We start from the raw sequence: 57,671 nt of genomic DNA on the forward strand, positions 1-57,671 counted from the left end.
ATTTAATATAACTTCATCAAAAAAGCGAAATTGAATATGCCGACAATTGGTTGGTATTATAAAATCATTAAGAATTTTTTGAAAATTATGAAATGAATTTTTATTATAATCAATAATCATATTTGAAATTATAGAAGGATAATCAAATTCCATAGAAAGATTAGGAAATAAATTTGATTCTTCTTGAGATAATTCAAAAATAAATTCATTTTTTACTAGTAATTCCATATACTCGTTAAGTATAGGTAAATTCTCGTTATCAATTTCAAGTTTTAATTTTTCTAAATCAATTAAATTATCTTCGTTGAATAAGTAAAAAAAACTTAATGGTACTAGTTGAAATCGATTGCGTTGTATATCGCAAATAGTAGCTCTGCATGCACCTTTTACGATGATACAATTAGCAAACAGTTTATAAAAAATTTTACTCATCTAACTTTGAAAAGTCTATTATTTTAGAAATTGGTTTATAAAAAACAGTAGAATTATAAGAGTTAGTCTCATAATGTCCAAAATTTATATAATTTTCATCATTTGATTTATTCAAACTATCATAAATTTCTATTTCCCATAATTGTGCAATAAATGGAAGTTTTTCTGCATCTTTAGCTAAAACCTTTATTATTTGATCTTTTAAAACCTCATTATTCTTCATTTATAAGTGTTTTTGCAATTAATTTTTCTATATAATGGTTACAATTTCTACTTACCCATTGAAATTGACCAATCGGATTCACTTCTAAAAAAACATATTGATTATCTAACGTATAAATTAAATCAAAAGAACCACAATTCAAATTGAGTTTCTTCATTAATAATGTTAACTTATTTTCTATTTCTGTAGGCAAATTAAATGGTACAACCCTATTAGGTCTTTCTCGGTCGTAATCCCTATAATCAATTTTTGTTTTTTCATTTTGCTGGCTAAAAATTGCCATACTTTTAAAAATACCATTTATATAAAAACTTCTAATTTCAAATTTTTTCTCAATGTATTTTTGAAACAATGATGGCTCAAAACGCTTTGTTGTTATTTTATTTAAAATTTCATTTGTAATTAATTGACTTGGTGTGAAAAAGCAAACATCTTTGTTATTAATTATATGATTTGAAAAAGGATTTTCAATTGGCTTAGTAATAACTAAATTATGAAGTTCAACAAATTTTTGAAGGTCACTAAAATTTGTAGTAATTAAAGTTTCAGGAAAATTCAACTCTATTAATTTACAAACTTCTAATTGTTTCAATTTTCCTAAATAATTATCTTGAAATTTATTGATTTGAATTTTATTTGATTTTGAATTAAGAAAATCAAGAATTGGTTTGGAATTATTATTTTCTATACTTTCTTGAATAAATCCGTTAGTATTAGGAATATTAATTATTCCTCTTCTGTACCAATAACTGTCATTATAGTTATAATCTAAATTATTTAATCTAAAATTAAATTTATCATTTGCTATCTCAATCTTTATTTCTTGAAGATCAAGAAAATCAAATATTTCTTCAATTTTAGTATTAATAGATAAATATCTAATCCATTGTATAACATCATCTGTACTTCTATCTTTAGATTCAGATTGAATAATAATTTTTTTATTATCTACAGTACCAAAATCCCCAGAAAAGTTTAGCTCCATATTTTTCTTCAAATATTTTTTTCAAATTATCTATTTCTATATTATTGATAAATAATTCTTTTCTTTTTTTATTTATTTTATCGTCTATTTCTGAATATTTAAAATAATTTACAAAAAGATTTTTTTTATAAGGAATATTAGGATTTTTGCATTCAACAGTACGATAAATATTATCATGAAAAAGAGCAACATCACCTGGGTGAACATTTCCTTTTTTTATTTCTTCCATCCATATATCACTTAAATCATTATAGCTACAATGACTATGGATTAATATTAGATAAATCATTTTTTGTGATAAACTTCCATCTTCTGAAGTAAAATCTTTAAGATTATTAAACTTTTTTATTCTATAATTAAAATCTTTAAATTTAGATTTAGATTCTTTAAAAATGGTTGAATCAGCAATACCTAAAAGTTGGTCACCTGGAAATCCTTTTTCTCGTATTAATTTTTCAATTTTAACAAAAGCTTTCTGCTTTTTTTCTTCATAAGCTTTTGAATTATCTGTTCGTTTATCTACTTGATCTTGAATACCATAGTCTAGTATGGTATTTAAATATTCTAAATCAATTCTTTTTAAGTATTCTTTTCTTTTTTTTGCATATTCGCTTTTTAAAAATTTATCATTTGCAATTTTATTTATTTCCTTTTCAAAAAGTCTCACATGTTTAAGATGGTCTATTTTTAAACCATTCCCAAAACCTTTAATGAGGTATTTCTTATAATCCTTTTTTAAAAAGAAAGCTATTTGAGCAGCATTTATAGCATCTTTAGCAAAGATAAAGTCAAAATCATTAAAACATTTATCATAATAGTATAATGCAGAGTCTTTTTCTTCTGATTTAAAAAATAAATATTCTGCTTTATTAATCAAGCTATGGTATTCAAAATAATTAGTATTTTTTTGAGAAAAAATTACTAAAAAATTACTAAAAAACAGTATTATAAATAATTTATACATATATGCACTTTATATAAAAAGTTAAAATTAATAAAATCCTTATAAAGGACTTTATTAATTTTAATTAAAAAGAATTAACACTTAAATTTAATTTGTGCTTTGATTTAAATCTGTTCTAGGAGTAGCAGAAGTTCTAGTATAATCAATTTCTCCAGGTTGTCCAACAATATAAGCAGGTGGTGTTTTTGGATTATTATCTCCTTGAGTTTCTTTATCCATTGTATCTGTACCATAATGTGTAGCATTTCTGTAAGTAGTATCAACTGGTACACCTCCTACAATTTTCATTGCGTTTTGAATCTCGTTTTCTTTAAAAGGTTCGAATTTGTCTTTTTTTAAACTTTCTAGTTTCATGTTTTAAAATTTAAAATTAAATATCAAACTTATATAATAAGAAAGTTAATTAAAAGTTAACCAATAAATTTTCCTAGGAATAATTTTATGCACCTATTTTAATATATTTGTATAAATACAATTATACGATGAGTTTAAAAGCAATACGCAAAGAAAAAGGATTTACCCAAAAAGATATGGCATTTAAAATGGCTATGGAGCAAACGACTTATTCTAGAAAAGAAAGGGGTAAATCGCCCATTACAGAGGAAGAATGGGAAAAACTAGCTGATGTTTTGAAAATACCCATAGAAGAATTAAAAAAAGCTAACGAGAATATGCCTAAAAATGAAAATTGTACTTTTTATGATAATTCTATTGGTATCCAAATAGTTTCAATGCCTAAAGAAACTTTAGATATTATGCTAAAATATACAGCTAAGCTTGAAGAAGAAAACAAAATATTAAAACAAGATTTAACAAAAAAAGGAAAAATGTAACCTAGTCTCCTTTTGTTTTTTCTCTTTTTTCAAAGATCAATACATTCTCAAAATATTTCTTATTCTATTTGAATTTAGAAAAGAATCAAATCAAAAGTGCATTTATTACCAATTATGAAATGAAAGCATTTTAATATTACCGCTTTTAAGAATACCTACTCATCACTCTACCTAGCTTTTTAGAAAACATATTTGTTAGTCCCAAATAGTCCATTACCATGGATAACGTTTCCGAATTATCAGTATCATGATTTACTGTTGAGATAGCTGTTTTTAAATCTTCAATTATTTTATTTACCCAATACCACCTTAGAGTTAAGATTGTTTCGGTAACATATTGTGCTATAGTTTTATCTTTAAGCTTTACAATTATTTGCTGCGATTCCCAATTGTGCAATACTTCTCTTTCTTCATTCATTAAAATTGAAGTCACTTCATTAGCGATTTCAGGATTAATTTGCTTAAGATAGCTTTCTAGTTCAAATTTTTCAGTTTGATTATAATAAGTAATAATATCCAAATAAATAGCTTTAAAAACAGGATTAGCAAGCTCAATTTCATCTTCTTGTAAACTTAAATAGATACGATTAAAGACTTTGTAACTATTTTTTTCTTTAACTTCAACTAAATCACCTTCTTCATTTGCTTTAATAAGTATATCTTCAAATTCTTCTTCAACATTTCCGTAAAGCAATAAGATTTCTATTATTTTCCTTTCTAATTCATTTTGAATATCAACTTTAGATTGTGAAACAACAGCTTCAGTTTTATGAACTTCAAATACTTTCTGTTCTTCTTTAACTTTTTTATTAGCTTCGGAGACATCCTTTTTATCAATTTGTGCCAAGGTATTAAAAAGAACATCTTCAGAAATATCCATTATTCTAGAGCATTCTTGTAAATATATTTCACGCTTAATTCGATCGGGTATTTTTGATATACTGATAACCATATCACGAATTAAATCGGCTTTTTTAATAGGATCATTTTTAGCTTCATTCATTAAAAGAGATGCCTTAAACTGAATAAAATCTTTGGCATTTTCTTCTAAAAAACTAACCAGTTTATCATGTGGTGTTTTTTTAGCAAAACTATCTGGATCTTCACCATCTGGAAAAGCGCATACTTTAACATTCATACCTGCTTCTAGAATTAAATCTATCCCTCTGATTGAAGCTCTTAAACCCGCTGCATCACCATCAAAAAGCACGGTAATATTTTTAGTTAACCGACTGATTAATCGAATTTGATCTGGAGTTAAAGCGGTTCCAGAAGAAGCAACCACGTTTTCAATACCAGATTGATGAAATTGAATAACGTCAGTATATCCTTCAACTAAATAACAATTATCTTGTTTCGCAATGGCTTGTTTCGCATGATATATCCCATACAATACTTTACTCTTATGATAAATTTCACTTTCAGGAGAATTTACATATTTAGCTACCTTTTTATCGTTTGTTAAAATACGTCCACCAAATCCTAATATTCTTCCACTCATACTATGAATAGGAAACATCACTCTACCTTTAAATCGATCAAATTGTTTATCTTCTTTTACGATGGTAAGTCCCGTTTTTTCTAAAAATTCCAATTGATACCCTTTTCCTAAAGCTTCTTTAGTAAAAATATCCCAAGCATTAGGTGAATACCCTAAACTAAATTTAGCAATTGTGTCATTAGTAAATCCTCTTTCTTTAAAGTAGGTTAAACCAATTGCTTTTCCTTCTTCGGTATGCAATAAACTTTTGTGAAAGTAAGTGTTTGCAAATTCTGAAACCAAATACATACTTTCTTTTTCGTTTGCAGCCGCCAAATCTTCATTCGTTTGAATTGTTTCTTCTATTTCAATATTATATTTCTTTGCCAAATATTTTATTGCTTCTGGGTAGCTAAAGTGCTCATGCTCCATCAAAAAAGTAACGACATTACCCCCTTTTCCAGAAGAAAAATCTTTCCAAATTTGTTTTACAGGTGAAACCATAAAAGAGGGGGATTTTTCATCCACAAATGGACTTAATCCTTTTAAATTACTACCAGAACGTTTCAGCTGAACAAAATCGCCAATTACTTCCTCTACTCTGGCAGTCTCAAATACATTTTCTATGGTTGCTTTAGAAATCAATTCTTTTAAATTTAGTCAACAAATATACAAAGTTGAAATAAAAAAGCACCTATTCGAGAATAAGTGCTTTTATAATTTATAGTAAGTACAATTTATTTTTTATTCAATACCACATTACTATTCGTTCTTTCAATTTTAAGATATCTAAAATCTGGTGTTATAGAGAAATCAGTACTTTTAAAATAGTCATTGATTGGTCCATCAGAAATTGTTAAAGCATTTTTAGATGCAATAAAATCTGTATCCATTCTAGAAGTATCACCTTCATCCATACTTGAAAACACTTTTGTGCAATGAGCTATAACTAAATTTTTAAGTTTAACATATTTCTCAAACTCATCAGTCATTGAAAACCTGTCTAACATTAAAAAATCTCTAAAACCATAGACAACACTATTGCTTAAATTCAAATTAGCTTCATTAGAAACATAAACAGCTTCTTTGATCAATCCTTGATTATTATCTTCTATATTAACCAAAGTGATATTAGTTGCTTTTACATTTGTTTTGCTTCTTTGAGGATCATATTTATCTATATCATTGTACGATTTAACTTCCATACATCTAGGTTTTGCATTACTTGAAGAAAACGGGTGTCTTAAAGCAATACTGTTAGTAAAATCTGCTTGAACGCCTTGAGTAAAATCAAAATCATCGTCTGAAGCTCTATAAGAAATTAATTTTTGTGCTTTTACATTTCCACCTAAAAATTCAAAAGAATCATTGTCGGAAAAACTCACTTGTATTGCTTCTATAACCGTTCCACTACCTACACCTGCAAAAGTAATTCCCGCAATTTGTTTTTTGGTAGCCGATTTCTTACCTGCATATTCAACTCTAACATTTTTTAACACTCCAGCAGAGCCAACTTTGTTTTCACCACCAAATCTATTGTATTGAGGATCTAAATCAAAATCTACTACTCCTACACCTCCAAATCTACTCACAGGAGCATCACCCATAACAATAATTCCACCCCAATCTCCTGGTTTTCTAGAGTATTCATCATTATTTGAAGTAAATACAATTGGAAAACTTTCAGAACCTTGAGCTATTATTTTTGCTCCTTTTGTAATAATAAGTGTTCCGCAAGTTTTAGAATCTCCTCTTAACAAAGTTCCTTCTTCTATTGTTAAAGTAGCGTTATTAGTAACATATACATTACCTTGTATAAGATAGGTATCTCGATTTGACAAAGTTGTATTTTGAGATATACTTCCTGTAAGAATTTTTTGTGGTTCTCTATAATCTTCCTTCTTAGGATTGAACTCTGTCCAGTATCCTAACCAGTTTTCTTTTTCATCAATTCCTAATCCAGACTGCGCATAACCTGCAAGGCTAAAGTTGCAAATAAGTGCTAATAATAGTAGGTTTTTTTTCATAATAACAAATTTTGTAATTAGACAATTATGCATTATTACAAATTATATAAAGGCTTAAACTTTTGTTGTAAAAACACACTCAACTTTATTTTAAAAGCAAATACTATACCGTATTTTTATCGTTTAACTAATAAAGCTTTAACGAAGATACAGAAACTTTTTGATAAAATCAAATAAAATTATCGAAGAAGTGTAACTTTTTTTCGTTTAAGTGCAACTTATCAATGTTTTTAAGCCTTTTCAAGACATTATTACAAAAAAAATAAATGGCTTTTTTAAGATAAGATTATGTATTATTTATTTACATAATTGATTTTGTTTCTTTCAATTTTTAGATATCTAAAATCTGGATTTTCATGTAAATTACTATTCATGAAATAATCTTCTATTTTACCATCAGATAAAACTATATTATTTTTTGTAAAAAGATAATTAATATCTAAAGTTAACAAATCTTTTGGTTTTAAACTTGACAAAGGGTTATCACAATGCCCTATAACCAAATCTTTTATTTTTACATGCTGATCAAAATCTTCAAGAATAGAAAAATCTTTCAACATTAAAAAGTCTTTAAATCCAAAAACGACACTATTTGAAAAATTCAATTTGCTATCATTTGAAACAAATAACGCTTCTTTTATAAGCCCTTGATTATTATCTTCTGTATTTACTAGCACCATGTTTGATGCATTAATACTTGTTTTATCTCTTAATGGATCAAATTTTTCAACATCATCGTTAGAATTTATTTCAAAACATCTAGAGTTCTCTAAATCTGAAGAATATGGATTTCTTATTGCCAAACTGTTATTAATCTCTACTTGCACGCCTTGAGTAAAATCAAAATCATCGTCTGAAGCTCTATAAGAAACTAAATTTTTAAGCTTAACATTTCCTCCATAAAATTCAAAAGAATCATCATTTGAATAACTCACTTGCACATTTTCTATTTTAGTTCCACTACCTACACCTGCAAAAGTGATCCCATTAAATTCCTTTTTAGAGTTAATCTTTCTACCAGCATATTCTACTCTAACATATTTTAAAACTCCTGAAGAAGCTTCCTTATTAGAACCTCCGTATCTATTGTAAGAAGGATCTAAATCAAAGTTTAAAATTCCTATTCCACCAAAATTATTTACAGGTGCGTCTCCCATAATTACAATTCCTCCCCAATCGCCTGGTTTTCTAGAATAAGAATCTTTATTTGTAGTAAAAACAATTGGAAAACTTTCAGTTCCTTCAGCAATGATTTTGGCTCCTTTTGTAATTACCAATGTTCCATTCGTTTTTTCATCACCTCTAATTACGGTTCCTTGTTCGATGGTTAATACAGCATTATTAATGACATAAACCGTTCCTTCAAGTAGATAAGTATCTCGACTATATAAAGTGGTATTTTGAGAAATATAACCTGCTAAGATTTTTTTAGGTTCTCTATATTCTTTCTTTTTAGGATCAAATTCAGTCCAATACTCCAACAAATTTGTTTTTTCATTTACTCCTAAACCAGATTGAGAAAAGACAGAAATACTGAAATTTAGCAAAATTGTAATTAATAGTAGGTTAGTTTTCATAATAATTTTTTTTTTAAAAGTTTGTCATTTCTATTTGGTAATAATCGATTGGGCAATTCAATTATATCTTGATAATTTTAACAAATAAAACTTTAACAAATTAAGTGAAATCAAAAGTTTTAATTTTACAACAATACTGGAAAAAATGTTAAAATTTAGGAGTAAAAAAATACGGTAAAATCGTCAAAAAACAATTTAAATATTTAAATATCAAGACATTACAAATAAAAACCCCTGTAATCAGGGGTTTGATATGTTAACGAAAAGTTAAATAAAAATACGACTAAATCTAATTAATCGATAATTTATGCTTTTTACAGAAAATCATACATTTCTTACAAAATAAACGAAGCTATTGAATTTAAAATGCCTTATTTATTTACTAAAATATTATTATTTCTCTCCATTTTTATATATCGAAAATCGGGTGTTTCTTCAAAAGTGGGTATTTTGAAATAATCCTCAATTTTTCCATTTGAAACTGATATTAAATTTTTTGAAAGAAATAAATTGTTTTCCATTCCTGCTATATTTCCATCACCCTGCATTGTTTTTAAGGTATTATCGCAATGACCTACCACCAAATTTTTCAATTTTATAAATTCTTCAAAGTCTTCAAAAAAAGAATAATTTTTAACTAATAAAAAATCCTTAAATCCATACACTACACTATTATTTAATGAAAAATAACTTTCATCTGCAACAAAGATTGCTTCTTTAATTAGCCCTTGATCATTGTCTTCTGTATTTACAAAGGTTACGTTGCTTGCTTTTACGTTCGTTTTATTTCTTTGTGCATCAAATTTTTCTATCATATCATAAGAATCAATTTCCATACATCTTGATTTTTCAGCATCAGAAGAATAAGGATGTCTAATTGCTAAGCTATTTGTTATAGATGCTTGTACCCCTTGAGTAAAGTCAAAATCATCATCAGAAGCCCTGAAAGAAACTAATTTTTCTAATTTTACATTTCCTCCATAGAATTCGAAAGAATCATCATTTGAATAACTGATTTGTATGTTTTCAATTTTAGTTTTATTACCTACTCCAGCAAATGAAATCCCGTTTAATTCCTTTTTTGCACTTAATTTTCGCCCTGAATATTCAATACGTAAATATTTTAATACTCCAGAAGAACTTTCCGTATTTTCTCCTCCAAAACGATTGTATTTTGGATCCAAATCGAAATTTAAAATACCTACGCCTCCAAAAGTATTCACTGGAGCATCTCCCATTATAATAATACCACCCCAATCTCCAGGTTTTCTAGAATAGGTATCTTTATTAGTTGTAAATACAATTGGGAAACTCTCTGTGCCTTCTGCCATAATTTTTGCTCCTTTTGTAATTACCAATGTTCCACAAGTAGTATAATCGCCTCTTATTACTGTTCCTGGTTCAATAGTTAAAGTAGCATTATTAGTCACATATACTACACCTTGCAACAAATAAACATCCCTACTAGATAAAGTTGTGTTTTCGGTAATATAACCTGCAAGAATTTTTTTAGCTTCTTTATATTCTTTCTTCTTTGGATTAAATTCTGTCCAATACTCTAGTCCGTTTTCTTTTTCACTGATTCCCATACCTGATTGCGCTTGTAATACTGATAAAGCAGAACAAATAAGAACGAATAAGTAAATGTATTTTTTCATGATATAAAAGTTGGTTTGATTTTGCATTCCAAAACTACTCTCCAATCATTACTAGAATCTTTACTTTATTTTATGGTATTGTTACTTTACTATTCAAATATGAAATTTAGATTAAATTAAAAAGATGCCCTATGATTATAAGACATCTTTTCGTATGAAACCCTAACCCAAATTTTAATTTAAATCCATTCTTATTCCTAAAGAAATATTATTTTGTTTAGTTGTATTATTTTTAAACATTGGATTAATATCATATTTCATATATAAACTCCATGTTCCATAACCTACATATGTGCTCAAGCCATAATTCCAATCATCGATATTCCAATTTCCTTTTTGACGAATACGCATGTCGTAACCCTCTTCATCATAGTTTAAAAATTGTTTTGAATTTGTATTATAACCTACAAAACCACCAACGCCTAATCTAAAACCCGTATGAGAGGCATAATACTTTCTATTATTTCTTTCCTTCATTTTTGAGAAATCAAATTCCAGGTGCACAGGTAAGGTTAAAAAGACATTTCTGAAATAACTTCTTTTACTTTTTAAATTTACAGGATAAGTTTCTAGAACTGTTTGTTCTCCATTATCTACAAAATAACGATTATCTGTAGGATGAAGTTGATTATAAACAAATGAAAGTCCGTATTTCAAATTCAAGACCTTGTGATCTTTAATTAAATTTGTTCTCCAAGTAATACCAAATTCGGAAAACATAGATCGCCAATAATAATAATCTGAATTTGCAATTGCCCCATCAGTCACTAAATTATTCCAACCAAAAGCAATTACAAATTGAGACGTTGTTCTTTTTTCTACATACGATGAATCTCTTTTAAAAATTCTTTTAATATCGGTAATTACGTGTGATGAGTCTGTAACATGATAAGTAACTTCGTATTTCTTCCCCTTTACAATTATACTATCTTTTCTAGATGGCAATTCATTTTCAACCTTTGATGTAGAAAATCCTCCATCTACCTTATCTTGGATAAGTTGTTGTAATTTAGTTTCTTCCAATGCAACCTTTTCTTCAATAATAGCAGCTCTTTTTTCTGCAGCCTTTAATTTTAATTCATCTGCTTGCTGCTTCGTAATTTTACCTTCATTTAATTGCAAGTCAATTGCTTCAACTTCTAATTTTAAAGCTTTTTTTTCTTCCTTTGTTATCGTTTCAATTCTGTTAGCTATCTCTTTAGCTTTATTTTCAAAAGTATGATTTTGAGCACTCATTTTTGAAATAAATACAAGGAAAAGTATTCCGATGTAAAAAATAATTTTTTGCATAACTGTTCGTTTTTTAATTAATGATAATGATTGTGATGATGATTGATTATTCGTAATTTCTATTTGCTATAGCTGATTTTACTTGATTGTATTTTCTAGTTATTTTATCTATTCTACTTTCTCTAAATTCTATATCTAATTCAGATTCAACATCTGTCAACAAAGTATTTGTATTTACTTTTATTTTTTTCTTGACTTCTTTATTATTTACCTCTTTGTCATCAAATGTTCTATTTTCAATAGAGGCTAATAATTTCTCAGCTGTAATATATCTATTTTTAGCTTTAGTAACAGGACTGTCTTTTTCTAAATTTATTACTTCAAATTGATTGGGTGTTTTGGTCACTAATTTTTCCGAAGAAATTGAATTCGTTTTTAAATTATTATTTTTTAAAATAGACTCTTTTTGATTCAAATTCTCATGATTAGCTACTTGTTCAACTATTTCAAATTCTTTTATTGTATTTAATATTAACGTGCTTGAATCTTTTATTGGGGATACTTTTTTTTCTTCATTGACAATACCTTCATTAAAATGCTTTTCAATTACATCCGATTTTTCATTTTGATAAAGCCAAAACCCAACACTCAAAAAAAGCAATATTGAGGCTGCAATTCCTATATATTTATATATACCAAAAACTTTTTTGGGTTCTTTTTTTTCAGCCAAAGAAAGCATCGCATCTAATCGATCCCAAGCTTGATCCGTTGGCTTAATTTCTCTTGAACCTAACTGTTCTTTAATTTTAGTATCTAATTTATTTGGTTCCATTTTCTTTTAGCTTTAATAGGTTAATTTGATTTTGAAGCATTTTTCTAGCATGTGACAATTGCGATTTTGAGGTTCCTTCACTTATATGAAGCATTTTAGCAATCTCATGATGTTTATACCCTTCGATAGCATATAAATTGAAAATCATTCGATACCCATCGGGCAAGCTATCAATTAACAATTGTATATCATCTACTGAAAAAGTATCCATTTCCATAACACTTTCACTTTCAGATACAATTACAGTTTCTATTTCCTGATAATTAAAAATATTTTTTTTTACTCGAACAAAATCAATACACTCATGAATCATAATGCGTCTTATCCAACCTTCAAAACTTCCTTTGTGTTCAAACTTATTTAGATTAGTAAAGACTTTCATAAAAGCGGTAATCATAACGTCCTCTGCATGGTGCACATCTTTTATATATTGTCTACAAACACCTAGCATTTTAGGAGAAAATTGCGTGTATAATTGATGTTGGGCTTGTCTATTATTTAAAATAGCTTGCTCTATCAATTGTTTTTCTTCTCTATGTAAGTGTATGACTTTCATTTTTTAAATTTAGAAATTAGAATTCATAATTTAGAATTGTATTTCTTTTTTATATAGACGAGATGGTTTTTAAAAAGGTTGCATTAAAAATTGAATTTCAAAAAAATAAATTTCAAATTCCAATAAAACCGAATGAATAATACTTCTTATTTATATAGACGAGTTAGGTTCTAAAAAAGTTGTATGTATTTGTGACAATTTGTTAGTGTGTCAATTTGATGATTTATAAAACTTAGTGTCTATTGACAAATTGCTAAATCAAAAATTATATTTTACGTTCAATAACGTAATTGACCATTAATTCTAATGCTTCTTTATAAGAGGAAGCTGGGAAGTTTTGTAATAATGCTAAAGCTTCTTGTTGAAACTGTATCATTTTTTGTTCGGCATACACCAATCCGTTTTTATCTTTCACAAATTGAATGACTTCTTTGACTCTTTTTTTGTCTTTATTGTGATTTTTAACCGAATTAATTACCCAACTTTTTTCTTTTGGAGTACAATTATTTAAAGCATAAATTAGAGGCAAGGTCATTTTTTGCTCTTTAATATCGATACCGGTAGGTTTACCAATCGCATCTTCTGTGTAATCGAATAAGTCGTCTTTAATTTGAAAAGCCATTCCTATAAGCTCTCCAAATTTTCGCATTCTTTCCACAGTTTCTTTATCTTCAGGAACAACAGAACAAGCTCCTAATGAACAACAAGCAGCAATAAGAGTTGCTGTTTTTTGACGAATAATTTCATAATAAATGGCTTCAGTAATATCTAATCTTCTCGCCTTTTCAATTTGCAACAATTCTCCTTCACTCATCTCTCTTACAGCTACAGAGATAATTTTTAACAAATCGAAATCATTATTATCTATGGATAACAATAAGCCTTTAGACAATAAATAATCACCAACCAAGACTGCAATTTTATTTTTCCAAAGCGCATTGATGGAAAAGAAACCGCGTCTTTTATTACTGTCATCTACAACATCATCATGTACTAAGGTTGCAGTATGAATTAATTCGATAACGGAAGCTCCGCGATAAGTACGTTCATTGACTTCATTACTATTTGCCACCATTTTTGCAGTTAAAAAAACAAACATGGGTCGCATTTGTTTTCCTTTTCGGTTGACAATATAATGGGTAATTCGATTGAGTAAAGCAACTTTTGAAGACATTGATTCTCGAAACTTCTTTTCAAAAAGTTCCATTTCTTTAGCTATCGGTAGTTTTATTTGCTCTACTATTTTCATCGCGATAGCAAAAGTAACTAAAACATAATTTGTAACAAAGCAAAAAAAGATTTTATAGCCCAGATAGAAATGAAAAGTTTTTTATTGTAGCATAGCCTTTTTTTGTAGACGTACAAAAGCGCCCTTTGGAAGCTCTTTTTACGACTTACAAAAATGGTTATGCTGTAAAAAAATTGAAATGAATAGCTGGAAATAGCTTCTAAAAAAGAAAATCTAAAACAAGTTCAGCAAAACAATCTACTTTAGGATTTATTTGCCAATTGACCGCAAGCCGCATCGATATCTTTACCTCTACTTCTTCTCACTTTTGCTACTATATTATTTTTTTCTAAAGCAGCAATATAGGCATCAATTACTTGAGGAGCTGCTTGTTGAAATTCACCATCATCGATAGGATTGTATTCGATAAGGTTGACTTTACAAGGCACATATTTACAAAACTTCACTAAAGCGTCAATCGATTTTTTATCATCGTTAATACCTTTCCAAACCACATATTCATAGGTAACTTTGCTTTTGGTTTTTTTGTACCAATATTCCAAAGCTTCCCGCAATTCGTCTAACGGAAAACTTTTCGTAAAAGGCATGATTCGATTTCGGGTTTCTTCGATAGCAGAATGCAACGAAACTGCTAATTTAAATTTCACCTCATCATCTGCCATTTTTTTAATCATTTTGGAAACTCCTGAAGTAGAAACCGTGATTCTTTTTGGTGACATCCCTAATCCTTCGGGAGAAGTAATTCGATCTATGGCTTTCATGACATTAGGATAATTCATTAAGGGCTCTCCCATTCCCATGAAAACAATATTAGAAAGCGGGCGATCATAATACAAACGACTTTCATTATCAATAGCTGCAACTTGATCGTAAATTTCGCCTGGTTCTAAATTGCGCATTCTCTTTAAACGAGCCGTGGCACAAAAATTACAATCCAAACTACAACCAACCTGACTTGAAACACAGGCAGTAGTTCTAGTTTCTGTAGGAATTAAAACAGATTCTACAATTAAATTATCATGCAAACGAACCGCATTTTTTACTGTTCCATCTTCACTGCGTTGCATGGTATCGACTTTGATATGATTGATTACAAAATTAGCTTCTAACATGGCACGCGTTTCTTTTGAAAGATTGGTCATATCTTCAAAAGTATGGGCGCGTTTTTGCCAAAGCCATTCGTATACCTGATTTCCTCTAAAAGCCTTATCTCCATTAGAAACAAAAAAATCTCTTAATTGTTCTTTGGTTAATGCTCTAATATCTTTCTTTGTCGTTTGCATGGTGCAAAAGTAATGAATTTAGAGTTTAAAAGTAAGTCCTCAAGCAATGTTTAGTTTTTCAAAAAAACGAAATTTTCGATTACCAAAACATCTAATGCTGTTTCTCTAAACAAATCAAATGCTTCTTTAGGTGTTTCTACAATAGGCATTCCTTTTTTATTGAAACTTGTATTTAAAACAACAGCAATGCCACTTAATTCATAAAATGCCTGTATTAAATTATAAAATTTAGGATTCCAAGAAGCTTCAACCGTTTGCACTCTTGCCGAACCGTCTTTATGAGTAACATTTCTTAAGTTTTCTAAATGCTCCTTTTTAGTCCTATCTACTAAAATCATATACGGACTGTTTCTTCCTACTTCAAAATAATCTTGTACTTTTTCTTGTAAAACTGCTGGTGCAAAAGGACGAAAATCTTCTCTAAATTTAATAGTAGTATTGATATGGTTTTTCATGTTTTCTATTCCCGGATGTGCCAAAATACTTCTTCTTCCTAAAGCTCGTGGACCAAACTCAGAACCCGATTGAAACCAACCAATAGTTTTTCCGTGAAGCAATGCTTCTGCACTATAATGTAAGAGTTCGGGCTCTTCAAAAAAGTCTATCATTTTCAATTCGAGTTGGTATTCTTCATATGCCTGTAGAATAGCTTCCTTTGTATAGTGCTTACCAAAACATGTACTACCATTAGGTTCTTTTTTAGGTTGTTTCAAATAAGAAAGCCAACCGTAAAAAGCACAACCGAGCGCTAAACCATTGTCGCTTGCAGCGGGTTCAAAATAAATAGATTGAGCCACATTAGTATCTTCTAATTTTGCATTGGCAACAGCATTTAACGCTACACCACCGCTATAACATAAATTTTCATGAGGGAATTGCTTTGTTCGTAATTTTATACATTGTAAAACAGCTTTTTCTACTTGCTCTTGTGCCCATTTCGCTACATTGGCATAATACACAAAATGCTCTTTAAAAAAAGTGTATCCATTTGAAGGTTGGTTTAAAAATGTTTTCCAATCTTCTTTTACAAATAAGCGGTCATTTATGAATTCAAAAACTTCATAATCATATACACCAGTTTTACCGTAAGGTGCCAATCCCATTAACTTACCTACATCATCCATGTTTCCAAAAACATAATTACTAATGGTTGCGTAAAAACCTCCAATAGAATGTTTGGTTGTAGGTAACGCTATTTCAGATGAAGAAAGATCTGACATCTCACTAAAATCTTTAAACAAAGGAATCATGTCTTGTCCATCGAAATGATAAAAGCTATCTTTTTCGCATTGCATTTGTATGGAATTGAAAACATCCAACGCAATACTTTCTTTTTCATTTTGATGCAATAGTAAATACTGTTCTAATGGACTTCCACAACCATCAATTACCATTACATTACAACTTGTAAAAGGAGAAGTTCCAACCGCACTGTATGCATGTGCTAAGTGATGTGAAATACTAATCAATTTTGGTTCCATTTTTTCCTTAAATAACCTTTCTCCTCTAAAAAAATCTCTTGATGGAATTTCAAAATTTTCACATTGCACTACCAAATCCACATCAGTTAATTGTATCCCTTCTGTCTCTAAACAATATTGGATTGCTGCTGCATCATTACCTCCATCGTGTTTGATTCTGGTAATTCGTTCTTTTTCAATGGCCACACATATTTGACCGTTTTTTAATAATACTGCCGAGCCATTATGTGAAAGTCCCGTACCTAAAATATAAATAGGTTTTTTGTTCATTGTTATCTTTTGATAATTTACGGAAAACTACAAAAAATAATTTGATAACTTTGACTAAAATTAAAACTCAGTGTTATCATGCATTTTATTTCAGAAGAACTAGAAAATTATGTTGCCCATCATAGTCAGGACGAACCCGAATTATTAGCCAAATTAAATAGAGAAACATTTCAAAAGATATTACAACCTAGAATGCTAAGTGGACATTTTCAGGGTCGAGTTTTAAGTATGTTAGCTAAAATTATTCATCCAAAACATGTTTTAGAAATAGGAACGTACACGGGTTACGCGACTCTATGTATGGCTGAAGGTTTAGCACAAAATGGTACAATAGATACAATAGACATTAATGAAGAATTGGCTGATTTTCAAAAGAAATATTTTGACGCATCGGAATGGAAAAATCAAATTTTTCAACATATCGGTAACGCTTTGGATATTATTCCAACATTAAACAAACAATTTGATTTGGTTTTTATTGATGCCGATAAAGAAAATTATATCCAATATTTTCATTTAATAGTTCCAATGATGCGCAAAGGAGGTATTATTTTATCGGATAATGTACTTTGGAGCGGAAAAGTAATTGAAACTTTGGATCCAAAAGACACTAGTACAAAAGTATTATTAGAATACAACGCTTTATTAAAAAACGACCCAAGAGTAGAAACTGTTTTATTACCCATTCGTGACGGATTAACAGTAAGCCGTGTAATTTAATCTTGGATAGATGCAGGGAAATATTTGCTTACAAAATAAACATACAGCTTATAAAAAGTAATCCCAGTTAGTAAACCATAGGTATAACCTACTAGAATATCCATTGGAAAATGTAATCCGAGATAGATCCTGCTGTAGGCAAACACTAAAGGAAACAAATAAACTACAAAAGCATATTTATAGTATTTTCTCAGTATTAAAAATATAAAAGTCATGGATGCACAAGAACTAGAGGCGTGTCCTGAGAAGAAACTGAGTGTATCACTATGCTTTACAATTCTTATAATTGATTTAATCTCGAAATCATTACAAGGTCTCAAACGTTGAAAATAGTATTTGAAGAGATTGGTAGTTTGATCAGTAAATGTGATTAAAAGAGCAATAAAAAGAAGTGCTATTCCTAAATTTTTCCAACCAATTTTACGTTGAAGAATAAACAATACAAGTAAAAAATAAGGTGTCCAATTAAACTGCTTGGTGATTATCAACCAAAAAGCATCATATTTTTCAGAACCTAAACCATTAAGAAAAACAAATAATTCCTTATCTAAAGATACAATATGTTCCAGCATTAAAATTGTCTTTTTATAGGTCCTGAAAGATTTTCAATATCTTCTTTTACTTCTTCAATAGGTTTTGTAATATCATCAACAATATGATTAGACATATCCTTCAATGGATTTATTGTATTAGCAATTCCTTCTTTTGCTTTCCTAATTTCATCAGAAATACCACCTGTTAAAGAATTAACATCCACATCAGCATCTTTAGCACTATTGTGTATTTCTCTTTTTATTTCATTGGTTGCATTTTTTAGCTGTGCCATTGTTTTCCCTAAGAATCTAGCCATTTGAGGGATTTCTTTTGATCCAAAAAGCATCAATATAACAACAACTACAAAAAAAAATTCTGAAAATCCAATACCAAACATGAGTTAATCTATTATTTGAGACAAAGTTACAAAGAAAAAAATAACCTATATCAAAGTTTTACATTTTGATATAGGTTTTAACTATTTTTTACATTTAGATGAATGTTATTTATCTAATTCATCAAATTTTGATGTAGCGGCTTGGGCTGGCCAAACATTATTAGAAGTATCGATATCCGCTGTTTCCAATTTTGGATCTAATTGTATTTTTGTTACCTTTTTGTCTGTAGCAAAAACACGTTTAGCAGTATCATTATTTTTTCTCCAAATTTGAACTGGAAATTTGTGCATCTCTTTCGTTCCATCTTCAAATTGAAGCTCTACAATAATTGGCATCATTAATCCTCCAGGTTTACTAAATTCTACTTCATAAAAATATTTAGGAGTTGCTAATTTTTGTTTCTCTTCTGAAGTATAATTTTTAGCAACGTATTCATCTAAAATTTGCACATCTTTTACTTCAAAAGCTTTTTTTGTACTTGGATTAAATTCTTTGTGATTTTCATCAACTAAATAAATAAAAGGTCCTGTATCACGTAAAAATCTACCTCTTCTTGCTACAAAATCTTTCATTTCCTGAGTTGGTTCTAAAGAAACATAATATTGTTTTACGTCATTAATTCCTAAATCTACATAATCTGTAGAATAAAACCAACCTCTCCAAAACCAATCTAAATCTACTGCAGAAGCATCTTCCATAGTTCTGAATAAGTCTTCTGGGGTTGGGTGTTTGAACATCCATCTTTGTGCATAGGTTTTAAATGCGTGGTCAAACAATTCTCTTCCCATAATGGTTTCACGAAGAATATTTAAACCTGTCGCTGGTTTACCGTATGCATTGGCTCCAAACTGATAAATATTCTCGGAATTTGACATAATTGGTTCAATGAATTTTTGATCTCCTTTCATGTAAGGAACAATTTTATCTGCAGGTCCTCTATCAGTAGGAAAGTTAGGGTCAAATTCCAATTCTGTTAAATATTCTAAGAATGTGTTTAATCCTTCATCCATCCAAGTCCATTGTCTTTCATCAGAATTTACAATCATTGGAAAGAAATTATGGCCTACTTCATGAATAATAACACCTAACATACCATATTTTACACGATCAGAATATTTTCCATCTTTATCAGGACGTCCAAAGTTCCAACAAATCATTGGATATTCCATTCCTTGATCTTGAGCAGATACTGAAACTGCTTTTGGATAAGGATAATCAAAAGTATGCTTAGAATATGTTTTTAAAGTTTGTGCAACAGCTCTTGTTGAATATTCTCCCCATAAAGGATTTGCTTCTTTAGGATAAATCGAAATTGCCATTGGTTTTTTGGTGTCCAATTGTACTGCCATAGCGTCTAACATAAACTTTCTTGAAGTTGAAAAACCAAAATCACGCACATTCTCTGCTTTAAACTTCCAAGTCTTTTTAGCCTCAGCAAACCCTTTTTCAGCTCTTTCCGCTTCTTCTTGAGTTACGATAATAACAGGCTTATCAAAAGTTGTTTCAGCTTGTGCCCATCTTTTCATTTGCTCTGCTGAATATACTTCTTTTCTATTAATATTTACGCCTGTTCCTTCCATGATATGATCCGCTGGAACTGTAATACTTACATCAAAGTTTCCAAAAGTTAGAGCAAACTCTCCTCTTCCCCAAAATTGCATATTTTGCCAACCTTCCACATCGCTATACACAGCCATTCTTGGATAAAACTGAGCAATTACATACAAACGATTCCCATCTTCAAACTGTTCGTAACCAGAACGACCACCATCAATTTGATAATTATTAATATTATACCACCATTTTATAGAAAAAGTGACTTTTTGTTTCGATTGTAAAGGCGTATCTAAATTAATACGCATCATAGTTTGATTGATGGTATAGCTAATATCTTTACCTGATTTGTCTCTTACATATTCAATATGAAAACCGCCTTGAAAAGGCTCTTCCATAAACCTTTTTGCAAATTTATCTGGAGCCAAAGCAGGATCCATTCTTTGACTTTCTACTAGAGGCGTTTTAGAATCTGGTGCTCTAAGATTTTGATCTAATTGAATCCAAAGATATTCTAATGCTTCGGGAGAATTATTATAATAAGTAATTGTCTCAGAACCGTATAGTTTTTGTTTCTTATCATCTAATTCAATATTCATTTTGTAATCTGCACGCTGTTGATAATAAGCTGGACCTGGTGCACCCGATGCTGTACGAAACATGTTTGGAGTAGCCAATAAATCATACATTTGACGAAATTTATTTTCGTTGTAATGACCTGCTTCTCTTTTTTTATCTTCAGTTTTATTATCTTGAGCTGTAACTGAAAAAACAGCAAGGAAAAGAAAAACAGAAGAAAATAAAATCTTTTTTTTCATGGTAGGTTAATTAATTTAAAATTCTAAGAAAGCCGTAGGTTCTGAATCGGTCAACAGAAAACTACTTTTTTCATCATTAATATTAGTATGCAATAAATTTTGCTGTTCTTTAAATATTTCAGTTAAAACTGAATTTTCGATTTCGAAAGTAGTAATTTTTTCAGAAAAACTAACTTTTAAGTAACAAATTAACACATCATTATCAATTTCAGTCCCTAAAAATTTTAAATCGTAAGTTTTTTGATTGATTTTGACCTTCATTTTTTCTTTGAGATAATTCTCTACTAACTTATTTGCATCCTCAATTTGTCTATTAGATGCTAAATAAACTTTCTTATTGTATTTTTTTTCTAGTATTTTATTAAAATCATCTATAAAAATTCTAGAAGTTATTTCCACTCTACTTTTTGACTTAACATAATCTACCTGAGTGACTGAAACATAAAATTTATGTACTTGAAAAGATGATATTACTAAAAGTAAAAAAAAACTTAAAACTATTATATTCCTTTTTTTCATGAGGTAAAAGTAAAATTATTCTTTATTTTCTTCATGGAAAGCTTTCGCTTTTTTAACCAAATATTCTATAAGTTGTAATTCATTCTCTGCTTTCAAATATTCTGCCAATTCTAAACTTGGCATTTCCGCATAAGCTAAAAAAGTAGTGAAATCTTCTTTTCTTATTTTTAAATCAGAAACAAAAAAATTATATGAAAAACGCTCTTTCATGTGATCTGCAAAGGATTTCACCTGAATATCATGTAACCTTCTCTCCTCCATTACTTTTAAAGCATTTTTTTTAGAATTATTTTTAAATCCTAGCCATTTCCCAATTTGTTTACCTATTAACTTTAAATCAAAACTAGAACCGTTAGGCGCAAAATGATCTGGAGATGTTGTTATTTTTGTTCCTCTTCCATATCGAGCATCTTCATAATAGATCTTTTTTTTCATGTCTATAGGTGAAAGACCATAATTTTTAATTTTTTTTGTATCCTCTTCAAGATTTCCAGTTAAACTCATGGGTGTTATCACCACTTCATCCAATTCATTTATATTAATATTCAATCGAATTTCTAATTCATTTACATAAAAATCTTTTTCGGTTATCACATATTTTTTAGAAACAAAAGAGAGTGCCTGAAAAAACAAGGTATCTTTGGGTCTAGCTTTAATTGAAAACTTGCCATTATAATCAGAGACCGCACCAACATTAGAAGAAATATTAAAAACAGTAATATTTTCAACACTCATGGAATCAGCTATAATTTTCCCATTCATAATTTCTCTTTGTTTGTTTTGCGAAAAGAAAAGTTGAGAAAAAAGCAAAAAAACCATATAAATACTATTTTGTTTCATTTTTGCTTCCATTTATTTCTATTTCTTTCAATTTTAAATATTCATCCGCTAACTGACTTAGAACAAAAGTTGCCATTGTTTTATTATCTCTTTTCATCTCATTAGTAAATCTAGAATCTTCCACAACATAATAAATAAATCCATTTATATAATCATCAGGAATCTTAAGAGTATCTCTAATATATTCTTTAGTAAAAATACTCAACATCTTTTCTTGTAGCATTTCTTTACCTTCAACTATTAGTTCTTTTTTTAACATTGCTGTCCTTCCGCTTATCGAATTTATAAGACCATCAACACTCATTCCTCCTACAGGAATAAGTAGTGGGCTATACCATTTAAACTCTTCTGCGGCAGCTAACTTTCTTTCTGCAGGAGTATATTTTTTTTGACCTTTTGGAACAATTCTTAAAGATTCTGCAGTTATATTTTTGTATTTAGTTAAAGTCACTCCTGCCAGTTGATTTTCGTAAATTTCCATTGGTACAAAGACCAAATCTTTCTCAAAATCTTGTAGCAATACAATTCTTTGATACCCTTTTAAATGTACGGCACTAAACATGAGCGTATCATTTACAGAAGCATTGATTTTAAAATAGCCTCCTCTTTCAGATAAAACCCCTATTTTTTTAGATACATTTATAATATGAATGTCCTCTAAATAATTCGACTCAGATACAATTTTACCCTTAAAAACAGAATCGTTCTGAGCTAAAATAAGAAGAGGAAAAAAAAGAAATAATAAAAGTACTTTTTTAATCATATAACTTTTAATTATAGTATTTTGTAAAAGTAATTTAGAAAGCTGCCAATTAAATACTAATAAGATTATAAACTTTTGTTAATTGAAAATAGTAATTTTGAAAAAAAACAAAAATGAAAAATATAATTATAGCTAGCACTTCTACTTTATACAACGGCACTTACTTAGACTACTTATTGCCTGTATTAAAAAACCACTTTCAAAATGCTTCCACCATTCTTTTTATCCCCTATGCTAGACCGGGTGGTGTTTCGCATGAAGAATACACCAATAAAGTTAGAAAAGCATTTGAACAAATTAATAAAATTGTAGTAGGTATTCATGAATTTGAAAATCCTATAGAAGCAATTAAACAAGCCGAAGCTATTTTTACTGGAGGAGGAAATACTTTTGTATTAGTAAACGAACTTTATAAGAATAATGTTTTAGAAAGTTTGGAAGAGGTAGTAAAAAATGGTACACCTTACTTAGGAACAAGCGCAGGAAGTAATATTTGCGGTTTAACTATGCATACTACAAACGACATGCCTATTGTTTACCCGCCCAGCTTTAGAACTCTAGGTTTTGTACCCTTTAACATTAACCCCCATTATTTAGATCCTGATGCTTCTTCTACTCATATGGGAGAAACTAGAGAAACTAGAATTAACGAATTTCACTTTTTTAATCCACAACCCGTAATAGGTCTTCGAGAAGGTAGCTGGTTAGAAGTTAAAGGTAATTCGATACTACTGAAAGGAGAATTAAAGGCTCGCTTATTTCGTAAAAATCAAATTCCTGAAGAAATAAATCCTGAAACAGAACTTAGCGGCCTAAAATAAAAAAAGTCTCAAACTAAGGTTTGAGACTTTTTTTTGAGCGGAAGACGAGGCTCGAACTCGCGACAACCAGCTTGGAAGGCTGGAGCTCTACCAACTGAGCTACTTCCGCAATGATTTTTTAAACTGTCATTAAAGTTTAGAGCGGAAGACGAGGCTCGAACTCGCGACAACCAGCTTGGAAGGCTGGAGCTCTACCAACTGAGCTACTTCCGCATTAAAATTCAACATTTATATAGATGAATTCCTTTTGTGGGTGCAAATATACTTTAATTTTTTTCTTAGATGCAAATTTTTTTAATAAAATTTTACAGATTATTTTTTCAACATAAAACGCTGCTTTTTTTAATTCTATTAAGCAATTAATAATGAATATTTTATAAAAAAAATATTATAAAGAATTAAAAAAAACTTTTTTTGGCACAATTCTAGATTATATAAAACAATATTCAAATTAGAACTTATAAAAAGTCAAACACTTAAAAAGAAAGATTTTATACGACAAAGTGTTAAAAATTATTGATAAAAATCACTTTAAAATAATCACTATTGATTAAAAAAGATGTATTTTTAAAGAGAGCAAAGCAAATGTTAAAATCACTATTTTTAATGACAATAAGATTTTATTTAGTATGTATTTTTGCAAAGGATTAATTAAAATTTCATAAAACCCAATTGATTGTTGTTTATGAAAAATTAAAATTCAAATTTGACAATTTATGATTAAACCAATACATTTTATATTCATCACTTTTATCATAATTAGCTGCAAAGGTAAATTAGATACCTCAGCATCTATTGATGATATTTTACTTAAGGATGCAACTACACAAGAAATAGTTAGACCTTTACTACCCGAACATCTTGAAACACTAAAAGACAGTATTAAACTATATTATAGTAAATTGAATAATTATGAAATTTGGTATAGTTTGAAAAACAGAACGGATTTAATTAATGAAATTAAAAATTGCAACAAAGAGGGTCTAAATCCTACAGATTATAATTTAGAAACCATTTTAGATTTGGAAGAAAAAAGAAAAAAATTAAATGACGATGAAGTAATAAAATATGATATCATTTTAACAAAAAGCTTTGAAAAATTAGCTTTCCATCTTTATAGAGGCAAATTAAATCCAAATAAGCTATATAAAGATTGGGATTTAACTTTTAAATCAATAGCTTTATCTCACCTCTTAGAAAATGCAATTAAAAACAAAACGGTTGATAAGACTTTAGAAGAATTAAAACCAAATCATTATTTATATTCTAAAATTAAAGAAAGTTTAATTGTAATTGATCAATATCCTGATTATAAATTTGAAAAAAACAACATAAAGGATAAAATTCAATTGCATGACACATTAAATGAAATCATAACAATAAAAAAGAAATTAGCTTATTGGAAAGACTATACAAGAAAAGATAGTATAACAACAGCTATATATGATACTATTACTTTTTTAGCTGTTAAAAAATTTCAATCAAGACATGGATTAAAAGCTGATGGTGTAATAGGTAAAGGCACCATAAAAGCATTAAATTATACTAAAGAAGAAAGAAAACAACAAATTATAGCTAATTTAGAAAGATGGAAGTGGTTTCCATCAAATTTTGGAGAAGAGTATCTCTTGGTAAATTTACCCGATTATAATATAGTTTATGTAAAAAAAACGGACACTTTAGCCCAACATAACATTGTTGTGGGAACACCAAAAAGAAATACTCCTGTCTTAACTTCAAAACTATCTAACTTAGTATTTAATCCTACATGGACGGTTCCTCCTACTATTATAAAAGAAGACTTGACACCTTCAGCAAAAAAAAATCTAGAATATTTTAAAAGAACTAGACTAACTATTTACAATTCTGCTGGAAAAGTAATAGCACCCGAAGAATGGAATCCTGACAATTCTAAATCGTATCGATATGTTCAAGTTTCTGGATACAATAACTCTTTAGGATTGGTCAAATTTAACTTTCCAAACAAACATAGCGTATATTTACACGATACCAATCATAGAGATTATTTTTCACGCGAATACAGAGCATTAAGTTCTGGATGTGTGCGAGTAGAAAATCCGCTAGTACTAGCAGAAAAGATTCTTTCAAATGAGGACAAAGAATGGACTTCAAAAGAGGTTGATACAATTATAAGCAAAAAAAACATTAAGACTGTTCCTATTAAGAACAATATTAATGTTTATCTTTTATACTGGACTAATTGGCTTGATAAAGACGGATTGCAATTTAGAGAAGATATTTACAATCTTGATAAAAATCTTTATACCGCTTTACGAAATTAATTTAGATTTTGAAATATAATTTCTTGAAGGATGGTAAATAAATAAACAAGATTTATCTTTAATCAATTCTATCAATTGTTTTGAAATTTCATTTGGAACTGCTGGACAACCTTGGCTTCTTCCTAAGCGTCCGTTTGTCTTAACAAATTTTTCAGACACATAATCTGCACCATGAACCACAACAGCTCTATCTCTTGCATTATCATTTATTCCAAATTCCAAACCATCTAAGCGTAAAGACAATCCATGTTTACCTGTGTATGTTTCTCCTGTTGTATAAAAACCTAAACTACTTTGATAAGATTCAGATTTATTTGAAAACTCAGTAGCAAATAAATCACCTGAATTTCTTCCATGAGCAACTAAAGAACGAAGAATTACCTTTTTAGTATTCATATCTATTACCCACATTCTTTCTTCATTTGAAGATAAACTAAAATCAACTATAGTTAAAATATCCTTCTCAATCAATCCTTGGTTTTTTAACTCATTATATCCTTCAAATGCTTTTGAAAAACTTTCATATTTAGGTAAAGAAAGTTCATTAGAGAGAATAGAATTATAAAAAGATTTACATTTAGCTTCAAAGGCAACTTTAACATTTGCTGCTAATTTTGGGTCGGTTAAGTTAAATTTTTCTTCTTTACAATTATCTATAGAATTAAAACTAAAAAAAATAAAACTTAGGGCAAAAAGAGAGAAAATTTTGTAATTCATTGTTATTCTAATAGTTGTTAGGTTGTTTTGAGGTTTCAAATATATTTAAAAAAATTAACGATACAAATTTTTTTACGCTTTTTGTCGAAAAAAAATGCATTTAGTCGATATGTTATGAAAAAGTTAAAGATTTTATAATTTGTTTCCTCCAAAAATGAATAATTCTAAATTTGTAAAAAAGATTTCATGCATAATAACTTCGTTTTCTGCCTTTTATTGTTGTTATTTTCAAAAAATTTATTTTGTCAAGAAATTAAAAACAAAATAACTGTTAAAAAAACAATAAAAGCTGAAAGAAAGATTTCAGTAATATCAATTGATGGGCAGCTTGACGAAGAAGATTGGTCAAAAGCTTTACCCGCTAATAATTTTTTTACATTCTCACCTGATAATGGAAATCTTGAATCTCCCGACTTAAAATCTGAAGTAAAAATTTTATATGATAATGATGCTATCTATATTGGAGCAACATTATTTGATAATGAACCCCATAAAATTTTAAAAGAAATAACTGAACGAGACGATTTTGGTACATCGGATTTATTTGGTGTATTTATAAACGGATACAATGACGGCCAACAAGACTTTCAATTTTATGTTTCTGCAGCCAATGGACAAGGAGATTGCAATTTTACATCTCAAAATGGAGAAGATTATTCATGGAATGCCATTTGGTCTAGTAATGTTAAAATAACAAATTTTGGATGGGTAGTTGAAATGAAAATCCCCTATGCTGCCTTACGATTTCCAAAAAAAGACTTACAAACTTGGGGAATTAATTTTTTCAGAGAAGTAAGAAGAAATAGGCAAAAATACACTTGGAATCCTATATATAATGACATTGGTGCTTTTTCTCAGCAAGCTGGAATTTTAACAGACATTCAGTATATTGAACCGCCTACAAGACTTTTTTTAATACCCTACACTTCCGCTTATTATGTTACTAATAAAGAGGAATCTGAATTAACATTCAAAGGAGGTTTAGATATTAAATATGGTATTAACGATGCATTTACTTTAGACGCTATTCTAATTCCCGACTTTGGTCAAACTAAATTTGATAATGTTGAGTTGAATTTAGGCCCTTTTGAACAACAATTTAATGAAAATAGACCCTTTTTTACAGAAGGAACTGATTTATTTAACAAAGGAAACTTATTATATACTCGTAGAATAGGAGCTTCACCTCTATTTTATCCCGATTTAAATGAAAATGAATCTATAGAAGAGTTTCCTAAAAGCACTAATTTACTGAATGCTCTAAAAATATCCGGACGTAATAATGATGGATTAGGCATAGGTTTTTTAAACGCTATTACAGAAGAAACTACTGTAAACATTAAAAATGAGATTACAAATAATAATAAATCTGAAATTGTCTCTCCTTTAACAAATTATAATGTAACGGTATTTGACCAGCGATTTAATCAAAACTCTTCTATCACGTTTATTAACACCAATGTTACTAGAAATGGTCATTTTAGAGATGCAAATGTTACCGGTTTAATTTTCGATTTGAATACAACAAAAAACACATATAATCTATCCGGAAAAATAAATTGGAGTAATACATACGATATAAAAAATCAAAATGGAATTGAATCTGCTTTAGCTTTAGGTGAAACCTCAGGAAATTATCGCTTCAGTCTAGGTGGAGAATACATCTCAAAAGATTTTGATAAAAATGATTTAGGCATCATCTTCCAAACAAACTATTATAGTTATTATGGCAATGTAAGTTATAAAATTTTAACACCAACTAAAACATTTAATTCTTTCAATATAGGGTTATATAATTACATGGAGCACAACAATGACACCAACGAAATTCAGAATAATAATTTCAGTTTAGACGTTAATACAACTTCAAAAGACAATCATTATTATGGTTTTGGATACAGAATAAAACCATTTGAACGTTTTGACTATTATGAACCTAGACAAGATGGAAAATTTCTTATTCTACCAAAACTTCAAAGTTATTGGCTAGGTTTTTCATCCAACTACAATTATAAGTTTGCTTTCGATTTACAATTATCCCATTTATTTTATAATCAAAGTGGCAGATATGATTTTGATATTTCTTTAAGTCCTAGATATCGTTTTAATGACAAATTTTCTCTTATTTATGCTATAAATCCATATATACAAAAAAACAATATCGGTTTTATTGACTATTTAAGTGCTAGTAATGAAATTATTATGGCTCAAAGAAATAGAAACACAATTAATAACTCTTTAACCAGTAAGTTTTCAATAAACAGTCAAATGAATTTTAATCTTTCAGTGAGACATTATTGGTCATTCGCAGAAAACAATACTTTTTATAGCTTATTAAACAATGGAAGATTAATTGAAAAAAATGATTATACTGATAATAAAAATTCAAATTTCAGCACATGGAATTTAGATTTATCCTATTCTTGGTGGTTTGCTCCAGGCAGTCAAGCTACTATTTTATATCGAAATAATGCCTCCAACTACTCCAGTGAAATTGATAAAAACTTTAAAAATAATTTTAATTCACTACTAACCGATAATCTCAACCATACTTTCTCTATAAGTATACGTTATTTTATTGATTATAATCAAGCTAAAAACTGGATTAAAAAAAGTTAAAAACCCTTTATAGTTTCTCAATCGTTTTCGCATTTTTATTGCGAAATTCAGCTTCATTTTCTTTATCTGAATATGTCAAATAGCTATATTTGTAGAAATACATTCAAAAAAAATGAATAAAAAAGTAATCTTAATGATATTAGATGGTTGGGGAAAATCACCTGACCCAAAAGTTTCCGCAATTGACAATGCAAACACTCCATTTATAGATAGTTTATATACAAAATACCCTAACGCACAATTAAGAACCGATGGACTAAATGTTGGTTTACCAGAGGGTCAAATGGGAAATAGTGAAGTAGGACACATGAATCTTGGCGCTGGAAGAATTGTGTATCAAGATTTAGCTAAAATAAATTTGGCTGTAGCCAATAAAACGATGCATCAAGAAAAACCATTGACAGATGCATTTGAATATGCAAAGAAAAACAATAAAGCCGTTCATTTTTTAGGATTAGTCTCTGATGGTGGTGTTCACAGTCATACCTCTCATTTAAGAGGATTAATAGATGTTGGTCAAGAACTTGGTGTTCAAAATATGTTTGTTCATGCTTTTACAGATGGTAGAGACGTAGATCCAAAATCTGGAGCGCAATATATTGAAAATTTACAAAGTTATTTATCGCATACTAATGCCAAACTAGCCACTATAATTGGAAGATATTTTGCTATGGATCGCGATAAAAGATGGGAAAGAGTAAAACTAGCTTATGATTTAGTAGTAAACGGGCAAGGCACTCCATCTAAAAATGCAACACAAAGTATTCTAAACAGTTATAACAACAATATAACAGATGAATTCATCCAACCTATTGTAATGACTGGAATTAATGACTTACCAATTACTACAATCAAACAAGATGATGTGGTTATTTTCTTTAATTTTAGAACAGACAGAGGACGTGAATTAACGGAAGCATTATCGCAACAAGATTTTCACGAACAAAATATGCACAAATTGAATTTGTATTATGTTACCATGACCAATTATGACGAAACGTATAAAAATGTACAGGTAATTTATGACAAAGACAACATCACAGAAACCTTAGGAGAAGTTTTAGAAAAAGCGGAAAAAAAACAAATTCGTATAGCTGAGACTGAAAAATATCCACACGTAACTTTCTTCTTTTCTGGTGGTCGAGAAGAACCCTTTATAGGAGAAAGTCGTATTTTAAAAAATTCACCAAAAGTGGCTACTTACGATTTACAGCCGGAAATGAGTGCTTACGAATTAAAAGACGCTTTAGTTCCAGAACTAAAAAAACGAGATGTAGATTTTGTATGTCTTAATTTTGCAAATGGAGACATGGTTGGACACACTGGTGTAATGGAAGCAGCCATTAAAGCTTGTGAGGCCGTAGATGTTTGCGTAAAAGAAGTTGTAGAAACCGCTTTGGAAAATGGTTATACTACTTTACTCATTGCCGATCATGGGAATTGTGAAACCATGATTAATCCAGATGGCACACCTAATACCGCGCATACTACAAATCCGGTACCACTTATATTAATAGACAAAGAATTACAAGCTATTCATGACGGTGTTTTAGGCGATATTGCTCCAACAATTTTAGATTTAATGGGTATTCCGCAGCCAGAAGCTATGAGTTGTAAATCGTTGTTGTAAATGAAAAAAACACTTGTTTTATTGTCCTTATCACTAATTGGGTTTAGCGGATTTAGTTTATTTCAAAAAGAGAAAATAATAGATTTTGTCACTTATCAAATAAATCCAAACAAACAAATGGTTTGCTTTTATTGGAAGGATGAAAACAATGCAAATTTTAGCAGTATTGAAAATTTAAAAAAATGGCTATCAACAAAAAATAAAGAATTGCTTTTTGCAACCAATGGAGGTATGTATAAAAAAGATTTTTCACCTCAAGGTTTATATATAGAAAATTATCAACTAAAAACACCTTTAGACACAACTAATGGGAAAGGTAATTTTTATTTAAAACCAAATGGTGTTTTTTATATCTCAAATGAAAAAGCTTTTATAACTACAACAAAAAACTTTAATTATTCTAAAGAAATTCAATATGCAACTCAATCTGGTCCTATGCTAGTTATTGATAACCAAATTCACTCGGCATTTACTAAAGGATCTAAAAATTTAAATATTAGAAATGGTGTAGGAATATTAGAAAATGGAGAAATCTTTTTTGCAATGTCTAAAAAAGAAATTAATTTGTATGATTTTGCAAGCTATTTTAAACAATTAGGTTGTAAAAATGCCTTATATTTAGACGGATTTGTATCTCGTACTTATTATCCAAAAGAAAACTGGATACAAACTGATGGTAATTTTGGAGTTATCATTGGTGTTACAAAAAACAAATAAATTATGAAAAAAATTAGCTTATTCTTCCTTCTTTTAATTATCAACAGTTGTGCATTACATTCTAAAGGTGAAGACGGAAAACCTGGAACAAATGGGAAAGATGGAAGAGCTACTCTTGGATTGAATTTGGATAAAAAAGACAAACCAAAAGAAATTGTCGATGGAATTCTTATTGGTAAAACCAAAAAAACAGACTTATTACAAGAACCATTTAAGGAATGGTTTGAAAGCAGTTCAGCAGACTATCAACCTAATGCTGAAATAATTAGTCATTTAAAAAAAATACCACAAAAATATTCTATAACAATTTTTATGGGAACATGGTGTGAAGACAGTCAGAACCAAGTGCCAAAATTTTATAAAATTTTAGAAGAAATTAAATTTCCAGAGGAAAAGGTAACACTTATTACCATGCAAAGAGACAAAACAACTCCTGAGCTATTTGAAAAGGGATTGCAAATCACGAATGTTCCTACTTTTATTTTCTATGAAGATGGAAATGAAATGAATCGAATTGTAGAGTCACCTGTGGAAACTTTAGAAAATGATATGCTAAATATTTTATCAAAAAAACCTTATAAACACATTTATGCTGAATAAATTGCGTTAAATAAACAATTAATACAGAATAACTACTTGTTTTTGTTACTTTTGTAGCTTTATAATTATTGCTATGAAATCTTTACATTTAAGTCTGATATTCAGTTTATTAATTAATTTTTCAATATATAGTCAAGGTGGTGCTTCCTCTTGTGCTGAATTAGCGGCTAATGCTGAAGCCTTTCAGTCTTGTGCCACCAACGTTCCTTTTTCAAATTCAGTAGGGCAAAATGGAGAAAATTTCAATACAACTTGTATTGGAGAACCATTTCATGGGCCTACATGGTTTTTTGTGAAAATACAAAATTCTGGCCCAATTACTTTACAAATTAGCCAAACGGATTTAGCCGGCAATGGAACTGATGTAGATTTTGTACTTTGGGGACCTTTTAACACGCTCAACAATGTATGTAATTTATTAAATACAAGCACAGAGGTTGATTGTAGTTGGTCGAGCGCTAGTATTGAAAATATAAACATTCCTAATGCCACAGTGGGGCAATTGTATGTTATGCTAATCGACAATTATTCAAATGTCCCTGGAAACATCACTGTTACTCAAATATCTGGAACGGGGTCAACAAATTGCGATTTTTTATCACTTACCAAAATCACCAATACTGATGGAACCGATATTACCCAAACAGACTACTGTAAACCTGCGACAAAAGATTTAATGGCTAAAATAGATGTAAGTAATTTTAGTGGATCAGCATCAAATTTAAGATTTAGTTATACTTGGTATAAAGATGGTGTGCAAATTGGCACACCTATTACAAATTCTAATTCTCCTACGAATACTATAACCGTTAATGAAACAGGAATATATAGAGTGGAAACTACTGCGTATGACGTTACAAATCCTGGTGTTGTACAAAATAGTGATACTTCTATCGATCTGAAATTCCATATCGTTCCAGATATTTCAATACAAAACACAAATACAGTTTGTTTAAATACAAATCCTGTATTAAATACAACAATAATAAACAATGCGCTCTTAATTCCTTCTGTTGATGTTTTAAGTTATCAATGGTATTTAAATTCAAATCCTTTAAATGGGCAAACAAATGCTTCGTTGACCCCTAACGTTCCAGGAGATTATTATGTTATCGTTTCTAATAATTCTTGTTCAGATGTACAGTCAAATACGATTAGAATCATTGCAAATCCTAATATAACTATACAAAACAATCAAACTATTTGTGAAGGTGATAATTATACAATAACATCGGCTAATTCCAATGCTTCAATTAACAATAATGTAACTTATGAATGGTATAAAGATGGGGTTTCAACAGGAGTCAATACAGCTAACTATACAGTAAATGCTAGTAATCAAGCCATCAATACAACAGCAACTTATTATGTGATTGCTACCGAACAAAACACTTGTACAAGCACTTCAAATACAGTTAGTGTTACAATAAATGCGCTTCCTGTAGTTACAACAACTCCTATCCTTTTTGAACAATGTGATTATATCCCTTCAACATTAGATGGAATTGCGGAAATGAATTTAACTAGTTTATATGATGTTATCACAAATAATACACCTGGATACACCTTATATTATTATCAAGATGTAGGTTTAACTAATCTTATAAACAATCCAACAAATTATATTAATACAACTTCTCCTTTTAATCAAACTATTTATGTAAAAGCAGTAAATGAAGCCACTACCCCAAATTGTACTTCTTTAGGAACTGCAACCATAAACATACAGGTTAATCCTACTAATTTATCCAATTATAACGATGTGCCTCCTGTTTGTCCCGAAGTAAATGAAAATTATGGATTTGTGGATTTTAACGCACAACGCAATTATATCAAAAACACTTATTTCCCTTCATCAAATGTGATTATATCTTTTCATGATAATACTTCAGATGCTTCAACTGGTTTAAATGGTTTCACCAACACCACTCCAATTCCTATTGGAACAACAGTAATTTATGCTAGAGTAATTTCTGCAACTACCGCTAGCTGCGAAAGTGTTGGAACTTTTAACACAACAGTAACAAATCCACCTATACAAACAGTAGTAACAAATTCTGATGTGTGTTTATTAGATAATTTCTTACTTAACACTAAAGATATTGAAGCGCTTGCTGGACAAAACGCAACAGTTGTTAGTTCCTATTATGAATCTTTTACGAATGCTGTAAATAATATTCAACCTATTAATAAAAACACACCCTTATCTTTAACTTTAGGAACAAAATCCTATTTCATTCGTTTATATGATACAAGCACCCAATGTATTTCAATTGTATCTTTTAATATTACCGTATTTCCAAACCCAACTCTTGTTGATCCAGACCCAATAAAACATTGTGGTGATGTAACGGCAGATTTTAATTTGGATTCCAGAATTGATCAAATAACTAGTAACAACACCAATTATCAAGTAACATTTTATGCCACAACTACCGATTTATTAGCTGACAATCCTATAACTAACACTACAAATTATAACAGTGGTACTACGACAATTTATATAAAAGTAATTGATTTAGCCAATAACAATTGTGAATCCACTACAACACTAGATTTAGAAGTTTTAACTGTACCAGGCGCTATAAATAACCCACAACCTCTCGAAATTTGTAATGATTCTGGATATGAAGTCTTTGATTTAACTAGTAAAGAGACTGAAATGTCTGGAACAACATTAACTACAGAAATTGCTTTTAGATATTATATCGATTTTAATGATGCTATAAGTAACAATTTCAATTATATTTCTAACCCTAATGAATTTACAAATACTATTGCAGAACATCAAACTATTTATGTTAGATTAAACAGTAAAGTAAATAGAGATTCGGAAACGAGTGTAGCTTGTTTTAGAATTCTTGAATTAGATTTATACATTCGAAAATACCCTGAGAATAATTTGTACAACTATCCATATATCATTTGTTATGATCAACAAAGTAATACCATTACACCTGTTGAGATAAAGACTTTACTTTCAAATAGCAATTACAACTTTGTATGGTATAATGATTTTGACGCTATTAACGGAAATGAAATTAATGGAGAAACCAATAATTCTTTTATTACTAATACAACAGGAGAATATTCTGTAAAAGTGACTAACATTTCAAATGTTGCTATGTGTTCAAGTGTCTTTAATTTTACAACTGCAATTTCATTGGTACCAAATTCAATAACGGCTTATCCTAACGAATTAATTGCATTCGAGACAGATAATACTATCGCAGCTACTGTATTACCACCATCTACTGATTATCTTTATAGTATTGATGGAAATTCTTGGCAAGAAAGTCCAATATTCACAAATGTTTTACCTGGAAAATACACCTTAAGCGTGAGAAGCAAATTTGGTTGCGGAGAAATCGATACCGATTTTATTATTGCAGATTTCCCACGTTTTTTCACCCCGAATGGAGATGGTTTTAATGACACATGGAATATACAAGGAACTGAAACGATTGATGTTCTTACCATTTATATTTTTGACAAATACGGGAAACTTTTAAAACAATTAGCGCCTAATGGTTCTGGCTGGGATGGAACATTTAATGGGAAACCATTACCATCATCTGATTATTGGTTTAAATTAATTTACACAAAAGACAATATAACTAAAGAATTTAAAAGTCATTTTACTTTAAAAAGATGATTTATAAAAACTATTTTAATCCCGATTTATTCGGGATTTTTTTTGGAACAATTCTAAATTAAAAGTTAAACTTTTAAAAACTAATAGTAATACTATTATATTTGTAAGTATAAATTTCATTTATGGATAATTTACTTTCAAAAATCAATATTTCAGTTAACGAAAAACTGTATGTTAAAAATCCTGAAACTTCAGATTTAGGTAAAAAAATTATTGAAAATAGCATTCTTTTAATTCATGAAATAGGTTTTGATGCATTTACATTTAAGAAGCTAGGTGAAAAGATACAATCAAACGAGAGTTCAATCTATCGGTATTTTGAAAGTAAACATAAACTGCTCTTGTATCTATCGTCTTGGTATTGGTCTTGGATTGAGTATCGTTTAGTTTTTGCTACAACTAATTTAAAAGATCCAATAGAAAAATTAATAAAAGCCATTGAAATAGTTACAGAAGAAATTATTGACGACATATCTACAAGGCACATTAACGAATCTATTTTAAATAAAATTATTATATGTGAATTTACGAAGACATTTTTAACCAAAGAAGTAGATGAGGAGAATAAAGAAGGCTTTTTTTTAGTCTATAAAACTATTATTAATAGAATAATAATTATGATTGAAGAGGTGAAACCAAATTATAAATATGCCAAAACACTAGCCTCTTCAATTGTAGAAGGAGCTTTACATCAACATTATTTAAAAGAACATTTTAAAACGATAACAAATCTATCTGAAAACAATTGCCTTGCTGATTTCTACATAGATTTAATAAAAAAAACCTTGATATGACACCATTAGAAAGATTTAAAAACTTAATACTTATAGATAAAAGAGACATTTATCAAATATTTTTGTATTCTATTTTTGGAGGATTTATAAGTTTAACTTTACCACTTGGTATTCAATCTATTGTTAATTTCATACAAGCAGGTAAAGTTTCTACATCATGGGGAATTTTAGTAATTGTTGTGGTAATTGGAGTTATACTTGTAGGAGTTTTTAAAATTATGCAATATCGCATATCAGAAAACTTACAACAAAAAATATTTGTTCGTTCTTCTTTTGATTTTGCCTATCGCTTCCCAAAAATTAAATTTAACCGATTATACAATCAATATCCTCCAGAATTAGCCAACCGATTTTTTGATACCTTATCGATTCAAAAAGGGTTTTCTAAACTTTTATTAGATATCTCAACAGCCATTTTACAAATAGTATTTGGGATGCTATTATTGTCTTTATACCATCCATTTTTTATTCTATTTGGGATAATCCTATCCGGACTATTATATATTATTTTTAAAGTAAATTTTAAAATAGGTTTAGAAACCAGCTTAAAAGAATCAAAATACAAATATAAGGTAGCTCATTGGATACAGGAAATTGCTAGAAATCATGTGAGTTTTAAAAATAAAGACCTTTTCCAATTTTCACTGAATAAAAATGATATGTTAGTAAGTGATTATTTAGATTACAGAGAAAAGCATTTTAAAATTCTTAAAAGACAATTTATACAATTAGTCGGTTTTAAAACTATTATTACAGCGGGTTTATTAATAATTGGCGGGCTTTTAGTTCTAAGCCAGCAAATGAACATTGGTCAATTTGTTGCTGCTGAAATTATAATCTTAACTATCATAACTGCAGTAGAAAAACTATTTGGTGGATTAGAGTTATTTTATGATGTTCTTACTTCTTTGGAAAAATTAGGCGCGGTTTCAGATTTAGAAATTGAACAAGAAAAGAATACTCAAAACTTATTATTAGACAATGAAGAGATAACTATTGAGACTAAAAATGTTTCTTATAAATATCCAGATAGTGAAAAGCCGATTCTAAACAATATTAATTTAACCATTCAACCTAAAGAAAAAGTTGTTTTACAAGGAGAAAATGGTTCTGGCAAGAGTACACTAATAAGGTTGTTAGCAAAAATAATTGAACCCAACACAGGTACATTATTCATCAACAATATCACAATCGATAAAATTAATATTAACAGTTATAGATCAAAAATAGGTTTAATTACCCGAGAAGATTCTACTTTTGAAGGAACCATTTTGGACAATATTACTTGTCAAAATCCAACCTTAAACATGAGTGAGATTAATTATGTTTTAGAAAAAGTAGAATTAATTGATTTTATTAAATCCTTACCTCTTGGTTTAGATACTCCTTTATTCCCTGAAGGAAAGCAAATTAACGCTTCTGTTGTCCAAAAAATAATTTTAGCACGTTGCATTTTATCGAAACCCGATATCTTATTATTAGAAGACCCTATTAGTAAAATTAGCAACATACAAGCAGAAAAAATCATCAGTTTTATTATGGATCCCAAAAATAATTGGACAGTTGTTGTAACTTCTACAAATGAAGATTGGAAGAAGTACGCTAGTCAAGTAATTACATTGGAAAATGGTCAAATTGTTTAACTCTAAAAATCATCAAAATGCTTAACATAACAAAAAACAGAGTTGATACTTATATTGATTTGTCTAAATATAAATCCAACAGGGTACTTGCAGACAATAAAGGATACCTTATAATTAAAAGAATTTTAGGTGGAATGGCAATCCTTACACTACTTTTTCTTTTTTTACCATGGACACAAAATATTTCAGGTTCTGGATTTGTAACCACTTTAAAACCCAATCAGAGACCTCAAGAAATACATTCTGCTATTGCTGGAAGAATTGAAAAATGGTATGTAAATGAGGGTGACTTTGTCAAAAGAGGCGATACTATTTTATTTATTTCAGAGATTAAAGAAAATTATTTGGATCCAAATCTAGTTGAAAACACGGGCAACCAAGTAATTGCCAAAGAAAATGCAGTTCAATCCTATGCTGGTAAAGTAAAAGCACTCGATATGCAATTAGGTGCTATTGAAAATGAAAAGAACTTAAAATATAAACAAGCACAAAACAAATTAAAGCAATCCTATTTAAAAGCGACTAGCGATAGTATCGATCTACAAGCTATTAAAACCCAATTAAAAATAGCTGAGACACAATTTAATCGTGCGGTTAACCTAAATAAAGAAGGCTTAAAACCTTTGACAGATGTTGAAGAGAAGAAAGTTAAATTACAGGATATGCAAGCTAAAATTATTACCCAAGAAAATAAGTATCTAGCGAGTCAGAATGAAATTTTAAATGCCACAATGGAACTAAACCGAATTGCAGCAGAATATGCCGAAAAAAGTGCTAAAGCGAGTAGTGACAAACAAACCGCATTAAGTTCACAATATGATACTGAAGCTCAAGTAAATAAACTTAAAAATCAATATACAAATTATCAAATTCGAAACGGTCTATATTACATTACAGCTCCACAAGATGGATATATTAATCGCGCTATTCAATCTGGTATAGGTGAAACAATAAAAGAAGGAGAATCGATTGTAAGTATAATGCCTTCAAATTTTGAAATTGCTGTAGAAACTTATATTGATCCTGTGGATTTTCCTTTGATTAACAAGGGAGAAAAAGTTAGAGTTTGGTTTGACGGTTGGCCCACAATTGTATTTAGTGGATGGCCTGGAGCTTCTTATGGTACATTTGGAGGTTTAGTAGTTGCAAAAGAAAACTTCATTAGCGAGAATGGGAAATATCGGGTTTTAATTGCTCCTGATCCAAGTGATAAAAAATGGCCAGAACAGTTAAGTATTGGTGCTGGTACACAATCAATAGCTTTATTGGAAGACGTTCCTATTTGGTTTGAAATTTGGAGGACTTTAAACGGGTTTCCACCCAATTTTTATCAACCTGAAGGTGCTAAAAATAAATCAGACAAAAAATAATTTCGTATGAAAGCAAAAATTTGTATTCTTTTCTGGTTTTTAAGTAGTTTTATCGTAGCTCAAGAACCTTCACGAGAATTTACATTCGATGAATTTCTAGGTCATGTAAAAAAAAATCATCCTTTAGTAAAACAAGCCAATTTAAAAATAGCTGAAGCTCAAATTAAATTACTAAAAGCGAGAGGTGGTTTTGACCCAAAAATTGAAGCAGATTATAGTGAGAAACAATATACTGATAAAAATTATTATTCTATTTTTAACGGAAGTTTTAAAATTCCAACTTGGTACGGTATAGAAATTAAAGCCGCTTTTGATAACAATGAAGGTATTTATTTAAATCCAGAAAATACGGTACCAAATACAGGTTTAACATCTTTAGGTATTACTATCCCAGTAGGACAAGGGCTTTGGATAAATGAACGAATGGCCGATTTAAGAAAAGCAAAACTGTATCAAAAATTAAACAAAGCTGAAAGAGATATTGAAACTACTAATGCCATTTATGAAGCTGCATTGCGCTACATAAATTGGAAAAAAAGTTATAATGAAAGAGAACTTTATGCTACCTATCTTGAAAATGCAGAAAAAAGATACCAAGGAGTTATCAAATTAATAGAACAAGGAGACAAAGCAGGAATAGACAGCATAGAAGCAGGCATAACAGTTAAAACAAGAAAATTAAATCTTGAAAATGCTCAATTAAAATTAATTAAAAGTAAACTAGAATTATCTAATTATTTATGGACAGATGATGGTGTTCCTTTAGAGATAGATGATTCTTTATTTCCTGATAGTAAACTAGAAAATACTATTTTAATATCATTACAGATTGATGATTTTAACACATCAAACATTGAAAATCACCCAAAAATCAATGCTTTAGAATCTAAAATAGCTGTTTTACAAGTGGAAAGAAAATTTTATGCTAACCATTTGCTCCCTAAGTTGAATGTAAGTTATAATTATCTTTCTGAACCCAGTAATTTTGAAGACTATCGATTTGAAGATTACAAGATAGGTGTACAATTTTCATTTCCATTATTTTTAAGAAAAGAAAGAGCCAATTTAAAATTTGCCAAACTTAAAATTCGAGATGCAGAGTTAGGTTTAGATTTTGAAAGGGAAAGTCTAAAAAATAAAATTGCGTATCAAAAACAAGAGATACAATCATTTAAAAGACAACGCGACTGGAACAATCAATTAGTTTTCGATTTTAGCACTATGCTTGAAGCTGAAGAACGTTTATTTCAAATGGGTGAAAGTTCGATTTTTTTAATTAATTCTAGAGAAAATAAATTGGTAAGTACCCAGCTAGAAAATATAGGTTTAGAAAATGCTTTTTTAGAAGCTTCATTAGGTTTGTATAAAATTATAGCGAGACCAGAATAAAAAAATAAAAATCCCGATTGAATCGGGATTTTATTTTTTATAACACTACAGATAATTAGTAACGACCACCTCTATTGTTATCTCTGTTAGAAAAGTTTCCTCTTCCTCCCCCACCATTTCCACTACGGTTGAAAGGTTTTCTTTCTCTATCACCTTGTGGTTTTGGTTCAGATTTGTTTACTACGATAGTTCTGCCTTCTACAGTACCACCATTTAATTCGTCGATAGCTTTTTGAGCTTCCGCGTCATTTGGCATTTCTACGAATCCAAATCCTTTACTTCTTCCAGTAAATTTATCAGAGATAATCTTAACTGAATCAACAGTTCCATACTCTTCAAAAAAACCTCTTAAATCTGCTTCCTCAATACTATAAGGAAGACTTCCTACAAAAATGTTCATAAATAAATAATATATTATCACAAATGTACTCTTTTAATGAATACAAAAAATTTTTATTTCATTTATTTTCAAATATTTAGGCAAAAATATTTTTTTTGCAAGACAAACTATTGAATTACAAACTATTTACTAAATCAAAATAGGCTTTCTCTATCCACTCTTGATGTATTGGATGTGCTATTTTAACCAACTCTTTAACTCTTTGCTTCAAAGACTTACCATATAAATCGGCTATTCCATTTTCTGTAATTACATAATGTATATGTGATCTTGTAGTTACCACACCTGCCCCCTGCTTTAAATAAGGAACAATTCTACTTTCTCCATTTTTAGTAATAGAAGGCAGCGCAATAATTGCCTTACCCCCTTCACTTAAAGAAGCTCCTCTAATAAAATCCATTTGTCCTCCTACTCCCGAATACATTTTGGCCCCAATTGAATCAGCACATACTTGTCCAGTTACATCCACTTCTATGGCTGAATTAATAGCTACCATTTTTGGGTTCTTACGAATGCGAGCCGTATCATTAACAATTGAAGATTCTTTCATCTCTATAAAAGGATTATCATTTACAAAATCATACAACCGTTTAGAACCAATTAAAAAAGTAGCCAAAGCCCTTCCTTTAAAAATACCTTTATAATTACAATTAATTACATCTCTTTCGATTAAATCAATTACTCCGTCAGAAAACATTTCAGTATGCAATCCTAAGTTTTTATGATGCGTTAATTTTGATAAAGCGGCATTAGGTATAGATCCAATACCCATTTGCAAAGTGCTTTTATCATCAATTAATGATGCAATATAGGATCCTATTTTTTCCTCTGCTTCTGTAAACGGTGCAACTTCATGCGCATAAATGGGTAAATCTACATCTACTAAATAATCAATTTCAGAAATATGCATGATGCCATCACCAAATGTTCTTGGCATATTTGGATTTACTTGAGCGATAACGGTTTTTGCATTTTCTATTGCAGCAATTGAAGCCTCTACTGAAACCCCTAAAGAGCAATATCCATGCAGATCAGGTGGAGAAACCTGAATAAAAACAACATCTAACTTTAAGACATTTTTTCTAAAAAGCAACGGTAATTCACTTAAAAATACGGGTGTATAAGAACCATTTCCTGCTTTTAATGTATGACGTACATTTTTACCTAAAAAAAATGAATTTACATGAAAACTAGCAGCCAATTCTGGATTAGCATATGGAGCTTCCCCTTCTGTATGTAAATGACAAACTTCTACGTTTTTAAGTTCATCTGCTCTTTCAGACAATGCTTTTGTTAAAACTGTGGGCGTTGCTGCTGCCGCTTGAACATATATTCTATCTTCTGATTTTATAATTTTTACAGCTTCTGATGCTGATACATACTTACTACTCATACCTTTAATTTTATTGTACAAAACTACTATCTTATACTTCTTTAAAATATGATTTTTCTCATCTTTATTATTAAAAATAGTCTATGCAAAACACAATTTGCCTAGCCCAGATAGTAGCGACATCCTTTTTGTTTTCCTATACAATTTTTGTTTTAAGTATAAGGAAAAACAAAAAGATATAGCGGATAGCTGGAAATAGCTTCTAAAAACCATTTAAAATTGTATTTTTGCTTTTTAGAATTGCACTATTATGATTGTTATAAAAACAAAAGAAGAAATTGAGTTAATGCGTGAAAGCGCACTATTAGTTTCTAAAACATTAGGATTAATTGCGAAAGAAATTAAACCCGGAGTAACTACGTTATATTTAGATAAAATTGCAGAAGAATATATTAGAGATCATGGTGCTGAACCTGCATTTTTAGGCATGTATGGTTTCCCTAATTCGCTTTGCATGAGTCCTAATACTCAGGTAGTACATGGAATTCCAAACGATATCCCTTTACAAGAAGGAGATATTATTTCTGTAGATTGTGGAGCTTACAAAAATGGGTTTTATGGTGATCATGCCTATACTTTTGAAGTAGGTGAAGTGGATGCAGCAACTAAAAAATTACTTCAAGTAACAAAAGAATCGCTATATGAAGGTATTCGTGCCACAAAAGTAGGTAATCGAGTAGAAGACATTGGTTTTGCTATTCAACAATACTGTGAATCGCATGGTTATGGTGTGGTTCGTGAATTATGTGGTCATGGTTTAGGAAAAAAAATGCATGAAGACCCTGAAGTTCCAAATTATGGTAAACGTGGAAGAGGTAAAAAATTAGTTAACGGAATGGTTATTGCCATTGAACCGATGATTAACATGGGTACCAAAAACATTATTCAACATAGAGACGGTTGGACCATTACTACTGCTGATGGAAAGCCTAGTGCTCATTTTGAACACGATGTTGCTATTGTTGATGGGAAGCCAGAATTACTATCTACCTTTGCTTATATTTATGATGCTTTAGGAATTATAAGTAATGAAGAGGAAGGTTTAAGACAAAAAACACTTGTACTATAATTTCACATACAAATAAAACCTTAGTTTCTCTTATAAAATCTAAACAATGAACTGTAAAACATGTGAAAACCCATTAGAGGATCAGGATAAATTTTGCTCTAAATGTGGGGCAAAAATTGTTCATGATCGATTGTCTTTCAAAGGCACTATGGAGGAATTTGTAGGTCCTTTCTTAAGTTGGGACAACAATTTTTGGAGAACATTTATTGGTTTATTTGTTAATCCAAAAGATGTCTTAGAAGCATATATTTCAGGTGCAAGAAAGAAATATTTTCAACCTTTTTCATATATCATTTTGTATGCAACTATAGCTGTATTCTTTTATAAATTTTTCCCGTTAGAAATTATAACCGATTATTCTGAAAGCTTTTCAAGTAGTCTCAATCAGACAAGTACTGTTGCAGCCACGCCAAAATTAGATATGAAAGCATATGTGGAAACGCTAATGAGTTATTACAATTTCTTTGTTTTGCTGTTAATTCCTGTTTATGCGTTAACTAGTTATGTAATTTTCTACAAAAAAAGACACAATTTCTTTGAACATCTAGTTTTTAATAGTTATTTACAAACCAATTTAGGCTTTATTTCTCTTGTTTTACAGGTCATTTTGGTTAATTTTTTAGAGATGAAATTTGGAACCTACTCATTTTTATTTCTGTTTTTATTTCTATTTTTCACTTTATATGCTTTTAGAAAATTATATCTTCTAACATTTAAGCAAATTTTTATTTACAGTATAAAATATTTACTTATGTTCATAGGATTATATTTAGTCATAATTATCATTTTTTCTATAATATTTGGAATTATATACGCCCTAACACTAATGAAATGAAAAAGATTTTCAAATTTATTCTCAACACCATTCCCCGACCTATTCTTATTAGATTGAGTATTGTTGTGAGACCTATTATTGCTTTCCTATTAAGAGGAAATAAATTTACTGATCCTATAGATGGAAAAAGCTTTTCCATGTTTCTTCCTTATGGTTATGGCACCCAAAGAAACAATGTTTTATCTCCTAGTACTTTGTCTTTAGAAAGACATCGTTTGCTTTGGTTATACCTTCAAAACGAAACCAACTTCTTTACTTCTAAAGAAAAATTAGATGTTTTACATTTTGCACCAGAACAAGAGTTTTACAAACGATTTAAGAAGCAAAAAAACATCAATTATACAACTACCGATTTGCTTTCTCCTTTAGCAGATGTAAAAGCAGATATTTGTAATTTACCTTTCGAAGACAATCAATATGATATCATTTTTTGCAATCATGTTTTAGAACACATTCCAGACGACACTAAAGCCATGCAAGAATTATATCGTGTTTTAAAACCGGGTGGAATGGGTATCTTTCAGATTCCTCAAGATTTATCTAGAGCTACTACTTTTTCTGATGACAGCATAACCGATCCAAAAGAAAGAGCCAAAATTTTCGGTCAATATGATCATGTAAGAGTTTATGGACGTGATTATTTTGATAAATTAAGAACTATTGGTTTCCAAGTAAAAGAAGTAGATTACACCCAAAAGCTTTCTAATGATTTAGTAGAAAAATACTGTTTAGCCAAAGGAGAAATTATTCCAGTTTGCTTTAAATAATTAGATATGCCCATTTTAAAAGAGACAAATCATGCTTTAGTATTTGATTTATCTTATCATACTATTTTAGAAACCTATTTACCTTCAGCTTACATTGTGGAGCAAAATGAAGACATATTGTCTTATGTTATAAAAATAGCTAATTCTAAAACCATAGCAGAATCACAAATTGACTTAGACAGTAATGAACAACAACTATTAGACATTTGTGACAAACTATCCGCAAAACAGTTACTTACTAAATACAAGATTAAAAATAAAGAAGCTAAAAGTTTGGAATTCCTTTTAAGTGATTCGAAAATGAAAAAATTAGTTTCTCATTTTATCGATTTTTCCATGGAACGTTTTTTTAAATGCATCGCTCCTACTACAATTCCATTAAGTATTGATTTAAATAAAAAAGATGTTTTTAACAAACAACAAGTGGTATTTAGCCCAAATACATTAGAGCCTAAATTTTATTTTTCAAAAACTTCGGAACATCTCATATATCGATTGAGTATATTATGTGAAGGAAATGAATTCTTTCCTTACGAGAAAGAGATAAAAATTGTATTAAATGAGCCTTCATGGATCACTTTTAATAGTAAGATATACCATATACAACACATTAATGGAAACAAATTAAAGCCTTTTTTACAAAAGAAAGAAGTAATTATTCCTAATAAAAACAGTATTGAGTACTTTAATAAATTCATTAAAAATGTCATAAAAAAAGTTCCTATTGAAGCGGATGGATTTAAGGTAATAAAAGACACCTCTTGTAAAGGCTGTATTATAAAACCGAGTTTATCTATAATTCATAAAATATATCTCTTAGACGTTTTTTTTATATATGAGGATCATACTTTCTCGATTACAGATGAAAAAAACACCCATATTAGTTTAAATTACAACGATAATAATGAGTTTACTGTTCTTCAAACTGTACGAAATAAAAAACAAGAAGCTGAGATTATCAAAAATCTGGAAACCAACGGATTATTCTTTTTAAATTCTAAGCTTGCTTCTTTTACTAATGCTATTCATGACGTTTCAGAATATTACAACATAACCGAATTGATTGCAAAACACGATGAGATTGAAAATTCAAATACCACTATCGATTGGAAAATAAATGGTAAGATAATTAATACCCAACATTTCAAAATATCTTCTCATTTTATAGAAAATAAAGATTGGTTTGATATTGAAATGACTATTGAAATAGGCTCACATACCTTTCCTTTCACCGCAATCATTCCCCATTTAAGAACTGGAAATCGTTTGTATCAATTACCAGATGAAACATTTTTTATATTACCTGAGGAATGGTTTAGTAAATATAAATCTTTAGTAAATTTTGGAAAAACCGACAACAATAAAATCCAAATTCAGAAAAACCAATTTACGTTATTAGAAGAAACAGGCATTGCAACAGAAAACAATTCCTTCAACAAAGAGATTATTCCTTTCAAATCTACTGGAAATTTAAAAGCTACACTAAGAAATTACCAAATAGAAGGTGTTAATTGGTTGGTTAAAAATTACCAATTAGGCTTAGGTTCTTGTTTAGCAGATGATATGGGTTTAGGAAAAACCATTCAAACCTTAGCTTATTTGGATTTTGTTTTTACCCAATTTGAAGATGATTTTTTTATAACTCAAGAAATTGAAGATTCTTTCGATTTATTTAGTACTACAAATCAAAATAAAGAAAAAAAATTAAAAGCATTAGTAGTTGCTCCTAGTTCGTTAACTTATAATTGGTTTAATGAAACGAAAAAATTTGCTCCTCATTTTACCCGATTGAATTATACTGGTTTAGACCGAAAATTGAAACGCAAAAAGCTAGACAAAGTAGATTTGGTCTTTACTTCTTATGGTTTATTACTCAAAGATATAAATCTACTTAAAACGCTATCTTTTCATTTTTTAATTATTGATGAAAGCCAGCAAATAAAAAATAGGAATTCTAAAATTTACAAAGCAATTAATACCATAAATGCCTCTCATAAAATTTCATTAAGTGGAACCCCTATTGAAAACTCCTTAAGTGATTTATGGAGTCAGATGCAATTTATAAATCCTAATCTATTAAACAGCTTTACTTTTTTTGATGCTCACTTTAAAAAAGCAATTGAAAAACAGCATGATGAACAAAAAATTAAAGAGTTAAAATCATTGATAAATCCTTATTTATTAAGGAGAACCAAAATGGAAGTAGCTCAAGATTTACCAGAAATTTCGGAACAAATTTTCTATTCTGAAATGAGTGAAGAACAAGCTAAATTGTATGACAATGAAAAGTCGATTATTAGAAATTATTTAATTGACAAGAAAATAAATGCATTGGAAACCAAACAAAATTCTAAAATTTCCATTCTCAATGCCTTGTCAAAACTAAGACAATTAGCTAATCATCCGATATTAATTGATGAAGATATCCCGTCAGGAAAATTTCTAGATGTTACCGCCTATTTAGAAACATTGGTACAAGCTAAACAAAAAACATTACTATTTAGTTCTTATACTTCTCATTTAAAAATCTATACCGATTGGTGTGACAAACATAAAATTAGCTATTGCTTATTAACAGGAAACACAAACTTAAAAGACAGAGAAAAGCAAGTTGGTTCTTTTCAAGAAGACGATTCGAAATTACTTTTCTTTATTTCTTTAAAAGCAGGTGGAACAGGTTTAAATCTAACAAAAGCCTCTTATGTACTTCTTTTGGATCCTTGGTGGAATCCTTTTGCAGAATTACAAGCCATAGGAAGAGCACATCGGATTGGGCAAAAAAATCAAGTGAATGTGGTTCGTTTTATTGCAAAAGATACCATTGAAGAAAAAATAAATCAATTGCAACAAAGTAAAAAAGAAATTTCAGACTCTATTATTGAAAATACAATTCCAGAAGAAATTTTTAATAATATCAATTATATATTAGAATAAAGAAATCCCACTAGTAAGTGGGATTTTTGTTGTTTAATTTTATTCTTCTGGCATCAATATGGCAATTACTTTGTCTTTTGTAAGGTATTTTTTTGCAACTGCCTGAATTTCTTTTGCTGTTATTTTAGAAACCTGATCTACATAATTTAACATCTCTTCAGGATTACTTCCGTTTACTTGAGCTTTTGTTAAATTGGTCATCCAAAATCTATTCTCTTTAATCTTTTCTTTATAATCTAATTTTTCAGTTTCTTTAAATTTATCTACGTCCTTTTGCTCTGGACCATTTTCTATAATTTTATTCAATTCTCTTAATGCAGAAGCTGTTAGTGTTTCAGCATTTTCTGGTCCACAAGGAAAATTAATTGAAAAATTATAATTCCCATAAGGCACTTTATTCATCGAACCTCTTGCACCTACACCATATACACCACTTTCATTTTCTCTAAGTTCTTCTACTAGTTTAATAGTTAAAACATCTCCTAAAGCTTTTAAAGCAAAAGCTTCTTCACTATCATATTTACAATCACCATAGAACATAATATTAACTGTACTTTTAGGATCTTTACCTTTATTTATAATTTTTTTATGTTCTCCTTTCAACATTCTATATCCTAAATCGACCATTTTTTCTTTTTCTTTTGAAGAAGGTAGAGAGGCTAAATATAATTCAGAAAAGGCTTCCATTTTAGCATCATCTACATTTCCAATAAAGTAAAAAGTAAAATCAGCAGCATTTGCAAAACGCTCTTTATAAATTTTATATGCTAAATCATAATCTGCATTGTCATAATCTTCTGGCTTAGGAAAACCTTTATATCGAGGATTTTCTTTATTTAAATAGCTATATAATTCATTTGAAAAATAAGTTGACGGTTGCGACAACAAATTGCTCATAAATCCTTTTTGTTTTGCAACATAACCATTAAACGCTTCTCTATCTTTATTTAAATCAGTAAAGTATGCGTGAATCATTTGCATGAGATATTCAAAATCTTTAGGTGTAGATGAACCGTTCATCCCTTCTGAAGTTGAGCTTACGTAAGGACTTACTCTTGCTATTTTTCCAGTCATAAACTTATTAATATCATTTTTATTCATTCCAGAAAAACCAGCTTCACTTAATCCACTCATAGCAAGAGATGATTTCATATAATCATCGTTAGAGACTAAATTTGTACCTCCAAAACTCATAGCTTGAAACTGTATTTCATCATTCTTGAAATCGGTTTTCTTGTACACAACTGTCGCTCCATTTGATAAAGTAAGAGTTGTGATATCTAATTTATCATTTTTTTCAGTTTTGACAATTTTCCCTTTCGCAGGGGTAGTTTTTAATAAGCTTGTTGCAATTTCAGTCTCTTTATAAGGTTGTAAAATAGTTTCATCAACTTTAATAGCTTTTAACACCTCATTTTCAGTAGGTAACACCAAACCGTCTTTTTCCGGACCTGTTAAAATAACTACTCTATTTTCATCTTGAATGTAAGTTGCAATTAAATTATTCGTTTCATTCAATGAAATTGTTGGCAACAATTTTTTCATTGTGGTAAAAGTCCATTCGATACTTGGAACAGGTTCTTGATCAAGGAAATTACGTTGTAATTCATTAACAAATCGATCCGATTCTGTTTTATCTCTTTCATTATATTGTCTTTCTATTTGATTTAAAAATTCAGCTTTGGCTCTTTCCAATTCACCTTCTGTGAATCCAAATTTTTTCACTCTTTCATTCTCTTCTACTAAAACTTTTAAAGCATCTAATTGTTTATCTTGTGCTACCATTGCAAAAGATTGAAAAGCTTCTTTAGTACGAGCCCAAGTGCCACCATGATAAGTGTAACCAAAAGTAAAAGGTGGTGTAGGGGAATTTTGTTTTTCTTCTAATCTGTTATTTAACATAGTAGTAAATAATCCTTCCACTAATTCCTCCCTAAAATCTTTAATTGTTACCGTTTTTTTTGGTTCGGATTTGTCTTTATACAACAATTGCACTTGGGTAAAAGCCGCTTCTTTATCGCTTTCAATCGCTACAAATGTTTCTTTATGATTAGGTACATCAAAAACTTTTCTAGGCTTTTCGTTTTTTGGATTTTTATAATTAGAAAAATGGTCTTTAATCTTTTGCTCCATCTCCGCTACATCAATATCACCAACAACCACTACACTCATCAAATTAGGACGATACCAATCTTTGTAGAAAGAAGTTAATTTATCATAAGTGAAATTTTCAAGAATTTCTTTTTGACCGATAGGCAAACGCTTAGCATACTGAGAATTATACATCATTTTAGGAATAAAACGGTCTTCCATTCTTTTGTCTGCTCCTAATCCTAATCTATATTCTTCTAAAACCACACCTCTTTCTTTATCAATTTCTTCAGGAGTAAGTGTTGTATTAAATGCCCAATCTTCAATAATTTGAAATCCTTTTTCTACTTTTTCTTTATCATCTGACGGAATTGGCAAAAAATAAACCGTCTCATCGAAACTAGTATATGCATTAAGGTGTTGACCAAATTTAACCCCAATACTTTGAAGATAGTCAACTAATTTATTTTTTGGAAAACGTTTCGTACCATTGAAACACATGTGTTCCATAAAATGAGCTAATCCTTGTTGTTCATCTGTTTCAAGAATAGAGCCTGCATTAACCATTAATCGTAAAACTACCTTATTTTCAGGTTTACTGTTTTTCTTAATATAATAGGTTAATCCGTTTTTTAATTTCCCCATTTTTACAGAAGGATCCATAGGTATAGGGCTGTCCATTTTTAATTCTTGAGCAACTAAAAAAGTTGGAGTTGCAAGCAAGAAACAAAGCAATTGTTTAATTTTTTTCATGAAGTTATATTTTTTCAAATCTAAAATATAACTGCAAATAGCGAAAATTATTATCAATAAATTAACTTTTCTTAAAAATTAAACTTGCAAAATTTTCCGAGTAAAAGCGTTGCATCTTATTTTCTTTATCCACATATAACAACATTACTTTCAATTCCTTATGTTCTTTCAATATAATTTCAATTTGCTCTATAGACATAAGCATAAAAGCTGTAGCATAGCCATCTGCCTCAATACATGTAGGAGCTAATACAGTAGCACTTAAAATAGCGTTTTTTTCATTTTTCCCTGTTTTTGGGTTAACAATATGTACAAACTTTTCACCCGTAACAGAGTCAACAATCACTTTACGGTAATTTCCAGAAGTTGCCATACCAAGATCTTTTATAGCAATAGTTTCAATTAATTTTCTTTCGTCTGGTTTTTGTAAAGGATCATCAATACCTACCACCCATTTTTTATTATCAATACTATTCTCACCCATAGAAAGCAACTCTCCTCCTATTTCAATAATTCCATTAGAAATACCTTTCTTTTTAAGAAAATTAGCAACAACATCTACAGAGTAACCTTGAGCAATGGCATTAAAATCAAAATACGTTTGAGCATATTTTTTGGAAACCGTGTAATTGGGTTCTAATTTAACTTTATCGAATCCCACATATTGCAAAAGACTGTCAATCTCTTTTTGGGAAAGGCTTTTGTGCTTTTTATTAGGCCCAAATCCGTAAGCATTAATCAAAACCCCTATTGTTGGGTCAAATAATCCTTCCGTTTCATTATAAATATCTCTTGAGGTCTTAAAAGTATCCACAAATAGCTTATCGACAATTACAGTTGAATCCCCAGCATTAATTTTACTGATTTTGGAGTCATTTCTATAAGTAGATAATGACAAATCAAATGCAGTCAATAAAGAGTCAATTTCATTTTTATGAACTAATTCTTCTTTAGCAATATATTTAATACTATATGTACTACCTTGAGCTTCTCCTTGTATATAGAAAAATTGATTTGTAACTGCTTCTTTTTTATCTTGGCAAGAAATAAAAATAAAAAAAAATAAAAAAAAACTATAAAAGGGTTTGATATCCATTGTAATTAATTATATAATCAGAGTTTCTGTATACTGGTTTTTCAAAATCGTCTGCGTTAGCTATACCCACACCTGCAAACAATACTTTTGCATTTTTGGCTTTCGCATGATTAATAAAAGTTTCTATAAATAAAACATTCGGTTCATCAGGGTTAATTGGATAGGGAACTGCTTGAACCATTACAAAATGAAGGGTATTGGTTTTCTTATCAACACAAACAAATTGTGGGTGTTTTTTTAATTGACTATTAATAGCTATAAATTCAAAACCATTTATTTCTAAGTCTTTCCCTACATGGCTCATTGCAATTTGATGCAATTCTTGTTCAGTTAATTCTTCCATATTACAAAAGTACGAATTGATGATTAGAAATAAAAAAACCGTTCTAAAATTAGAACGGTTTAATCTATTATTTACTTTAGATTATCCTCCAAAATCGTCAAATCTAATATTTTCAGGATCTAATCCAAAATCTTCTCCCATTTTTTGAACGGCTTTATTCATCATAGGTGGTCCACAGAAATACAATTCTATATCCTCTGGATTTTCGTGTTTTGATAAATAATTATCAATCACAACATTATGTATGAATCCAACAAATCCATCCCCTTCTCCGTTTATACCTTCTTTAATTTTCCAATTATCTTCAGGTAAAGGTTCAGATAAAGCCAAATAGAATTTAAAATTTGGAAAATCTTTTTCTAATGCTCTAAAATGATCCGTATAGAATAACTCTCTTTTAGAACGACCACCATACCAATAAGTTACTTTTCTACCCGTTTTAATGGTGCGGAATAAATGGTACAAGTGAGAACGCATTGGTGCCATTCCTGCTCCACCACCTACATATAACATTTCAGCATCAGATTCGTTAATGAAGAATTCTCCATAAGGTCCAGAAACCACTACTGGGTCACCCGCTTTTCTAGAAAAAATGTAAGAAGAAGCAATACCTGGGTTTACTTTCGCCCATCCATTAATATTTCTATCCCATGGTGGAGTTGCCACACGTACGTTCAACATAATTTTTCTACCTTCAGCAGGGTAAGAAGCCATAGAATAAGCTCTTTCTACTAATTCATCATTTTTCATTACTAATGGCCATAAATTAAATTTATCCCATTCAGCTTTAAATTTATCTGGTTCTCCAGGGTGTTCTACAGGGTGAGCCGTAATATCAATATCGGAATATTTTATCTCACATTTCGGTATCTCAATTTGGATATACCCTCCAGGTTCATAGTGCATATCATCTGGTAATTCCACAATGAATTCTTTGATAAAAGAAGCCACATTATAATTAGAATATACTTTTGCTTCAAATTTCTTGATACCAAATACTTCTTCTGGCACCTCAATTTTCATATCTCCTTTCACTTTCACCTGACATCCTAAACGCCAACCTTCCGCTAATTCTTTTCTATTGAAATGAGGAATTTCAGTTGGTAGTGCCTCTCCACCACCTTCTAATACTTTACATTTACATTGAATACAAGTTCCTCCTCCTCCACAAGCAGAAGGTAAGAATATTTTTGCTCCACCTAAAGTGGACAATAAAGAACTTCCTGAATTTACCTCAATTTCTTCTTCTCCATTAATTTTAATTTTAACTGGTCCTGAAGGAACTAATTTTGCTTTAGCAAACAAAATTACAGCTACCAAAGCCAATAATAAAACTAAAAAGGAAACTACAGTTGTTGCTATTAAACCTGTAGTGCTTACTTCTAATGCTATCATAATTAATTTTGTGCTATTTCAGTTAATGAATCTTTTACAGTTTCCACAGTAGTAGAGTCGATCTTTGTTTCTTCAACAGGAGTAGTCTCTTTTACATCAGAAGGCACAATAGTTTCTACTACTTCTTTTTTAGGAGCTTCGTCTCCGCCTGTCAACATACCACCAAAAGACATAAAACCAATAGCCATTAAACCAGTTAATATAAAAGTGATTCCTAATCCTCTGAATGCTGGAGGTACATTTGAATATTTTATTTTTTCACGAATAGCACCAATAGCTAAAATTGCTAAAAACCATCCTATACCAGAACCCACACCATAAACCGTTGCTTCTGTAATATTAGCAAATTCTTTTTGTTGCATGAATAGTGAACCTCCTAAGATAGCACAGTTTACAGCAATAAGTGGCAAGAAAATACCTAAAGAATTATACAATGCCGGTGCAAATTTTTCAACAATCATTTCTACTAACTGTACCATTGTAGCAATTGTAGCAATAAATAAAATGAAGGTTAAAAAGCTTAAATCATAATCTACATACTCATCCCCTAACCATACTAAAGCCCCTGGTCTAAGTAAGTATTGATCTAGTAAATAGTTTAATGGTACCGTTACTAACATAACGAAGATTACCGCAGCACCAAGACCTACAGCTGTAGAAACTTTTTTAGAAACTGCTAAGTATGAACACATTCCTAAGAATGTTGCGAATACCATATTATCAATAAAAATTGACTTTAAAAATAATTGTAATAATTCCATTTCTTAGTGTGTTTCTTCGATTAAACTTTTATTTCTTGAACGTTGAAAACCAATGATTAATCCTAAGGTAATCAAAGCCATTGGTGCTAATAACATGAAACCATTGTTTTCATAACCTAAAGCATATAAACCTGTTTTTTCAACTGGATTACCTAATACTTCAAATCCGAATAATTTTCCAGAACCTAATAATTCACGGAAAAAACCAACGATCACTAAGATAACTCCATAACCTAATCCGTTACCTACTCCATCTAAGAATGATTTCCAAGGTGTGTTTCCTAAAGCAAATGCTTCGAAACGTCCCATGATGATACAGTTTGTAATAATTAAACCAACGAATACCGATAATTTTTTAGCCAAATCGGGTACAAAAGCTTTCAGAGTTAAATCTACTAAGATTACTAATGTTGCCGCTACCACTAATTGTGTAATAATACGAATTGAATTAGGAATAATATTTCTCATCAATGAGATAACTACATTTCCCATAGCTGTTACAAATATTACAGATAAAGCCATAATAACTGAAGCTTTCAATTCTGCAGTAATTGCTAATGCCGAACAAATACCTAATACTTGAACTGTAATCGGGTTATTGTCTGCTAATGGATCTTTAATAAGTCCAAGATTCTTTTTTGAGAACAATGGCTCTTTTACTTTCATTTTATTATCTGCCATAGTTTATTTTTTTAGTGTTTCAAAGTAAGGTAAATACACTCCTAATCCTTTTTTCAACATAGCACCCACACCATTACCAGTAATTGTTGCACCAGAAATTGCATCCACTTGGTTATCCGTTTTATCTACATTATTAGGATCTCCGTTTGATTTTGAAGTTTCTACAGATTTAAAATTTCCGGCCGTATCATAAATCATTTCTCCTTTAAAATCATCTTTAAAGAAAGGTTCAGTAATATTAGCACCTAAACCTGGAGTCTCTCCTTTATGATCAAAGAAAACACCATAAATAGATTTTAAATCCTCATTAAGTGCTACATAACCCCAAATGGCATCCCATAAACCATTACCTCTTACGGGAACTATGTAAATTGTTTTTCCTTCAATGGCTGCTTCAAATAAAGGCAAACGCTGTGTTTTTCCTTCTTTAGCAGCATCTTGTTCTTTTTTAACATCAATTAAATATGCTTCTGGGTTTTCAACTGCAGTAGTACCTTCAATAACATATTGCTTTTTAATATATTTGTTAAACATATTTGAAGCATTAGAACGATCAGTATCAACCCCTAAAGAACTTAAAATATCCATTTGTGTTTTAACTTTATCGTTGTTAACACGCATTTCTTTCGTTGCATTTGCAAAGAATGCCAACAACGAACCTACTACCACTACTAATATTATTGAAAATATAATAGTATATGAATTTGAATCTGTACGTTTTGCTGACATTATTTAAGCGGTTTTAAGTTTTAAACGTTTCATTCTTCTTTTTACGTTTGCTTGCACTACATAATAATCAATAGTTGGCGCAAACACATTCATTAATAAGATCGCCATCATGACACCTTCTGGATAAGCTGGATTGAAAACTCTAATCAAAATTGAAATCAAACCGATAAAGAATCCATAAATATATTTCCCAGTATTTGTTTGAGAAGCTGTTACTGGATCTGTAGCCATATACACGATACCAAAAGCTAAACCTCCAACTAATAAATGTTGCCAAAATGGAAAATGCATTAAACTGTAAAATTTACTACCTTCAACGATAACATTAGCATCTACTAATGAATTGAATATTAATCCCATTACAGCAGCACCAATAAATGCAGAAATCATAATGCGCGCGCTTCCAATACCCGTTAAAATTAAAAACAAACCTGCTAATAAAATTAAAAAGGTAGAAGTTTCTCCAACTGACCCAGGAATGAATCCCATGAACATATCGTAAGCAGAATGATGTAATTCTTTATTTTGAGCTAATTGTCCTAAAATTGTTTCTCCTGAAATAGCATCAACTCCAGCTGCATTTTTAACTCCATCTACGGCTCCATGAACCCAAACTTTATCTCCAGACATCCAAGCTGCCCAGTTAAAGAATAAGAAAGCACGAATCGTTAATGCAGGATTTAATACATTCATACCAGTTCCACCAAACAATTCTTTTCCAATAACTACACCAAAGGCTACAGCAACAGCTAACATCCATAGAGGTAAATCGATAGGAACAACAAGTGGCACTAACATTCCTGTTACTAAGTATCCTTCTTCAACCTCATGTTTTTTAACCGTAGCAAAGATGAATTCAATACCTAAACCAACTCCATAAGAAACTACTAATAAAGGAAGTATCTTTTTTAATCCAACTAAAAAGTTGTCTAATGTAAAA

49 protein-coding genes and 2 tRNA genes (1 of these 51 running past the window's edge) are annotated in these 57,671 nt (G+C 29.7%); 17 read left to right on the forward strand and 34 right to left on the reverse strand.

What is annotated here, in order from left to right; translation table 11 throughout:
- The 5 genes from HALO113_RS05795 to HALO113_RS05815 all read right to left on the reverse strand — a co-directional run.
- Positions 1 to 432: hypothetical protein (locus tag HALO113_RS05795; protein ID WP_159778123.1), on the reverse strand; the 432-nt coding region annotated here is incomplete at its 3' end.
- Entirely contained in the window at positions 425 to 655 is a 231-nt protein-coding gene (locus HALO113_RS05800) for a hypothetical protein (protein WP_159778124.1), read from the reverse strand. The genes HALO113_RS05795 and HALO113_RS05800, both read right to left, overlap by 8 nt.
- On the reverse strand, positions 645 to 1,640 hold the full coding sequence (locus tag HALO113_RS05805) for a hypothetical protein (protein WP_159778125.1): 996 nt from the start codon (positions 1,638 to 1,640) through the stop codon (positions 645 to 647). The genes HALO113_RS05800 and HALO113_RS05805 overlap by 11 nt, the downstream gene beginning before the upstream one ends.
- Entirely contained in the window at positions 1,600 to 2,604 is a 1,005-nt protein-coding gene (locus tag HALO113_RS05810) for a hypothetical protein (RefSeq protein WP_159778126.1), read from the reverse strand. Before HALO113_RS05810 ends, HALO113_RS05805 begins: the two co-directional genes overlap by 41 nt.
- A gap of 87 nt (positions 2,605 to 2,691) precedes the next feature.
- Positions 2,692 to 2,958, reverse strand: a complete 267-nt coding sequence (locus HALO113_RS05815; protein ID WP_159778127.1) for a hypothetical protein — start codon at positions 2,956 to 2,958, stop codon at positions 2,692 to 2,694.
- Positions 2,959 to 3,086: 128 nt separating this feature from the next.
- Between HALO113_RS05815 and HALO113_RS05820 the strand changes: the two genes are divergently transcribed.
- Positions 3,087 to 3,437, forward strand: coding sequence for a helix-turn-helix domain-containing protein (locus HALO113_RS05820; protein WP_159778128.1), 351 nt, complete (start codon positions 3,087 to 3,089; stop codon positions 3,435 to 3,437).
- 145 nt (positions 3,438 to 3,582) lie between these two features.
- Here the strand turns inward: HALO113_RS05820 and dnaG are convergent, their stop codons facing one another.
- The 10 genes from dnaG to HALO113_RS05870 all read right to left on the reverse strand — a co-directional run bounded on the left by dnaG (position 3,583) and on the right by HALO113_RS05870 (position 17,080).
- The gene (dnaG, locus tag HALO113_RS05825; protein ID WP_159778129.1) at positions 3,583 to 5,562 is read right to left on the reverse strand and encodes a DNA primase; all 1,980 of its coding nucleotides are present in this window, start codon (positions 5,560 to 5,562) and stop codon (positions 3,583 to 3,585) included.
- 92 nt (positions 5,563 to 5,654) lie between these two features.
- A complete protein-coding gene (locus tag HALO113_RS05830) occupies positions 5,655 to 6,944 on the reverse strand; it encodes a hypothetical protein (RefSeq protein WP_236554600.1) in 1,290 nt (429 codons plus the stop codon).
- 293 nt (positions 6,945 to 7,237) lie between these two features.
- A complete protein-coding gene (locus tag HALO113_RS05835) occupies positions 7,238 to 8,521 on the reverse strand; it encodes a hypothetical protein (protein WP_159778130.1) in 1,284 nt (427 codons plus the stop codon).
- A 371-nt stretch (positions 8,522 to 8,892) separates the two neighbouring features.
- Entirely contained in the window at positions 8,893 to 10,179 is a 1,287-nt protein-coding gene (locus tag HALO113_RS05840) for a hypothetical protein (RefSeq protein ID WP_159778131.1), read from the reverse strand.
- Between the two features lie 174 nt (positions 10,180 to 10,353).
- On the reverse strand, positions 10,354 to 11,469 hold the full coding sequence (locus HALO113_RS05845; protein WP_159778132.1) for a hypothetical protein: 1,116 nt from the start codon (positions 11,467 to 11,469) through the stop codon (positions 10,354 to 10,356).
- A gap of 46 nt (positions 11,470 to 11,515) precedes the next feature.
- A complete protein-coding gene (locus HALO113_RS05850) occupies positions 11,516 to 12,241 on the reverse strand; it encodes a hypothetical protein (RefSeq protein WP_159778133.1) in 726 nt (241 codons plus the stop codon).
- Positions 12,228 to 12,797 (reverse strand): RNA polymerase sigma factor, encoded by a 570-nt coding sequence (locus tag HALO113_RS05855; protein ID WP_159778134.1) that lies wholly within the window; start codon positions 12,795 to 12,797, stop codon positions 12,228 to 12,230. Before HALO113_RS05855 ends, HALO113_RS05850 begins: the two co-directional genes overlap by 14 nt.
- Before the next feature lie 265 nt (positions 12,798 to 13,062).
- Positions 13,063 to 14,046: a polyprenyl synthetase family protein gene (locus HALO113_RS05860; RefSeq protein WP_159778135.1), complete on the reverse strand. Its 984-nt coding sequence runs from the start codon at positions 14,044 to 14,046 to the stop codon at positions 13,063 to 13,065.
- A gap of 242 nt (positions 14,047 to 14,288) precedes the next feature.
- Positions 14,289 to 15,329, reverse strand: a complete 1,041-nt coding sequence (gene rlmN / locus HALO113_RS05865) for a 23S rRNA (adenine(2503)-C(2))-methyltransferase RlmN (RefSeq protein ID WP_159778136.1) — start codon at positions 15,327 to 15,329, stop codon at positions 14,289 to 14,291.
- Between the two features lie 50 nt (positions 15,330 to 15,379).
- Positions 15,380 to 17,080 carry a carbamoyltransferase C-terminal domain-containing protein gene (locus HALO113_RS05870; protein ID WP_159778137.1) on the reverse strand — a complete coding sequence of 567 codons (1,701 nt, stop codon included), beginning with the start codon at positions 17,078 to 17,080 and terminating at the stop codon, positions 15,380 to 15,382.
- Positions 17,081 to 17,158: 78 nt separating this feature from the next.
- Between HALO113_RS05870 and HALO113_RS05875 the strand changes: the two genes are divergently transcribed.
- Positions 17,159 to 17,800 carry an O-methyltransferase gene (locus tag HALO113_RS05875; protein ID WP_159778138.1) on the forward strand — a complete coding sequence of 214 codons (642 nt, stop codon included), beginning with the start codon at positions 17,159 to 17,161 and terminating at the stop codon, positions 17,798 to 17,800.
- Here HALO113_RS05875 and HALO113_RS05880 read toward each other — a convergent pair.
- The 6 genes from HALO113_RS05880 to HALO113_RS05905 form a co-directional block, all read right to left on the reverse strand.
- Positions 17,797 to 18,372 carry a phosphatase PAP2 family protein gene (locus HALO113_RS05880; RefSeq protein ID WP_159778139.1) on the reverse strand — a complete coding sequence of 192 codons (576 nt, stop codon included), beginning with the start codon at positions 18,370 to 18,372 and terminating at the stop codon, positions 17,797 to 17,799. The genes HALO113_RS05875 and HALO113_RS05880 overlap by 4 nt on opposite strands.
- On the reverse strand, positions 18,372 to 18,731 hold the full coding sequence (locus HALO113_RS05885) for a twin-arginine translocase TatA/TatE family subunit (protein WP_159778140.1): 360 nt from the start codon (positions 18,729 to 18,731) through the stop codon (positions 18,372 to 18,374). The genes HALO113_RS05880 and HALO113_RS05885 overlap by 1 nt, the downstream gene beginning before the upstream one ends.
- Before the next feature lie 105 nt (positions 18,732 to 18,836).
- Positions 18,837 to 21,104: a M1 family metallopeptidase gene (locus HALO113_RS05890; protein ID WP_159778141.1), complete on the reverse strand. Its 2,268-nt coding sequence runs from the start codon at positions 21,102 to 21,104 to the stop codon at positions 18,837 to 18,839.
- Positions 21,105 to 21,119: 15 nt separating this feature from the next.
- Positions 21,120 to 21,623, reverse strand: a complete 504-nt coding sequence (locus HALO113_RS05895; protein WP_159778142.1) for a DUF6702 family protein — start codon at positions 21,621 to 21,623, stop codon at positions 21,120 to 21,122.
- 15 nt (positions 21,624 to 21,638) lie between these two features.
- A complete protein-coding gene (locus tag HALO113_RS05900; RefSeq protein WP_236554602.1) occupies positions 21,639 to 22,385 on the reverse strand; it encodes a carboxypeptidase-like regulatory domain-containing protein in 747 nt (248 codons plus the stop codon).
- A gap of 64 nt (positions 22,386 to 22,449) precedes the next feature.
- Positions 22,450 to 23,226 carry a hypothetical protein gene (locus HALO113_RS05905; RefSeq protein ID WP_159778144.1) on the reverse strand — a complete coding sequence of 259 codons (777 nt, stop codon included), beginning with the start codon at positions 23,224 to 23,226 and terminating at the stop codon, positions 22,450 to 22,452.
- Between the two features lie 113 nt (positions 23,227 to 23,339).
- Here HALO113_RS05905 and pepE point away from each other — a divergent pair, with 113 nt between their 5' ends.
- Complete coding sequence (gene pepE / locus HALO113_RS05910) at positions 23,340 to 24,047, forward strand: dipeptidase PepE (protein WP_159778145.1); 708 nt, start codon at positions 23,340 to 23,342, stop codon at positions 24,045 to 24,047.
- Positions 24,048 to 24,083: 36 nt separating this feature from the next.
- On the opposite strand, the gene HALO113_RS05915 is transcribed toward pepE, so the two are convergent.
- Positions 24,084 to 24,156: transfer RNA gene (locus HALO113_RS05915), tRNA-Gly, on the reverse strand.
- Positions 24,157 to 24,187: 31 nt separating this feature from the next.
- Positions 24,188 to 24,260: transfer RNA gene (locus tag HALO113_RS05920), tRNA-Gly, on the reverse strand.
- A 503-nt stretch (positions 24,261 to 24,763) separates the two neighbouring features.
- Between HALO113_RS05920 and HALO113_RS05925 the strand changes: the two genes are divergently transcribed.
- A complete protein-coding gene (locus HALO113_RS05925; protein ID WP_159778146.1) occupies positions 24,764 to 26,350 on the forward strand; it encodes a murein L,D-transpeptidase in 1,587 nt (528 codons plus the stop codon).
- Here HALO113_RS05925 and HALO113_RS05930 read toward each other — a convergent pair.
- Positions 26,339 to 27,067 carry a murein L,D-transpeptidase catalytic domain family protein gene (locus tag HALO113_RS05930; protein WP_159778147.1) on the reverse strand — a complete coding sequence of 243 codons (729 nt, stop codon included), beginning with the start codon at positions 27,065 to 27,067 and terminating at the stop codon, positions 26,339 to 26,341. The genes HALO113_RS05925 and HALO113_RS05930 overlap by 12 nt on opposite strands.
- 186 nt (positions 27,068 to 27,253) lie before the next feature.
- Here HALO113_RS05930 and HALO113_RS05935 point away from each other — a divergent pair, with 186 nt between their 5' ends.
- From HALO113_RS05935 to HALO113_RS05975, 9 genes are all read left to right on the forward strand, one after another.
- Complete coding sequence (locus tag HALO113_RS05935) at positions 27,254 to 29,686, forward strand: DUF5916 domain-containing protein (RefSeq protein ID WP_159778148.1); 2,433 nt, start codon at positions 27,254 to 27,256, stop codon at positions 29,684 to 29,686.
- 112 nt (positions 29,687 to 29,798) lie between these two features.
- Complete coding sequence (gene gpmI / locus HALO113_RS05940; RefSeq protein WP_159778149.1) at positions 29,799 to 31,316, forward strand: 2,3-bisphosphoglycerate-independent phosphoglycerate mutase; 1,518 nt, start codon at positions 29,799 to 29,801, stop codon at positions 31,314 to 31,316.
- The gene (locus HALO113_RS05945; RefSeq protein ID WP_159778150.1) at positions 31,317 to 32,033 is read left to right on the forward strand and encodes a phosphodiester glycosidase family protein; all 717 of its coding nucleotides are present in this window, start codon (positions 31,317 to 31,319) and stop codon (positions 32,031 to 32,033) included. It begins immediately after the preceding gene.
- Between the two features lie 3 nt (positions 32,034 to 32,036).
- Entirely contained in the window at positions 32,037 to 32,633 is a 597-nt protein-coding gene (locus HALO113_RS05950) for a thioredoxin family protein (RefSeq protein ID WP_159778151.1), read from the forward strand.
- Positions 32,634 to 32,706: 73 nt separating this feature from the next.
- Complete coding sequence (locus tag HALO113_RS05955; protein ID WP_159778152.1) at positions 32,707 to 36,288, forward strand: T9SS type B sorting domain-containing protein; 3,582 nt, start codon at positions 32,707 to 32,709, stop codon at positions 36,286 to 36,288.
- Between the two features lie 122 nt (positions 36,289 to 36,410).
- A complete protein-coding gene (locus HALO113_RS05960; RefSeq protein ID WP_159778153.1) occupies positions 36,411 to 37,082 on the forward strand; it encodes a TetR/AcrR family transcriptional regulator in 672 nt (223 codons plus the stop codon).
- Positions 37,079 to 38,725 carry a peptidase domain-containing ABC transporter gene (locus HALO113_RS05965; protein WP_159778154.1) on the forward strand — a complete coding sequence of 549 codons (1,647 nt, stop codon included), beginning with the start codon at positions 37,079 to 37,081 and terminating at the stop codon, positions 38,723 to 38,725. The genes HALO113_RS05960 and HALO113_RS05965 overlap by 4 nt, the downstream gene beginning before the upstream one ends.
- A gap of 17 nt (positions 38,726 to 38,742) precedes the next feature.
- Positions 38,743 to 40,095, forward strand: a complete 1,353-nt coding sequence (locus tag HALO113_RS05970) for an HlyD family secretion protein (RefSeq protein WP_159778155.1) — start codon at positions 38,743 to 38,745, stop codon at positions 40,093 to 40,095.
- 6 nt (positions 40,096 to 40,101) lie between these two features.
- Positions 40,102 to 41,484, forward strand: a complete 1,383-nt coding sequence (locus tag HALO113_RS05975) for a TolC family protein (RefSeq protein ID WP_159778156.1) — start codon at positions 40,102 to 40,104, stop codon at positions 41,482 to 41,484.
- Between the two features lie 55 nt (positions 41,485 to 41,539).
- On the opposite strand, the gene HALO113_RS05980 is transcribed toward HALO113_RS05975, so the two are convergent.
- Entirely contained in the window at positions 41,540 to 41,884 is a 345-nt protein-coding gene (locus HALO113_RS05980) for an RNA-binding protein (protein ID WP_159778157.1), read from the reverse strand.
- 115 nt (positions 41,885 to 41,999) lie between these two features.
- A complete protein-coding gene (locus HALO113_RS05985) occupies positions 42,000 to 43,277 on the reverse strand; it encodes an acetyl-CoA hydrolase/transferase family protein (protein ID WP_159778158.1) in 1,278 nt (425 codons plus the stop codon).
- A 250-nt stretch (positions 43,278 to 43,527) separates the two neighbouring features.
- On the opposite strand from HALO113_RS05985, the gene map reads away from it, so the two are divergent.
- From map to HALO113_RS06005, 4 genes are read left to right on the forward strand one after another with little or no spacing between them, the layout of a single operon-like run.
- Positions 43,528 to 44,346 carry a type I methionyl aminopeptidase gene (map, locus tag HALO113_RS05990; RefSeq protein ID WP_159778159.1) on the forward strand — a complete coding sequence of 273 codons (819 nt, stop codon included), beginning with the start codon at positions 43,528 to 43,530 and terminating at the stop codon, positions 44,344 to 44,346.
- A gap of 46 nt (positions 44,347 to 44,392) precedes the next feature.
- The gene (locus HALO113_RS05995; protein WP_159778160.1) at positions 44,393 to 45,181 is read left to right on the forward strand and encodes a DUF3667 domain-containing protein; all 789 of its coding nucleotides are present in this window, start codon (positions 44,393 to 44,395) and stop codon (positions 45,179 to 45,181) included.
- Entirely contained in the window at positions 45,178 to 45,948 is a 771-nt protein-coding gene (locus tag HALO113_RS06000; protein WP_159778161.1) for a class I SAM-dependent methyltransferase, read from the forward strand. Before HALO113_RS05995 ends, HALO113_RS06000 begins: the two co-directional genes overlap by 4 nt.
- Positions 45,949 to 45,954: 6 nt before the next feature.
- Entirely contained in the window at positions 45,955 to 48,882 is a 2,928-nt protein-coding gene (locus tag HALO113_RS06005; RefSeq protein WP_159778162.1) for a DEAD/DEAH box helicase, read from the forward strand.
- Between the two features lie 39 nt (positions 48,883 to 48,921).
- Here the strand turns inward: HALO113_RS06005 and HALO113_RS06010 are convergent, their stop codons facing one another.
- The 8 genes from HALO113_RS06010 to HALO113_RS06045 all read right to left on the reverse strand — a co-directional run.
- On the reverse strand, positions 48,922 to 51,726 hold the full coding sequence (locus HALO113_RS06010; RefSeq protein WP_159778163.1) for a pitrilysin family protein: 2,805 nt from the start codon (positions 51,724 to 51,726) through the stop codon (positions 48,922 to 48,924).
- A gap of 61 nt (positions 51,727 to 51,787) precedes the next feature.
- On the reverse strand, positions 51,788 to 52,822 hold the full coding sequence (locus tag HALO113_RS06015; RefSeq protein WP_159778164.1) for an FAD:protein FMN transferase: 1,035 nt from the start codon (positions 52,820 to 52,822) through the stop codon (positions 51,788 to 51,790).
- The gene (locus HALO113_RS06020; protein ID WP_159778165.1) at positions 52,800 to 53,165 is read right to left on the reverse strand and encodes a Na(+)-translocating NADH-quinone reductase subunit F; all 366 of its coding nucleotides are present in this window, start codon (positions 53,163 to 53,165) and stop codon (positions 52,800 to 52,802) included. The genes HALO113_RS06015 and HALO113_RS06020 overlap by 23 nt, the downstream gene beginning before the upstream one ends.
- Before the next feature lie 81 nt (positions 53,166 to 53,246).
- The gene (gene nqrF, locus HALO113_RS06025) at positions 53,247 to 54,560 is read right to left on the reverse strand and encodes an NADH:ubiquinone reductase (Na(+)-transporting) subunit F (RefSeq protein WP_159778166.1); all 1,314 of its coding nucleotides are present in this window, start codon (positions 54,558 to 54,560) and stop codon (positions 53,247 to 53,249) included.
- A 2-nt stretch (positions 54,561 to 54,562) separates the two neighbouring features.
- Positions 54,563 to 55,321: an NADH:ubiquinone reductase (Na(+)-transporting) subunit E gene (nqrE, locus tag HALO113_RS06030; RefSeq protein WP_159778167.1), complete on the reverse strand. Its 759-nt coding sequence runs from the start codon at positions 55,319 to 55,321 to the stop codon at positions 54,563 to 54,565.
- A 3-nt stretch (positions 55,322 to 55,324) separates the two neighbouring features.
- The gene (locus HALO113_RS06035) at positions 55,325 to 56,002 is read right to left on the reverse strand and encodes an NADH:ubiquinone reductase (Na(+)-transporting) subunit D (RefSeq protein ID WP_236554604.1); all 678 of its coding nucleotides are present in this window, start codon (positions 56,000 to 56,002) and stop codon (positions 55,325 to 55,327) included.
- A gap of 3 nt (positions 56,003 to 56,005) precedes the next feature.
- Positions 56,006 to 56,731, reverse strand: coding sequence for an NADH:ubiquinone reductase (Na(+)-transporting) subunit C (nqrC, locus tag HALO113_RS06040; RefSeq protein WP_159778168.1), 726 nt, complete (start codon positions 56,729 to 56,731; stop codon positions 56,006 to 56,008).
- 3 nt (positions 56,732 to 56,734) lie between these two features.
- Positions 56,735 to 57,671, reverse strand: partial view of an NADH:ubiquinone reductase (Na(+)-transporting) subunit B gene (locus HALO113_RS06045; RefSeq protein ID WP_159778169.1) — the 3' portion only. It continues 260 nt past the right edge of the window; 937 of the gene's 1,197 nt are visible here — the last part of the coding sequence; its start codon lies beyond the right edge, outside the window; its stop codon occupies positions 56,735 to 56,737.

The sequence above is a fragment of the Flavobacterium sp. 9AF genome (assembly GCF_902506265.1).
Classification (GTDB): domain Bacteria; phylum Bacteroidota; class Bacteroidia; order Flavobacteriales; family Flavobacteriaceae; genus Flavobacterium.

Bases quoted from the DNA above. Each gene is read 5' to 3' on its own strand.
- HALO113_RS06005 (WP_159778162.1), top strand. From the start codon at position 45,955: ATGCCCATTTTAAAAGAGACAAATCATGCTTTAGTATTTGATTTATCT.
- HALO113_RS05840 (WP_159778131.1), bottom strand. From the start codon at position 10,179: ATGAAAAAATACATTTACTTATTCGTTCTTATTTGTTCTGCTTTATCA.
- HALO113_RS05945 (WP_159778150.1), top strand. From the start codon at position 31,317: ATGAAAAAAACACTTGTTTTATTGTCCTTATCACTAATTGGGTTTAGC.
- HALO113_RS06020 (WP_159778165.1), bottom strand. From the start codon at position 53,165: ATGGAAGAATTAACTGAACAAGAATTGCATCAAATTGCAATGAGCCAT.
- HALO113_RS05930 (WP_159778147.1), bottom strand. From the start codon at position 27,067: ATGAATTACAAAATTTTCTCTCTTTTTGCCCTAAGTTTTATTTTTTTT.
- HALO113_RS05875 (WP_159778138.1), top strand. From the start codon at position 17,159: ATGCATTTTATTTCAGAAGAACTAGAAAATTATGTTGCCCATCATAGT.
- HALO113_RS06035 (WP_236554604.1), bottom strand. From the start codon at position 56,002: ATGGCAGATAATAAAATGAAAGTAAAAGAGCCATTGTTCTCAAAAAAG.
- HALO113_RS05895 (WP_159778142.1), bottom strand. From the start codon at position 21,623: ATGAAAAAAAGGAATATAATAGTTTTAAGTTTTTTTTTACTTTTAGTA.
- HALO113_RS05800 (WP_159778124.1), bottom strand. From the start codon at position 655: ATGAAGAATAATGAGGTTTTAAAAGATCAAATAATAAAGGTTTTAGCT.
- HALO113_RS05975 (WP_159778156.1), top strand. From the start codon at position 40,102: ATGAAAGCAAAAATTTGTATTCTTTTCTGGTTTTTAAGTAGTTTTATC.
- HALO113_RS06010 (WP_159778163.1), bottom strand. From the start codon at position 51,726: ATGAAAAAAATTAAACAATTGCTTTGTTTCTTGCTTGCAACTCCAACT.
- HALO113_RS06015 (WP_159778164.1), bottom strand. From the start codon at position 52,822: ATGGATATCAAACCCTTTTATAGTTTTTTTTTATTTTTTTTTATTTTT.
- HALO113_RS05935 (WP_159778148.1), top strand. From the start codon at position 27,254: ATGCATAATAACTTCGTTTTCTGCCTTTTATTGTTGTTATTTTCAAAA.
- HALO113_RS05855 (WP_159778134.1), bottom strand. From the start codon at position 12,797: ATGAAAGTCATACACTTACATAGAGAAGAAAAACAATTGATAGAGCAA.
- HALO113_RS05995 (WP_159778160.1), top strand. From the start codon at position 44,393: ATGAACTGTAAAACATGTGAAAACCCATTAGAGGATCAGGATAAATTT.
- map (WP_159778159.1), top strand. From the start codon at position 43,528: ATGATTGTTATAAAAACAAAAGAAGAAATTGAGTTAATGCGTGAAAGC.
- HALO113_RS05835 (WP_159778130.1), bottom strand. From the start codon at position 8,521: ATGAAAACTAACCTACTATTAATTACAATTTTGCTAAATTTCAGTATT.
- HALO113_RS05880 (WP_159778139.1), bottom strand. From the start codon at position 18,372: ATGCTGGAACATATTGTATCTTTAGATAAGGAATTATTTGTTTTTCTT.
- HALO113_RS05985 (WP_159778158.1), bottom strand. From the start codon at position 43,277: ATGAGTAGTAAGTATGTATCAGCATCAGAAGCTGTAAAAATTATAAAA.
- HALO113_RS05925 (WP_159778146.1), top strand. From the start codon at position 24,764: ATGATTAAACCAATACATTTTATATTCATCACTTTTATCATAATTAGC.
- nqrF (WP_159778166.1), bottom strand. From the start codon at position 54,560: ATGATAGCATTAGAAGTAAGCACTACAGGTTTAATAGCAACAACTGTA.
- HALO113_RS05960 (WP_159778153.1), top strand. From the start codon at position 36,411: ATGGATAATTTACTTTCAAAAATCAATATTTCAGTTAACGAAAAACTG.
- nqrC (WP_159778168.1), bottom strand. From the start codon at position 56,731: ATGTCAGCAAAACGTACAGATTCAAATTCATATACTATTATATTTTCA.
- HALO113_RS05970 (WP_159778155.1), top strand. From the start codon at position 38,743: ATGCTTAACATAACAAAAAACAGAGTTGATACTTATATTGATTTGTCT.
- HALO113_RS05965 (WP_159778154.1), top strand. From the start codon at position 37,079: ATGACACCATTAGAAAGATTTAAAAACTTAATACTTATAGATAAAAGA.
- pepE (WP_159778145.1), top strand. From the start codon at position 23,340: ATGAAAAATATAATTATAGCTAGCACTTCTACTTTATACAACGGCACT.
- HALO113_RS05950 (WP_159778151.1), top strand. From the start codon at position 32,037: ATGAAAAAAATTAGCTTATTCTTCCTTCTTTTAATTATCAACAGTTGT.
- gpmI (WP_159778149.1), top strand. From the start codon at position 29,799: ATGAATAAAAAAGTAATCTTAATGATATTAGATGGTTGGGGAAAATCA.
- HALO113_RS05955 (WP_159778152.1), top strand. From the start codon at position 32,707: ATGAAATCTTTACATTTAAGTCTGATATTCAGTTTATTAATTAATTTT.
- HALO113_RS05860 (WP_159778135.1), bottom strand. From the start codon at position 14,046: ATGAAAATAGTAGAGCAAATAAAACTACCGATAGCTAAAGAAATGGAA.
- HALO113_RS05900 (WP_236554602.1), bottom strand. From the start codon at position 22,385: ATGAATGGGAAAATTATAGCTGATTCCATGAGTGTTGAAAATATTACT.
- HALO113_RS05845 (WP_159778132.1), bottom strand. From the start codon at position 11,469: ATGCAAAAAATTATTTTTTACATCGGAATACTTTTCCTTGTATTTATT.
- HALO113_RS05980 (WP_159778157.1), bottom strand. From the start codon at position 41,884: ATGAACATTTTTGTAGGAAGTCTTCCTTATAGTATTGAGGAAGCAGAT.
- HALO113_RS05820 (WP_159778128.1), top strand. From the start codon at position 3,087: ATGAGTTTAAAAGCAATACGCAAAGAAAAAGGATTTACCCAAAAAGAT.
- HALO113_RS05870 (WP_159778137.1), bottom strand. From the start codon at position 17,080: ATGAACAAAAAACCTATTTATATTTTAGGTACGGGACTTTCACATAAT.
- HALO113_RS05805 (WP_159778125.1), bottom strand. From the start codon at position 1,640: ATGGAGCTAAACTTTTCTGGGGATTTTGGTACTGTAGATAATAAAAAA.
- rlmN (WP_159778136.1), bottom strand. From the start codon at position 15,329: ATGCAAACGACAAAGAAAGATATTAGAGCATTAACCAAAGAACAATTA.
- HALO113_RS05890 (WP_159778141.1), bottom strand. From the start codon at position 21,104: ATGAAAAAAAAGATTTTATTTTCTTCTGTTTTTCTTTTCCTTGCTGTT.
- HALO113_RS05815 (WP_159778127.1), bottom strand. From the start codon at position 2,958: ATGAAACTAGAAAGTTTAAAAAAAGACAAATTCGAACCTTTTAAAGAA.
- nqrE (WP_159778167.1), bottom strand. From the start codon at position 55,321: ATGGAATTATTACAATTATTTTTAAAGTCAATTTTTATTGATAATATG.
- HALO113_RS05885 (WP_159778140.1), bottom strand. From the start codon at position 18,731: ATGTTTGGTATTGGATTTTCAGAATTTTTTTTTGTAGTTGTTGTTATA.
- HALO113_RS05810 (WP_159778126.1), bottom strand. From the start codon at position 2,604: ATGTATAAATTATTTATAATACTGTTTTTTAGTAATTTTTTAGTAATT.
- HALO113_RS05850 (WP_159778133.1), bottom strand. From the start codon at position 12,241: ATGGAACCAAATAAATTAGATACTAAAATTAAAGAACAGTTAGGTTCA.
- HALO113_RS05830 (WP_236554600.1), bottom strand. From the start codon at position 6,944: ATGAAAAAAAACCTACTATTATTAGCACTTATTTGCAACTTTAGCCTT.
- HALO113_RS05905 (WP_159778144.1), bottom strand. From the start codon at position 23,226: ATGATTAAAAAAGTACTTTTATTATTTCTTTTTTTTCCTCTTCTTATT.
- HALO113_RS06000 (WP_159778161.1), top strand. From the start codon at position 45,178: ATGAAAAAGATTTTCAAATTTATTCTCAACACCATTCCCCGACCTATT.